We start from the raw sequence: 43,842 nt of genomic DNA on the forward strand, positions 1-43,842 counted from the left end.
GTCGCGGGTGGTCAGGCGGTAGTCGCCGGGGCCGTGGACGACGACGGCGCGCATCGTCTCCGGCAGGGCGGAGTCCGCCGAAGTCTCGCTCGGGCGGGTCTCGGGGGCGGTGCTCATGGATACTCCTCGGGGAATGCCGGTGAGTCGGCAGCGACAGGGATGGCGACAGTGATGACGCCAGTGACCCACATCTCATGAGGCGAGTCACAGATTCCATGCTACGACGATCCGCACATGCGTCAAGCACATATGTTCATGCAGGTCAGCGACCTTCCGTGCACGGCGATTCTCAGGTGCGCGCCGTCGGATCGACATCCGAGCGAGCCGTCGATAGTCGACAGTCGACACTTGCCCGCTACGCTGGAGACATGTCGACGAAGAGTCTGCCGAAGCTGTCCCGCACCACGCTGCGCGAACAGGTGCTCGAATCACTCCGCGGAGCGATCCTCGACGGCACCTTCACTCCGGGCGATCACCTGGTGGAGACCGAGCTCGCCGAGAGCTACGGAGTCTCCCGCGGCACCGTGCGCGAGGGACTCCGCTCCCTGGAGCAGGCCGGACTGGTCAGCAGCGACCCGCGCGGCCAGGTCCGGGTGCGCCGGCTCGACGCCGCCGAGATCCGCGAGATCTTCCAGGTCCGCGCCGCACTGGAGTCCCTGGCCGTCGACGAGATCATCGCCCGCGGCGAGGCCGGCGCGGCCGCCGCGCAGCTGCGCGACCTGCTGCCGCCGGCCAAGGGCGACGCCGTCGACTATCTCGAGCGCCTGCGCCGCGACCTCGCCTTCCACCAGCGGATCTGCGAACTCTCGGGCAACGCGACACTGTTGGACACCTGGAAGGACCTGGAGGATCGCATGCGCGTGGTGATGTTCTCCCCCGGGCAGGGCGACCCCGTCGACATCATGGACTCCGACCACCACAGCCCGCTCATCGAGGCGATCGCCGCCGAAGACCGGACTGCCGCCCGCAGCGCGTTCTTCTCCCATATGGACGACGCCGCGCGGCGCTGGAGCAGCTGACCGCGCCGCCCCTTCCCCGCCCCCCCGCACGAGACCCACGGGCCGCCTGCCGCGAGCAGGCGGCCCGTCGTCGTCTGCGCGCCCTGATCACGCATCCAGTCGACAACCATCTGGTGACTGTTGACAGTCAACGTCTAATCGCGCAGGATGGTGATCCGCACCACGTGACGGCAGGCACGCCCTCGCTCCGGAGGACCGACCGGCCGCACATCGACTCATCCCCGCGGGCGGCCGCCGTCGCCCGCTCCCACCGTCGAGGAGGTCACCGGTGACACCCTCATCACCTGCCCCGGGTCGCGACGCCGCACTCGGGAGCCCATCACCCGCCGCCCGCTCGCTGACCGGCCCTCGACGTCGTCTGCGCCGGACGCTCGTCGCGGCCGCGGCCGTCGTCGGCCTGGTCTCGCTGCCCGCCTGCGGGACGGCGACCCCCGGCTCCGAGGACGACTCCCGCCGCCTGCTGCTCGGCCACGGCGCCGCACCGGGCAATCCCCGCTCGATCGCCGCCGAGCAGTTCAGCGAGCGCGTCGCCGAGGAGACCGACCAGCGCCTGGAGGTCCAGGTCCTCGGCTCGGAGGCACTCGGCTCGGATTCCGAGATGCTGCTCTCCGTCGCCTCGGGCACTCTGGACATGTCCGTCAACTCCCAGGGGCCGTTCACCTCGATCGTCCCGGAGGCCAACCTGGTCGGTCTGCCGTTCCTCTTCGAGGACAGCGCCCACGCCTACGAGGTCCTCGACGGCGAGGTCGGCGACGCCCTCGCAGAGAAGGCCGAGGAGCGCGGCTACCACGTGCTCGCCTGGTGGGACAACGGCACCCGCGACATCACCAACAGCGTCCGGCCGATCGAGTCGCCCGAGGACGTGCAGGGCCTGAAGATCCGCACGCCGGACGACCCGATGACCATCGACATCTTCGAGTCGCTGGGCGCTTCGCCGACGCCGATGGACTTCGGCGAGCTCTACCTCGGACTGCGCCAGGGCGCCGTCGACGGCCAGGAGAACCCGGTGGTGAACATCCACTCCTCCTCGCTGCACGAAGTCCAGGAGCATCTGGCGCACACCGGGCACAAATACGAGCTGAACCCCTTCGTCGTCTCCACCCAGACCTGGGCGACGCTCTCGGCGGAGGATCAGCGCCTGCTCACCGAGCAGGCCCGCGCGGCCCGCGACCACCAGCGCGAACTGATGGCCGAGCAGACCGAGGAGATCAACGCCGAGTACGCCGAGACCCTCGAGGTCACCGAGCCGGACCGCGACGCCTTCCGCGAGGCGACCCGCGACGTCTACGCGACCTGGCGGGAGAAGCACCCGGACTTCTACGAGCAGATCACCGCGGCCGCCGACGCGACCCGCGACGACCACCAGGAGGAGGACCAGTGAACGACACCGCCCCTCGCCGCGCGGCGCGCGACGGCGAGCGCTTCCTCTCCGACGCCGACCTCGCCGCCATCGACCGTCCCGACTTCGAGGTCGCGACGCCGCGCGGCACCGACCCCGTCAATGAGGCCCTCCGGCGCCTCGGAGCGACCCTAGCCGTCGTCTCGCTGCTGATCGTCTGGGCGCTGCTGCTGCTCTCGGTCGGGCTGCGCTACCTGACCGGCTCGTCGATGGACTTCGCCACTGAACTTCCCGCCTACCTGTATCCGTGGATCATCGCCGGCGGAGTGATCGTGGCCATGTCGCTGGGCGGGCACATCGCCGTGGACTTCCTGATCACCCGGCTCCGCCCGGGCGCCCGCCGCGGCGTCGAAGTCGGCGTCTGGACGGCCTCCGGACTGCTCTTCGCCCTGGTGACGATGCTGTGCGTGCCGCTGCTGGGCCCGTTGGTGGAGCAGGTCACGCCCATCCTGGGCTGGCCGCGCATGGGCAGCTTCGCCGCCTTCATCCTGATGACCATCGCACTGACGGTGCAGAGCCTCGCGCGAGCCGTCCACATCGCCCGCGGCGGCTCCGAAGCCGTCCCCGGTCCCGCGGGATCGGCCCCTGAGGAGGTCCACGGTGTCTGAGATCCTGATCGCCCTCGTCGCGCTGCTGGCGCTGTTGGCCGTGGGGCTGCCGGTGGCCTTCGCCATCCTGGTTTCGACCCTGCTGGGCCTGCTGCTCATCGGCGACTTCCCGCTGCAGGTGGCCGCGCAGGCCTCCTTCCAGCCCACCGGGGACTTCCTGCTGCTGGCCATCCCGTTCTTCATCCTCACCGCCGATCTGCTGGCCAACGGCACGCTCGGCCGGCAGGTCATCGGCCTCGCCACCCGACTGGTCGGCCGCTTCCGCGGCGGCGTCGGCCAGTCCAGCGTGGTCACCTCGCTGGTCTTCTCCGGCGTCTCCGGCTCGGCGGTCGCCGATGCCTCCGGACTCGGCCGGGTGCTCATCCCCTGGTCCAAGCAGGTGGGCTACTCCCCCTCCTACGCCGCGGCGGTGAACTCCTCGACGTCGATCCTCGGCGTCATCATCCCGCCGTCGATCCCGATGATCCTCTTCGCCGCGACCTCCGGCGCCTCCGTGGCGGCCGTCTTCGCCGCCGGCGTCGTGCCCGGGCTCATCCTGGCGGTCGGCATGCTGATCGCCTGCTGGTACGCCGCCTTCAAGCACGGATTCCCCCGCGTGCGGGCGAAGCTGACGCCGAAGCGGCTGGCGAAGGATCTGCTGCTGGCCCTGCCGGCGATCGTGCTGCCGGTGCTGATGATCCGGCTGGTGCTGCTCTACGGCGTCGCCACCGTCACCGAAGTCTCGGTGCTCGCCGCGCTGTATGCGGTGGTGCTGCGGCTGACCATCTACCGGGACCTGTCGCTGCGCAGCTTCATCCAGTCGCTGGTCTCGACCGCCTCGGCCACCGGCGTGGTGATGCTGCTGATCATGACCTCCTCGGCGCTGAGCTGGCTGCTCACCGTCCAGGAGGTCCCGCAGCAGCTCGCCGACCTGGTGCTGGAGAGCATCGGAGCGCCGTGGCTGGTCGTCCTGGCGATGATCGTGCTGCTGCTCCTCGTGGGCATGTTCCTGGACATGTCGCCGGCGATCCTGCTGCTCACCCCGGTGCTGATGCCGCTGGCCGGGAGCATCGGCATGGATCCGGTGCACCTGGGCGTGGTCATGGTCCTCAGCCTCGCCGTGGGTCTGTTCACTCCGCCGGTGGGCACCACGCTCTACATCTCCTCGTCCATCGGCGAGGTCCCGGTCGAGCAGACAGTGCGGGCGCTGCTGCCGTTCTACGCGGTCGCGCTGCTGGTGCTTCTGCTCGTCGCCTATGTCCCCTCGTTGCTGGTCACGCTCTGAGCGCCGGCCGTGCACTCCGACCCCCGCAGCACCCCTGAAGACAGCTGAACCCAGCTGAAGACACCTGAGGAAGGAAGACGCATGTCCCACCGCACCACCGCCCCCGATCCGCAGCGCACCGCCGTCGTCACCGGCGCGGCCTCGCCCCGCGGCATCGGCCGCGCCACGGCCCTCCGCTACGCCGAGGAGGGCTGGGCCGTGGCTCTGCTGGACCTCGAAGGCGACGGCGCCCGCGCCGCGGCCGAGGACATCGCCGCGCGCACCGGCGTGCCGACGCTGGGCGTCGCCGCCGACGTCACCTCGCGGGACTCGGTGTTCGCCGCGGCCGAGTTCGTGCGCTCCGCTGAGCTGCCGCCCGTCGGCGCGCTGGCGACCATCGCCGGGATGCCTTCGCCGGTGCCCTTCCTCGAGGTCGACGAGGAGCTCTGGCACAAGGTCCTCGACGTCAACCTCACCGGCACGTTCTTCACCTGCCAGGCCTTCCTGCAGGACATGATCGACGGCGGCTACGGCCGCGTCGTGACCATGTCCTCGGTCTCCGCGCAGCAGGGCGGCGGGGTCTTCTCCAAGACGCCCTACTCCGCGGCCAAAGCCGGCGTGCTGGGCCTGACCCGCTCGCTCGCCCGCGAGGTCGCGGAGCACGGCATCTCGGTCAACGCCATCTCTCCGGGGGTGGTCGACACCGACATCCGTGCCGAGGACTCCGACGAGGAGAACGAGGCCCGGCTGTCCGAGTCGGTGCCGATGAAGCGCCAGGCCTCCGCGGCGGAGATCGGCGCGCTGGCAGTCTGGCTCTCCGGCACCGAGGCCGGCTACATCACCGGCGGCACCCACAACATCAACGGCGGAGCCTACATTGCCTGATCCGCGGACACCGGCCGAACAGCAGAGGCAGCAGGAGGCGCTCCGAGACCGGGTGGGGATCTCCACCATCAGCTTCCGGCAGCTTGAGCTGGACGAAGCCCTGGAGATCATCGCCGGGCTGGGCACCGTCGACGTCGACCTCGGGGCGATCCCGGCGGTGGTGGACCACATCCCGGTGCCCTACGCCGGCGAACCGGCGACTGTCGCCGAGACCCTGTCGGGCCACGGGCTGCACGCCGGGGCGGTGAACGCCGACCTCGGCGACTTCAACGACCCGGCGCTCTCCGCGGCGGACCTCGCCGAGGTCGCGCGGCCGCTGATCCGGCTGGCCGCGGCCTCCGGCGGAGCACTCATCGTGCCCGCCGGCCGGGCGAGCTGGGAGCCGTTCGCCGACGTCGAGGAGGACCTGGCCCGCCTCGTGGCCAACCTCGAGCGGCTCGCGGCGCTCTGCGCCGAGCAGGACGTGCGCCTGCTGGTCGAGGTGCTGCACCACCGCCGCTTCGTGCACTCGGTCCAGCGGGCCCAGGCGGTCCTCGACGCGCTCGGTCAGGAGACGGCCGGACTGCTCTTCGACGTCTCGCACATCGTCGCCTCTGCCGAGGACCCGGTGGCCTGGCTGCGTCGCTGCGCCGCGCGGGTGGAGCGGGTCCACCTGCGCGACGCGGTGCCGGGGGATCTGAACCTCGGCATCGGCCGAGGTCAGGTGGACTTCCCCGGCGTCATCGGCGCTCTGGAGGACGCCGGCTACTCCGGCAGCTACATCCTCGAGCTGGAGACCCACGACGTCGCCGAGGCCGACCGCGAGGCCGACGCCGCCGACGCCCGACGGCGCATCCTCGCGATCCTCGCCGAGCACGCCTCCCCCAGCTCCCGCGACGCCGCGGGCCGCACCGTCGGCGGAACGTCCCCCGCCTCCGTACAGGAAGGATCTCTATGAACACCGCACCGCAGCCGGCCGCGCGGGCCCCGATGGGCGACCGCGGCCTGGACGTCAGGATCAAGAGTGCCCAGGAGGCCGCCCATCGGATCCGGCTGGGCGTCCTCGAGCAGGGCGAGGCCCAGGGCGGCGGCTACGTCGGCCAGGGGCTCGGCGTCGCCGACGTGCTCGCCGTCGCCTACACCGACCAGCTGCGCCTGGACCCGGCCGATCCCGAGTGGGAGGACCGCGACCGATTCCTGCTCTCCATCGGCCACTACGCCCTGGCGCTGTACTCCGCACTCGCCGAGGCCGGGACCATCGAGCGCGAGGAGCTGGAGAGCTACGCCGCCGACGGGTCGCGACTGCCCATGTCAGGCATGTCCACCTACACCCCGGGCATGGAGATCTCCGGCGGCTCGCTGGGCCACGGTCTCGGCGTCGCCGTCGGCATGGCGCTGAGCCTGCGGCATCAGGGGCGCGAGGAGCAGCTCGTCTACAACCTGCTCTCCGACGGCGAGCTCGACGAGGGCGCCACCTGGGAGGCGGCGATGAGCGCCTCACATTTCCAGCTGGGCAACCTGGTCGCCGTGGTGGACATGAACGGCATGCAGGCTGACGGACCGACTGCCGAGGTGCTGCCCACCGAGCCGCAGGTCGAACGCTGGGAGTCCTTCGGCTGGCACGCCCAGCGCGTGGACGGCAACGATCCCGAGGAGCTGATCCGCGCCTTCGACGCCGCCCGTGAGCAGGCCGACGCCACCGGACGGCCGCACGTGATCCTCTGCGACACCGTGATGGGCAAGGGGGTTCCGATGCTGGAGAGCCGGGAGAAGCTGCACTTCATGAAGATCGCCGACGACGAGTGGGGCCTCTGCAAGGAGCAGCTGGCCGCCGGCCGCGCGTCTGACGCCAATGAGTCCGACGAGACCGAGGAGGACGTCCGATGAGCACCTCGAGCACTTCGACCACGGCCGCGCAGGCGCCGAAGCGGTCGGCCGCGATGATCGCCTCGATCGCCGATGCCGGCGTGGAGACCACCCGCGCGCCCTTCGGCCATGCGCTCAACGCCGTCGCCGCCGACGACGAGCGCGTCGTCGGGGTCACCGCCGATCTGGGCAAGTACACCGATCTGCACGTCTTCGGCGAGGAGCACCCGGACCGGTACTACCAGATGGGCATGGCCGAGCAGCTGGCCTTCGGAGCCGCGGCCGGCATGGCCCAGACCGGGCTGCTGCCCTTCGTGACGACCTACTCGGTCTTCGCCACCCGCCGGGCCTACGACTTCCTGTGCCTGGACATCGCCGAACCGGGTCTGAACGTCAATGTGATGGCCGCCCTGCCGGGCCTGACCACCGGCTACGGCCCTTCGCACCAGGCTTTCGAGGACATGGCGATCCTGCGCGGCATGCCGGATCTGACGATCGTCGACCCGGCCGACGCTCTCGACATCGAGCAGGCCGTCCCGCAGCTGGCCGCCGCTCCCGGCGCCAGCTACACCCGCCTGCTCCGCGGGGCCGTGCCGCGGGTGCTGCACGAGTACGACTACAGCTTCGAGCTCGGCAAGGCCAAAGTGGTCCGCCCCGGCGAGGACGTGCTGCTGGTCTCCAGCGGCCTGATGACCATGCGGGCGCTGCTGGCCGCGGAGAAGCTGACCGAGCACTCGGTCGACGTCGCCGTGCTGCACTGCCCGACGATCAAGCCCTTCGACGCCGAGACTGTGCTGGACGCGATTGACACGCCGCGAATGACGCTGACCTGCGAAAACCATACTGTGGTCGGCGGCCTTTTCGAGTCCGTGGCCGCAGCGATGGCCCGGCGGCCGGTCGGCAGGCCGGTCACCCCGATCGCCCTGCCGGACGAGTTCCTCGACGCCGGCGCGCTGCCGACGCTGCACGACCGCTACGGGCTCTCCACCGACGCGGTGGTCGCCCGCGTGCTCGCCGAGCTCGACGCGCAGGGCTGACTCGGCAGACCGAGTGATGGCTCTGGAGTTCGGGCCTGAACTCCCTCGATACGAGAGAGAATCCGGCCCGAGCTCCAGAGCCATCGCTGTATGCGGGGCCGGAGCCGGGAGCAGAGCCGGCCGACGAGCTCAGCTCACGCCGTAGGCCAGCAGCGAGTTCGCCCAGTCCTCGATCGCCGGCCAGTCGCGCAGGTCGGCGTCGGTCGGCGCCTGGGCGACCTTCAGCTGCAGCTTCTCGACGAGGCTGAGCTTCGACGCGTCGATCGCCCCGAGGAAGTAGACCACCTCGCGGTGGGGATGCTGCTTCAGCCGCGCCTCCATCGAGGCGTCCAGCACCGGGCCGCCGCCGACGGCGAAGAGGAACAGCGGCTTGCCGGACAGTTCGGTGCGGTTGCTGTCCAGGAACATGGTTCCTGCCCCGTGCAGCTTCTGGCGGTACACCGGCATGCCGACGACGACGTTGTCGGCCTCGTAGAGCCACGGCCCGGCCGCCGAGACGTCCTTGGCATGGGCGGCGACGCCGCGGGCGCTCAGCGTGGTGGCGATACGTTCGCCGATCTCCGCCGTCGAGCCATGCTTGCTCGCCGTGACGACCAGTGTGGTCATGGGGTCCTCCGCCTTTCGCCAGGGCTTGTGCGTCTGAAGACGAGCCTATCGAATCCGCGGACTCCCAGGCGCCTCCTCCCGCTCGACGGCGGAGCCCGGCCGTGCTCTTCCGGCATCCTCGGCGAGCATCCCCTTCTCGGTCTTCGCGATGACGCGGGTGCCGGTCAGGTCGCCGGTGACGTTGCAGACCGTCCTCCCCATGTCAAGGATCGCGTCGATGCCGGCGACCAGGGCGACCGGGCCCATCGGCAGCCCGGCCGAGGTCACCGCCATGGTGAGCATGATCAGTCCCGCGCCGGGGACTCCGGCGGTGCCCACGGAGGCCAGCACCCCGACGGCGGCGACGGTGGCCAGCTGCGCGAGGGTGAGCTGGGCCCCGGTGACGTCGGCGACGAAGACGGTGGCCGCACCGACGTAGATGGCGGTGCCGTCCATGTTGATCGTCGCGCCCAGCGGCAGGGTGAAGGAGTAGACGCCCTTGCCCACGCCCAGCTTCTCGGCCGCCTGGCTGGTGACCGGCAGCGTCCCGCTGGAGGATCGGGTGACGAAGCCGGTGAGCATCGGCTCCTTGGCCGCACGGAAGAACCGGCCGATCGGAGCGCGGAAGAGCAGCAGGATCACCGTGTAGACCACGATCTGGACGGCGATGCCGCCGTAGACGACGCCGGTGAGCTTGGCCAGCGGCAGCAGCGCGTCGGCGCCGGTCTCGCCGACCACCACGGCGATCAGTGCGAAGACGCCGATCGGCGAGTACTGCAGCACGCCACGGATGATGAGGAACACCAGCTCGACGCCGCCGTCGACGACGCGCCGCAGGTCCGCGGCGAGCGAGGAGAGCCGCTCCTCCCCGCTGTCCTGCAGGAAGGCCAGGGCGACGCCGGCCACCAGCGCGAAGAACATCACCGCGAGGACACGCCCGTCGGCGAGGGCGGCGAAGATATTCTCCGGCACGATGTCGGTGATCACCTGGGACAGCGGCGGCGCGGACTGCTCCTCGACCTCCTCGGTGCCGTCCAGGGTCAGCCCGGCGCCGGGCGAGATCAGCAGCGCCAGCCCGATGCCGGCGGCCATCGCGAAGGCGGTGGTCACCAGGTAATAGATGAAGGCCTTGCCGCCGATGCGCCCGAGCGTCGTGGGCGAGACGGAGGCGACTCCGGAGACGAGGGTGAGGAGGATCAGCGGCATGACCAGCATGGACAGCAGCCGCAGGAAGATGTCACCGAGCGGTTCGATGACCGTGATCGGCTCGCCCACCGTCAGTCCGGCGACGACGCCGAGCACCAGTGCGACGGCGAGCTTCCAGATCAGCGGGATGTCCAGATAGCGTCGCCACAGCGAACGGCGGGGCGGCTCTCCGGAGGGGCCTGAAGGATCGGAGGGGTCGGCGGCGGAGGTCGTCCGCGTATCGTCGGCCATGCGTCATCACTCCCCGAGGACCGTCCGGGATCACCGTCGATCCCCGTGTCGGCAACAGGGACGGACGACAGTGTGACACAGGTGACAAGCGAGGACCCGGGACACGCCAAACACACTCTGACCTGGCCCTGCCTCTCAGAATGGCCGACAGGATCTCAGACTGCGGGTCGTGCCGCCTCGCACGTCACCGCGAGATTGACGGCGTCACTCATCAACTTCCAGAGGGCCGTCGAGCTCCTTCTCGAGCATCTCCTGACTCGTCGACTGGACGCACCTCCAATAATCACCTCATCCCTGATCGCCACCAACATCACGTGTCACTCGCGCCATCGCATCGTCCCGCTCAGGAGCGACCTCGACAGGGACACTTCGGACGTCCAGGGTGGCCGGCGCTCCATCCTGAATCGTGCGATCCGCCCACTCCGGCAGACGCTTCATCGCCTCATCAGTTCCGATCTCGCCGCCTTCGATCTGCTCGCGCAATTGCTCCACCTCGCAGAACAACCGACCGTGCGCCGGCGCGTACGCACCAGGATGATCCGTCACCTCGTTGCAATACCGCGAGTCGCTCCCGGAACAGACATGCCGTCGATCATCGATGCTCAGTTCGGGTCCTCCGCACGAAGCGAGACCCACGACTCCGATCGCTCCTGCCGCGGCAAGGACAGAGAGCCGGTGAACGAACCGTCGACGACGCAGCCTGAAGCTTCGATCCATGCTCCCCTCATCCCGCGCCAGACACCCGCATCGCTCCGCCGTTGATTCAACGCCCTCCACCGGGACTATTCGCCCATTTGCAAGGGCTGCCCCTCCGCGCTCTCGACGACCTTATGGCTCATCTCATCCCCGCACTCGGTGACCTCGTTCCCGTCGAACGAAGCACCGAGCTCTTCCACCGCCACACGCAATTCCTTCTGGCAGCTGAGGACATCGGCGGCAGGAACCTCAGAAATGCGCACGATGGTCGGCTGCCCACGCCTGAAGCCTCCATCTGCCCAATCCGGAAGCTCATGAACCATGGCCTGGTGGTCGACCCGCCCTTCACCGATGAGTCGACGAACCTGTCTCACTTCACACAGAAGCGCTCCATGGCTGACGCTGTACGCCCCATCGTCGGCGCGCGTGCTGCAGCACCAGCGAACATCCTCCGAATCTCCGCAGACGCTGCCCTCATCGAAGTTCAGATCATCGGGCTTGGTGCATCCAGACACAACGATCAAGGCGGACATCAGAGCACCACAAACGTCTGCCACAGCCCTACGACTCTGCGTCATGGTCGGCACCCGCCCTTGGGACCCCTCAAGCAGAGATGACAAGTAGTCACCGTCTTCATCAACGCACCCATCGACCTTATCCTTGTACTGTTGAGCGAATCGCCCCGCAAATTCCTCAACTTTTTCATGCGATATTTGGTCAGATCCTTCATATCGATCATGGAGACGCTCACTGACCACCCGATTATAGGGATATACTGAATTGTTCGGGTGAACTACTATCTCCCATTGATCGCCGACATATAGCCCGACTCCTGACATGAGATTTCGAAGATCCTCCAGAACATGAGCATTCGGGCGAGCAACCTCCGAGAGATCAGGGACCTCCTCGCCACCCAGGGCCTGCATCATCCAGCCCTTAGCTCGGGCTTCATGCAATTCGCGGCGATGCGTCGAGTCCACGTCGGACCCTAGGTCGACGTCATCCTTCGATGCTCCGAGTTCATCCATCTCCTGGGTCACGCAGTCACCGAACGTAAACACAGGATTATTGAAGACGATTGACGCGACACATTAACCGACCCTAAAAGCCTCAAGGATTCTCTCTTCGGCCTCAACATTTTCGCCATGCTTGTGCATCTCCGCGTTGAACGGGCCTCCTTCAAGCTTGCCCTGGAGGATGGCCATGTTCGTCTCGTGCGGCGCTCCACCAGACTCGCCAGTCACGTACATTTCAACGAGTCGTGCCTGGTACGCCTGGATAGAGGCGGAAATCTTGGCCGATGCCGCATCATCTGTCCCCACGAGCATCTTGACTCTGACCTGATCGTCACTGTCGAGGAGCTCCCCACCGGTCTTGCCTTCCGGCACACTGAACTCCTCCAGATTGGCCGCTGCCGTCTCGTAGAACGTTTGAGCAAAGACAGGATTGACCTCCAGGGAACTTCCCTGCGCTCCTCCGAGCATTTCTCTGAACGGACTCGATGAGCTCGTCACACCCGCATCTGTCGTGGCCACAGCACTCATCAAGCCGTACCAGGCGTCTCCAGAATGACCTGAGAGTTCGCTTCCGGAAGCGATCCAGTCGATCAGACCAGCGACGGCGGCGCCGTCATCCTCCCAGTTCCTGTCGAACACGTTCGCGACGAATCGGCTCGAGTCGAATGAATCGGGAAGCTCCGCCCCGTCGAATCCGTCGACGTCCCCGCTACCCGCGAGCAGCGCGGCCGATGCCGACTCGTTGCGTCCGGCCAACCCCAGAGCCGTCGTCAACGCGCTCTCCGGCACACCAGGGTTGGCTCCCGCAGCAGAATCGGCCCGCGCGCGTTCTCCGCATGCAGAACGTACTCGGCCGCCATGGCGAGGTCCGTCGCCAGATCATCTCCGGGGCTGCGACCTGAGTCCGCATGCTCGAGGAGCGGCATCAACTCGCGGAATGCGTCGAAATCGACCGCACCGTCAGGGTGCTGCGCCGCCTCCTGCACACCCTCCGGCAGCTCGTCCCAGCCTCCGCCGCAGTCCTCTCGGGACAGCGTCAGCAGTCCGTCGCTGATCTCCCTCGACCGACCGAAGGCCTCGGCCATCTCGTCGGCCATGTCCTCATCGCTGAGCGCCTCCTCCACGGTCACGGCATCAGTCTCCCCGTCCGAGGGGTCGAAGGCGCCTCCCCGCCCGCCGAAGAGCGCCGAGCCGATCGCGGAACCGGCACCGGCCCCGAATCCGAGGCCGACCCCGCCGAACCCGGCCCTGGAGAACGCGCCCGAGCCCGCGCTCTGCGGCAGCACAGCGGCGGAGAGCACCCGACTCTGCTGCTCGATGGTCTCGGCGGCCCTGGACTGAGCCTGCTCCCAGCGATGGCGCAGCGAGGCGACGTCCCAGGCGAAGTCCTGGATCTGCAGGCTCTCCGCGTCGACGTCGTCGTCGGCGCCGGCATCCTCGACGTCGCGGGCGGCCTGCATGCCGGACCAGGTGCTCTGCTGCTCCTCGACGCCGGCGCGGGCCGCCTGCACCGCGGCCCGCCAGGTGTCACATGTCACAGTGCTCGCGCAGCGCGGACCACGAACCGCTGATCTCGGGCACCTGGGCCACTGTCACCCCGTCGGTCCCGGCCCGTCCTCGCACGAACATCGGCTGGATCTCCCCTCGCGTCCTTCGTCAGCGGCGGCCGAACTTGGACGGATCGAACGTGCCGCCGCCCACGCTCCAGCCGGCCGTCCGGGACGCGGCGGCGGCGCCGTCGGCGGCCATCTGATCGTCGCCGGCGGAGACCTGGGACAGCGCGTCCTGCACCGCCGCACTGCGCAGGTCCGACTCGTCGAGCACCTGGCCGGCCACCGATTCGGCGAGCCGGCAGAATGCGGAGAAGGCCGTCGCCGCAGTCTCGGCGGTCCCGAAGAGGGGCTCCGCAGTCCCCGCGGCGGACTCGGCCGCCGCCTTCTGCCCGCGGGCGCCCGCGTTCAGCCCGCCGACCTGGTCGAGGATCCCTCGCCCCAGCCCGGTCGGTACGTCGAATCGCACCATCGTCGCCGTGTGCTCCCCTCGTCCCGGCGCTCGCACCTCCATGACGCGACCACGCTACACAGCAGACGACGGACCGCGCCGCGGTTCTCCACAGGCTCCGGACACACCTGCGGGCCGGGTGCTCACCCGGCCCGCAGGTTCTCATGATCCCGCCTTCCGTGCGGCGGGAGACTCAATCCAGCGCGGCGCTCACTTCACCCCGCGCAGATCCAGCTGCAGCGTGTCGGCCGCGCCCTCGACCAGGTTCACCGGGATGCCCCAGTCCTGCTGGTAGAGGTGGCAGGCCGCGTGCATCGGGATCTCCTCGCCCGGAGCGCCGTCGCAGGCCGCGGCGCGCGCGGTGATGTGCAGGACGCCCCCGTCGACAGAGGGGTCCAGCTGCAGGGTGCGCGTCAGCCCCTCGGAGCTTCCGGCGCCGGAGACGATCAGCTCCTCCGGCGAGGAGGAGATCTTCAGCTGGGTCGGGTCGCCGAAGCGGTCGTCGAGCTTCTGGCCCGTCGGCGCGGAGAAGCCGACGGTCAGCGTCAGCTCGCCCGGGGCGACGTCGGTGCTGGGCCGCTGCGACTGCATCGCGCCCTCGTCGACGGTGAGGAACTCCTCCGGGATCGCCACGCGCACCAGCTCGTGGGCGTTGGTCTCGACCACCAGCAGGGTGGAGCCGTCGGCGTCGAGCAGCACGTCGGAGGGCTCCTTCAGCCCGCGGGCGACGGTGGAGACCTCGGCGGGCACCGTGGTGCCGTCGGCGGCGGTGTGCTCGCCGCGGTAGCGGCGGATCGCGCCGTTGTAGGTGTCGGCGACCAGCACCGAGCCGTCGGGCAGCGCGGCCACCCCCAGCGGGTGCTGCAGCCGGGCCTGGGACGGGTCGCCGTCGCGGAAGCCGAAGTCGAACAGTCCCTCGCCGATGATCGTCTCGACCTGCGGAGCCCGCGGGTCCTGCGCCGTGCGCAGCACGCGCAGCGAGGACGTCTCCGAGTCGGCGATCCAGACGTCGCCGGCCGCGTCGACGGCCAGTCCCGAGGTCTGGGCGAACCAGGCCTCGTCGGCCGCGCCGTCGGTCAGGCCTTCCAGCCCGGTGCCGGCCAGCACGCGCAGCTCGCCGGTGGTCGGGACGAACTCGACGATCTGGTGGGTGCCGGCCATCGCGACGATCAGGGTGCCGGCGGCCGGAGACCACAGCACGTCCCACGGCGAGGAGAGCGAGACCTCCAGCGGATCGGTGCCCAGGCTGCCGACGCCGGCGGTCTGCTCCTGGGCCACCCGGTCGGAGTCGATCAGCCGCTGCACGCCGTTGCCGGCCACAGTGATCACCCGGTCGCCGGCGACGTCGATGCCGCGCAGCCGGTGGTTGACGGTGTCGGCGACGACGACGTCATAGCCGACCTGCGCGGCGACCTCGGCCGGCAGGATAGCCACGCCCTGCGGCTCGGTGAACAGAGCCGCGGCGCCGGGGCCGTCGCGGTGGCCCTTCTCCCCGCCGTCCGACGCCGCGCCGGCCTCGTCCTGCGGTCCGCCGCCCCAGGAGCGGATGACGGTCTCCAAGTCGGCGTCGAGCTCGACGATGCGGTGGTTGCCGGTGTCGGCGACCAGGAAGCGACCGGCGGCCGCGGCGTCGTCCTCGGCGCCCAGCGAGCGGGTCACCGGCACGGCGGTGCCCGGGAAGCGCAGCGTGCGCGAGACCGGCTCCGGCGGCACATAGGGGCCGTCGCCGCGATGCAGAGTGCCCTTGGCCTCATGCTCGGCGGCCAGCTCCTCGACCAGCGAGTCGAGCCCGGCCACGTGGCCCTCGCCGGCCAGATGCGCGGCGATGTAGCCCTCCGGGTCGATGACGACCAGCGTCGGCCAGGCTCGGGCCGAGTAGGCCTGCCAGGTGGTCAGGTGCGGGTCGTCGAGCACCGGCCGGGCGATCTCGTAGCGCTCGACGGCGGCGGCCAGCGCATCCGGGTCGGCCTCGTGGTCGAACTTCGGCGAGTGCACGCCGACGGTGACCAGCACGTCGGAGAAGCGCTCCTCCAGCGGCCGCATCTCGTCGAGCACGTGCAGGCAGTTGATGCAGCAGAAGGTCCAGAAGTCGAGGATGACGATCTTGCCGCGCAGGTCTTCGAGCGTGACCTCCTCTCCGCCGGTGTTCAGCCATCCGCGGCCGACGAGCTCGGAGGCCCGCACCCGGTCGGTGCGGCGGATCGTCTCCGTCATGCTGGTGCTCCTTCGTGTGAAGCGCGCGGTGCGCGCGCGATGCGTGCTGCGGGTCGTGACAGGCCGGGACGTTCCGGAGGCTCTCCGGAGCCGCTCCGGCTCAGTCGGCCAGCCCGTCCAGAGTCTCGGCGGCGAGGGCCTCGGCCATGGTGGTGAACTCCGCGGAGCCGGCGGCCGGCTCGCCGATGAAGGACACCATCACCACGTCCTCGCCTCTGCGGGTCAACAGGATCTGCGCCGCGGTTGTTCCGCCGTCCTCGGCGCTCTCCGCTTCCTCCGTCTGCCCTGTCTGCTCCGTCTGCTCCGCAGTGCCGGCGAACTCCCGGCTCCAGCGGTAGGCCGTCGTCGTCTCCGGCTCCGCCGAGTCCTCCGGCTCGACGACGCCGTCGACGCCGTCGAACTCCAGAGCGAAGTCCTGCTCGGACTGCGTGTAGGTGACCTCCCGGCAGGAGCCCAGCAGCTGCTCGACGCGTGCGACATGCTCGGCCACCCGCTCGCCGGCGGCGCCGTCGGAGGCCTCGGCGATCTCCAGCGAGCCGGTGCCGGTGAAGGTCTCCGAGCCGAAGTCCACCCGGGCGACGTCGGCGTCGAGCAGCAGCGGCGCCCAGTCGACGGCGGCGAGCGGATCGGCGCAGGCGGCCGGGTCGACGTCCTCGGCGGCGTCGCCGGCCAGGGTCTCGTCGGCCTGCTCGCGGAACTGCTCGACCGCCTCGACAGTGGCGTAGCCGGCCTGGTCGAAGCCGAAGCTCGCCGCCCGGGTCATCGCCGCCTCGGCGGCGGCGAGCTGCTCCTCGGAGCCCGCCGGCGGACTGTCCTCACCGGAGGAGCCGTCGTCCGCGGCGTCGCCCGCCCCGGCCCCGCAGCCGGTCAGCAGCACCGCGCCGGCCAGCAGCGGCATGACGACGGCGCCGCGGCGGCGGGCGCTCGACCCGGCGCTCGACCCGGCGCCCGACCCAGTGCTCGGGATGGTGTTCAGAATGGTGCTCCAGCGGCTCATCCGCGCGGCCCCTTCGGTCGGTGCGGATCGTTCTCGGCCATGCGGACGAACATCTCGTTGTACTCGCGCAGCGCGGCGTCGTCGGTGCGCTCGGCCTCGCGGTCCTCGCGGCGCATCTGCCGGTCGTCGTCGCGGGACCACTGGATCGCGGCGATGACGGCCAGCAGCATGGTGGGGATCTCGCCGATCCCCCACATCAGCTCGCCGCCGCGCTGCTGGTCCTCCAGCGCGGAGAAGCCCCAGTCGTAGCCCATGTTCCCGAACCAGCCGGCCTGCAGCAGCGACTCCGAGCCGGAGAGCGCCACCGCCAGGAAGGCGTGGAAGGCCATCGTGGCCAGCAGCATCAGCAGACGCAGCGGATGCGGCGGCCGTTTCGGCAGCGGATCCTGGCCGACCATCACCAGCGCGAAGATGTAGCCGGTGAGCAGGAAGTGCACCGTCATGATCAGGTGCCCCAGGTGGTACTCCAGGGCGAGGCCGAAGACGGCGGTGTAGTAGAAGATCACCAGCGAGCCGGCGAAGTTCGCCGCCGCGACCACCGGATGGGTCACGATCCGCGAGAACCGCGAGTGCACCAGCCACAGGATCCATTCCCGGGTGCCGCGGGTGCCGTCGGCGCGCACGGGCAGCACGCGCAGCGCCAGAGTGACCGGCGAGCCCATCACCAGGAAGATCGGCACCACCATGGTCAGCGTCATGTGCTGGATCATGTGCCCGGAGAAGAGCACCAGCCCGTAGATGGACGCCCCGCCGGAGGTCACCCAGACGAGCGTCATCAGCCCGAGGACGAAGCTGACTCCCCGGGCGATCGGCCAGGAGTCGCCCCGGCGGCGCAGCCGCACGACCGAGGCCCAGTACCAGACCGCCAGGCCGACGGCGAGGAAGACCCACAGCCAGTCCAGCCGCCAGAGGGTGAAGTAGTTCGCCAGCTCCGGCGCCGGGGGCAGGTCGTAGCCGGTGATGATGCGCGCCGGCGAAGCCCCCGGCGGCAGGTCCTCGGAGACCGGCGGTGCGGTGCGGCCGAGCACTGTCGAGACCCCGACGACGGCGGACATGATGGCGACCTCGACGGCGACCAGCTGCCAGAGCAGCCCGGTGACGCCGCGCTGGTCGGCCGGCGCCGCTCCCCGGCGGGCGGCCGGTCCGGCGTGGGCGCCGACCAGCCGCGGGATGATCCAGCTGCGGTGCATCCAACCGATGCCGGCCAGGGCGAGCACGGCCGCGGCCTTCAACGAGATCATCAGCCCGTAGGGGGTGGTGATCAGCTGGTCCCAGGCGAAGATGCGCAGCTCGGCGTTGACCACCCCGGAGGCCGCGACCAGCACGATCGCCAGTCCGGCGATCGTCGAGTAGCGGCGCAGCAGCGTGCCGACCAGCTCCGGACCGCCCTGATCGCGGGCGGCGAGCCCCCGCGCCTGGTCGCGCAGCACCGGGGCCAGGAGCAGCAGCACCGCCAGCCCTCCGACCCAGACGACGACGCCGAGCAGGTGCATGCCCAGCGAGTTCACCGCCGCCATGTGATCGTCGCCGGAGGAGGAATGTCCGACCAGCGCGATCGGCACGATGCCGGCCAGTCCGAGCGCCGAGAGCACGAAGAGCCCCGGCGTGGAGCGTACGGCGAAGACCAGCATGGTGAACAGCGCCGCGATCGCGGCCACCGCCGCCCAGGCCTGGCCGGTGGCGATGGATTCGATGTACCCGAGGAAGCCCTCGTTGAAGGAGCTCTGACCCGACACCGGCTGGCCGGAGATGTCGGAGAAGGTCAGCACCAGCACCGCGATCGCCGCGACCGTCCAGACCACCGAGGCCGTGCCGGCGATGCTCAGCACCGCGGCGAATACCGGGTGCTCGGCGCCGTCCTGGCCGCGCCGCCGTCGGCCGCGGGGGCCGATGCGCGCCGGGATAGCCGCGGCGGCCAGCAGCACCGCCGAGACGGCGGTCGCCATGGCCAGGTGGTGGACGAACCGGGCGATCGGCAGGCCCCAGCGGGTCAGCGCGCCGGGGTCGACGATCTCGCCGGGCGTCGACAGGCCGGTGAGCAGCCCGGCGACGACGACGGCGACCAGTCCGAGGCACAGGGCCGCACCCGCCGCCGGCAGCCCGACCGCGCGCACGGGCGCGTCGGCTTCAGTGTCGGCGGCGGCGCCGCGGGGGCTGCCGGGGGCAGGAGTCATGCAGGCGTCCTCGGTCTCGGGATCGGTCGGGGTCGGTCGGGATAGGTCAGGGTCGGTCGGGTCGGCCGCGGTCGCCGTCGTCAGCGCCGGGGCCCTGACCCGCATCACGCTTCCACCGGTCGACCTGAGTGATCTTGCGCCGGACGATCACCACCGCGACGATCACCACGGCCAGCGCGCCGGCGCCGAATACCACCGGCAGCCAGGCCGGGGCCGAGGTCTCCTCGGCGGCGGTCTCCGTCGCCTCCGGCGAGGCCTCGTCGGCGGTGGTCTGCTGGCCCTCGGCTGCGTCGCCGGTCGATTCGTCGGTCGATTCGTCGGCCGCCTCGCCGGTCGACTCATCGGCGGTCCCGGAGCCGGACTCGTCGGAGGACTCCTCAGCAGAAGGCTCCGGGGCGGAATCCTCGGAGCTCGCCTCACCGGGCGAGGCTGCTCCGGCCGCGCCGTCCTCGATGGCGAAGGTGTAGGTGTCCTCCTCCTGGTGACCGTCCGAGTAGACCGCGCGATAGCGGACCTCGTACTGGCCGGCGGGCAGCTCATCGTCGACCTCGGTGGCCATCGTGGCGCCGTCGACGGTCGTCTCGCCGTCCCAGCGCTCCCCCTCCGGGCCGGTCAGCTGGATCTCGTTGGTGATGCCCTCGCCGCTGGTGAGTCCGTCGCCGCTGAACTCCAGCTCCACGGCGTCGGGGATCTCGGTGAGGATCACGCCGGACTCCGGGGTCGCGGAGATCAGCTCGTCGTGCGCCCAGGCCGGGGCGGCGGTCAGCGTGCCCAGGGCCAGGGCCGAGGCGCCGGCGAGGCCGGCGACGCCGGCGCGCCGCGGACCGCGGCGCCGGGCGGCCATGTCAGTGGTGTGGTGGTCCATCGTGGAACGTCCTTCGTCTGCGGGTGCATGCGCCGGCCTCCCGCCTCGGGCGGGGGCCTGCCGGGTCAGGTCGGGAGCGACGGATGCGGCGGCGGACCACGCACAGTCGCGGGCTCGACGTCGACCCTCAGGAGCATCGGACGACGCGCGGTCCGCGGGATGGGGACCCGACGCGCGGCGATCTGGAGTTCGCCGGCGGCCCTCATCAGGATACGCGCCGGACGCAGCGTGAGCAGATCGATCAGCGCGGCCAGCAGCACCTCGCCCCGGCGCAGCAGCAGATAGGTGCCCAGCGCGGCGAGCACATGAGCCGGGAGCATATGCCCCGACGCATGCTGCGCGGGCTCCACGGCGTGGGCGGCATGGGCCGCCTCGGACGCATGGGCCGCATGGGCCGCGTGCTCGACGTCGGCCTCGCCGCGCGGCGCCGGCAGGACGAACATACCGTGCAGCAGCGCCTGGCTGGCCCCCACCGACAGCGCCAGGCGGGTGCGGCTGAGCCGCACCCCCGCCAGGCCGATGCAGATCGGCAGGCTGATCAGCAGCGCGAGCAGCACGATCGTCGCCGACGGCGCCTGGTGCGCGGCCGTATGGGCGACCGCGGCGGTGGTCACCGCGATCGAGGCCGCCAGCGCCCCGCGGCCCGCCCGCGCGCGACCGCTGGACCGCGCCGCGACGTGTCCGCCGGGGCATGCGGCGGCGTCGGCTGCGGATCGCGGGGAACGGAGCACGTCGGCGATTCTACGCTTCGTAGAAGATCGGGTCATCGCCGACGACGTGCGGCGACGACCGCCCGCCGCAGACACGTCGACCCCCGTCCCGACGGATCGGGCGGGGGTCGACGACGGCCTGCGCGGCGGCCGCCGCGGCAGCCGCAGCGGCTCGGCGGCGAGCCCGGGGCTCACTCGCCGGAGGCGGCGGCCTTCAGCTTGGAGCCGGCGGTCAGCTTGACCGAGTGGCCCTCCGGGATCTCGATGCTGGCGCCGGTCTGCGGGTTGCGGCCGGTGCGCGCGGCCCGCTTGGTGCGCTCGACGGCCAGCCAGCCCGGGATGGTCACCTTCTCGCCCTGCGAGACCTGCGAGGTGAAGACCTCGAAGACCGCGTCCAGCACGCCGTTGACGGCGGCCTGGGAGTTGCCGGACTTCTCGGCGACGGCTGCGACGAGCTCGCTGCGGTTCATAGCCATGGTGTGTCCTCCTGGACTGGTTCGGTGGCAGTCCCCGGCATGCCGGGGCTTTCAGGACGGCAACTTACCACGCGCAACGGTTTCGACCGGCATGATTCCGCGCGATTCCGGCGTTTCGGCGAGGGCCCCCGCAATGCGAAGATATGTCGAGGATCACGGGCGACGCCGACGCCGAGACGGTACCGTGCCTGTACTGCCGACGGCGCGCGCCGTCGGCTTGACGTCCGCCGTCCGCACGATGGAGTGCGGCACGACAGAGAGGAACTCCCCTCACGATGTTCTCCAAGATCCTGGTCGCCAACCGCGGAGAGATCGCCATCCGCGGTCTCCGCGCCGCCAATGAGCTGGGGGCCGGCACCGTCGCCGTCTACCCGCATGAGGATCGCAACTCATACCACCGCCAGAAGGCCGACGAGGCCTACCGCATCGGAGAGGAGGGCCATCCGGTCCGCGCCTACCTCGACGTCGACGAGATCGTCCGCGTCGCCCGCGAGTCCGGCGCGGACGCCATCTACCCCGGCTACGGATTCCTCTCCGAGAATCCGCAGCTGCCCCGCGCCGCCGCCGAGGCCGGCATCGCCTTCATCGGGCCGCCCGCCGACGTGCTGGAGTCCACCGGCGACAAGATCCGTGCCCTGCGCGCCGCCCGCGAGGCCGGAGTGCCGGTGCTGGACAGCTCGGACCCCTCCGACGACGTCGACGAGCTCGTCGCCGTCGCCGAGTCCATCGGCTTCCCGATCTTCGTCAAGGCCGTCGCCGGCGGCGGAGGACGCGGGATGCGGCGGGTCGAGACGCGCGAGGAGCTGCCAGACGCGCTGGGCGCGGCGATGCGCGAGGCCGAGACGGCCTTCGGCGATCCGACGGTCTTCCTCGAGCAGGCCGTGGTCCGCCCCCGGCACATCGAAGTCCAGGTCCTCGCCGACGCCTCCGGCGACGCGGTCCACCTCTTCGAGCGCGACTGCTCGATCCAGCGCCGGCACCAGAAGGTCGTCGAGATGGCCCCCGCCCCGGAGCTCGACGAGGAGATCCGACAGGCGCTGTTCCGCGACGCCGTCGCCTTCGCGCAGGCCATGGGCTACCGCAACGCGGGCACGGTGGAGTTCCTCGTGGACACCGCCGGCGAGCGCGCCGGCCAGCACGTGTTCATCGAGATGAACCCGCGCATCCAGGTCGAGCACACTGTCACCGAGGAGATCACCGACGTCGACCTGGTGACCGCCCAGATGCGCATCGCCGCCGGGGCGACGCTGGCCGAGCTGGGGATCCGCCAGGACGAGCTGGCCGTCCGGGGTGCGGCGATGCAGTGCCGCATCACCACTGAGGATCCGCGCAACGACTTCCGGCCCGACGTCGGCACGGTCACCGCCTACCGCTCGGCCGGCGGCTCGGGGATCCGGCTCGACGGCGGCACCGTCTACAACGGCGCCGAGATCAGTCCGCACTTCGATTCGATGCTGGTGAAGCTGACCAGCCGCGGCCGCGACCGGCGGACCGCGATCCGCCGGGCCCGCCGCGCGCTGGCCGAGTTCCGCATCCGCGGCGTCACCACCAACATCGGGTTCCTGAAGAACGTGCTCGACGACGAGGACTTCCTGGCCGGGGACTTCGCCACCGACTTCATCGACCAGCGGCCCGAGCTGGCCCGGGTGAACCTGTCCAAGGACCGCGGCTCGAAGGTCCTGCAGCATCTGGCCGAGACCACGGTGAACCGCCCCCACGGTCCGCGGATCGACGGCATCGACCCGCGGGACAAGCTGCCGCGCTTCCCCGGCGACAAGCGCGACGAGCCCGACCGCAGCCCCTTCGACGGCCCTTCGTCGCATCCGAAGCCCACCGGCTGGCGGGACGTGCTGCGCGCCGAAGGCCCGGAGGGCTTCGCCGCCCGGCTGCGCGACCAGCAGGCGCTGGCGGTGACCGACACGACCTTCCGCGACGCTCACCAATCGCTGCTGGCCACCCGGGTCCGCACCCGGGACCTGCTCGCCGCGGCCCCCGCGCTCTCCCATGTGATGCCCGGGCTGCTCTCCGTGGAGGCCTGGGGCGGGGCGACCTACGACGTCGCGCTGCGCTTCCTCTCCGAGGACCCGTGGCGGCGGCTGGCGCTGCTGCGCGACGAGATGCCCAACATCCCGATCCAGATGCTGCTGCGCGGGCGGAACACCGTCGGCTACACCCCCTACCCGCTGCAGGTCACCGACGCGTTCGTCGCCGAGGCCGCCGAGACCGGAGTGGACATCTTCCGGATCTTCGACGCGCTGAACGACGTCGACCAGATCCTCCCGGCCATCCGTGCGGTGCGGAAGACCGGCACCGCCGTGGCCGAGGCCGCGATCTGCTACACCGGCGACCTCGCCGACCCGGCGGAGGACCTCTACACGCTGGACTACTACCTCGGGCTGGCCGAGCGGATGGTCGAGGCCGGAGCGCATATCCTGGCGATCAAGGACATGGCCGGGCTGCTGCGCCCGCAGGCTGCGAAGATCCTGGTCACCGCGCTGCGCGAACGCTTCGACCTGCCGGTGCATCTGCACACCCACGACACCGCCGGCGGACAGCTGGCCACGCTGCTGGCCGCCGCGGAGGCCGGCGTCGACGCCGTCGACGTCGCCACCGCCTCGATGGCCTCGACGACCTCGCAGCCGCCGGCCTCCGCGCTGGTCGCCGCGCTGGAGCACACGGAGCGGGACACCGGCCTCGGGCTCGAGGCGGCCGCCTCGATGGAGCCCTACTGGGAGGCGGTGCGGGCGATCTACCGCCCGTTCGAGTCGGGGCTGCCGAGTCCGACGGGCCGCGTCTACCGGCACGAGATCCCCGGCGGGCAGCTGTCCAACCTGCGGCAGCAGGCCACTGCACTGGGGCTGGCCGAGCGCTTCGAGGACATCGAGGAGATGTACCACGCCGCCGACACCATGCTCGGCCGGCTGGTGAAGGTCACCCCGTCCTCGAAGGTCGTCGGCGACCTCGCCCTGCAGCTGGTCGGCATGGGCGTCGACCCGGCCGCATTCGAGGCCGACCCGGGCAGCTTCGACCTGCCGGACTCGGTGATCGGCTTCCTGGCCGGACAGCTGGGCGACCCGCCCGGCGGCTGGCCCGAGCCGTTCCGCTCGAAGGCGCTGCGCGGACGCACGGTCGACCCGGTCGACGAGGACCTCTCCGCCGAGGACCGCGACGGGCTCGCCGGCGACTCGCAGACCCGGCGGGCGACGCTGAACCGCCTGCTCTTCCCCGGCCCGACCCGGGACTTCGAGACCGCGACCGACGCCTACGGCGATGTGATGGTCCTGCACACCCGCGACTTCCTCTACGGGCTGCGCAAGGGCGAGGAGCATGTGATCTCGCTGGGCAGGGGCGTGCGCCTGCTGGTGACCCTGCAGTCGATCTCCGAGGCCGACGAGAAGGGGATGCGGACCGTGGTCTGCACGCTCAACGGCCAGCCGCGCCAGGTGGTCGTCCGCGACACGTCCGTGGAGGCGACGGTGCGCAGCGCCGAGAAGGCCGACCCCGCCCAGCCCGGTCACGTCTCCGCGCCCTTCGCCGGGGCGGTGACGCTGGTCGTGGGCGTCGGCGACGTCGTCGGGGCCGGGGAGAACGTGGCCACCATCGAGGCGATGAAGATGGAGGCCGCGATCACCGCCCCGACCGCCGGCACCGTCTCACGCACGGTGATCGACGGCGTCCAGCAGGTCGACGGCGGAGATCTGCTGGCGGTCCTCGACCCGACCGAGGGCTGAGTCCGGGGCTCCCGCGAGGTCCTGCGGGGTCCCGCGGGGTCCCGTTCCCCTTCTCCGCACCGAACGGGGGATCTGCTCCCGCTGTCTCGCCGATCCGGCGCGTCAGCAGCAGTAGATCCCCCGTTCGATGTGCCTCGGGGCGACTACGCTGGGCTCATGCCCTCTGCGACGGCCCCGTACCCGCTCACCCCGCCCGACGCGGCGGCGGCCCATGCTCTGTGGGAGGCCTGGGTCTCAGGCCTCCCCGACGCGCAGACGCCGGCGGAGACCTACGCCCTCGGCCAGTTCGGCGACCATCGCACCATGGCGGACGAGCTGCTCGACCTGGTGCTGCGCGGAGTCAAGACGGCGACGGCGAGCTTGCTGGACGAGTACCGTTGGGAGGGCGAGACGCCGCCGTCGATCGGGGCGCACACGGTGTTCTGCGACGGCTCCGGAGTTCCCCGCGTCATCGTGCGCACCACCCGGCTGGAGATCCGCCGCTTCGACGCCGTCGACGCCGACCATGCCCGCGCCGAGGGCGAGGGCGACCGGAGCCTGGCCCATTGGCGCGCCGATCACAGGGCGTTCTGGGATCGGATCTGCACGGCCGCCGGCACACGCTTCGCCCCGGAGATGGATGTGGTCCTGGAGCACTTCGCCGTGGTCTGGCCGCCGGCCGAGGACTCCGCGCGGCACGGGGCGAGGCCGGGATAAGCTGGCGGGCATGCCGACGACCTCCCCCTCTGCCCTGACCACGGCCTTCGCCGAGGATCTGGACGCCTGGCGCCCGGTCGACGCCGGCCAGGACGATCTGCGTCGCCGCTATCTGGACCTGCTCGCCCAGGGGGATGACGCCTGGCGGCGGCATCCCCGCCCGGAGCATCTGACCGCCAGCTGCTTCGTCTTCGACGCGTCCTTCTCCCATGTGCTGCTCTGCTTCCACGGCAAGGGACGGTTCTGGGTGCAGCTGGGCGGGCACATCGAGGACGACGACGCCTCCGTCGCCGACGCCGCCTTCCGCGAGGTCGCCGAGGAGAGCGGGCTGGAGGCGATCACCCCGGTTCGCCGCGCTCCGGCGGATCTGAACATCCACGCCCTGGGTTCAGGCTTCACCCGCTGCACCGCCCACTGGGACGTGGGCTTCGCCGCGGTCGCCTCCCGCGACGCCGAGATCCTGGTCAGCGAGGAGAGCGACGACGTCGCCTGGTGGCCGGTCGATGCCCTCCCCCACGGCGTCGCCGACCAGTTCGACCAGCGCCTGGCCACTGTGCTCGCCGAGCTCGGCCGCGGCTGAGCGCCGAGGCCTCAGAGCTCCTCGAGGTCCCAGCTGAGGTGCTCCTCGGCGGGCGCGCGATCGAGCCGGTGGAACGCCGCCGAGCGCACCACCCCGAGATCCAGCAGACCCTCGGCGACCATCCGGGCGACGACGCCGGCGCCGTGGACGCTGAAGTGCGTCGGGTCCTGCTGCCCGTCCCGGGAGTGGAAGCACCGGCTGCTCTCCTCCGGGCCCAGCTCACGCCAGCGCTCCAGCGTGCGACGCTGCAGGTCGAGCAGCGCGACGCCCTGCTCCTCGGCCACTGCGCGCACCGCCTCCGGATAGTCGCCGTGGGTGGCGACCAGCTCGCCGTCGACGATCCGCCGGCGCTCAGTGGGCGTGGCCAGCACCGGCTCGGCGCCGGCGGAGCGGGCGACGTCGAGGTGCTCACGGAGCATCTGCTGGAACGTCGACCACGGCTCGGTGCTGCGCCGGGCGTCGCCGGCGATCTCGTCGTTGTGGCCGAACTGGATCACCAGCACATCGTCGCCGCCGAGGTCCTCGGCGATCCCCGCCAGATGCCCCTCGGCGATGAAGCTCTTGGAGCTGCGACCGTTCTGCGCCCGGTTCTCGACGCGCAGGCGCGAGGTCGTGTAGAAGGGCAGCGCCATGCCCCAGCCGGCCATCGGGTACAGGTACTCCGGCTTCTCCGCAGCGGTGGAGTCGCCGGCGATGACCAGCCGGCGCGGGCTCCCCGTGGACTCCTCCGCGCCGGCGTCGTCCCGGGAGGCGCCGTCCGGGGAGGTGTCGCCCCGGGCAGTGTCGCCCTCGGCGGGCCCGGCCGTCCCGGCGTCGTCGGTGGGCGTGCCCCGCGGCGCGCAGGCGGCGAGCCCGACGACGCCGGCTCCGGCGGCCAGCGCTCCCAGCGCCGTCCGGCGGGTCACCGCGGTCTGCTCGTCCATCGCCGTCTCACCTCCCGAGGAGTCCCCCCCCAGGATACGACGACGGCCCCCTGCCGCCATCCATGCAGGATGCGGCAGGGGGCCGTCGGATGTTCGCTCAGCGCGACGTCAGCGGCTGTGCGCGGCGGAAGTCACCAGGAGGACTTCTGGATGCCGGGCAGCTCGCCGTTGTGCGCCATGTTGCGGAAGCGGATGCGGGAGACGCCGAACTTCCGGAACGTGCCGCGGGGGCGGCCGTCGATGGAGTCACGGTCGCGGACGCGGACCGGCGAGGCGTCGCGCGGCAGCTTCTGCAGGCCCAGGCGGGCCTCCTCGCGCTGCTCGTCGGTCGAGTTCGGGTCGACCAGCTGCTTGCGCAGCTGGCGACGCTTCTCGGCGTAGCGCTCGACGATGACCTTGCGCTGCTCGTTCTTCGCGATCTTCGACTTCTTCGCCATGATCAGCGCTCCTCTCGGAAGTCGACGTGCTTGCGGACAACCGGGTCGTACTTCTTCAGCACGATGCGATCCGGGTTGTTGCGACGGTTCTTGCGGGTCACGTAGGTGAAGCCCGTGCCGGCCGTCGACTTCAGCTTGATGATGGGACGTACGTCCTTCTCCTTGGCCATCAGACCTTCTCCCCCTTCTGGATCAGCTCGGCGATGACCGTGTCGATGCCACGGGCGTCGATGGTCTTGATGCCCTTCACCGACAGGTTCAGCGTGACGTGACGCCCCAGAGAGGGCACCCAGTAGCGCTTCTTCTGGATGTTCGGGTCGAACCGGCGCTTGGTGCGACGGTGCGAGTGGGAGACGTTGTAGCCGTACTGCGGCCCCACTCCGGTCACCTGGCAATGTGCTGCCATGATCACTCCTCCAACATAAGTACGTAATGGATACGGGCGGCGCCCGCGAGCGCACGCGTCGACCGTCCCCTCTCGGGGCCGGGCGGACCCGCGCAGTCGTCGAGCCGGTTCCCGCCACCAGTTGTGACACCGTTACTTACGAGGACGGACCAGGCTGGGTGAGATCCAACCGAAGTGCCTTCTCATCGCGGACGAAACACGGTGGTGCAGTTGCTTGTGGCGCGCTGGAATCCAGGCTTCACAATCGGCCGGGCTGCTTTCCGGCGCCGGGTCCACCCGCAGGCGCGACGTCCGATCGGAGAGTTCCGATCCGTCGTCACGACACACGCGTGGGCACAGCACAGCACGGCTTGCGACGTTCCATGGTAGCCCGCCCCCGCCGCCGGGGCAAAGCGGCGGCCCGACGACGAGCCCTGACGCCGCCGGCCGCCTCGGTCAGACCGCCTGCGCCCAGGCGAGGAAGTCCTCGGCGACCAGCACCGGCTTCTCATACTGCCGGGCTTTCTTCGCCTTGTTCGACTGCGTGCCCAGCTCGGCGACGACCAGCGCGTCGCACTTCGTCTTCGTCACCGTCTCCACCGGCCGCAGCCCGTGCTCGGCGGCGAGTGCGTGCATCTGCTCCCGCGACCAGATCCGCCCGCCCGGATCCGCGGCGTCGCCGGTGAAGCAGATCCGCACGCCGGGCCCCAGCACCAGATCGGCCGCCGTCCCCGCGGCCACCGCCTCGGGGTCATGGACGGGATGCCCCAGATGCCGCTCCACCTCGGCCAGTCGATCGGCCAGCTCGCGCGGCACCGGCTGCTCCGCCAGTCCGGCGCGCAGCTGCTCGGCGACCAGCCGGCGCGCCGTCGCGAGCCAGAACTCCCCGGAGTCGCGCCGCGGCGTCGCCGAGGTCTCCGTGCCGAGCCGGGCCGCGTCGAGCAGCGCCGCATCGAGCAGCGTCGCGCCGACCTCGCGGCCGACGTCGAGGATCGCGGCCAGCTGCGGTCGGTCGGCGAACGCCGGCGCCGGGACCTGCGGGTCCCTGGTGAGCAGCCGCCCGGCCTCGGCGGCGCCGTCGTCGTCCATGTCCTGGCCCTGGCCCATGTCCGCGCTTGTGTCCGCACCCAGGAGGTCGAACTCCCCCGCCCCGGGGTCCGCGAACCCGGTGGCCCCGTCCTCGGAGCCGCTCCCGGCGGCATGGGCCTGCAGCGCCGCCCGAGCCCGGTCCAGCGCCCGCGGCGCCTCCAGCCCGCGGCGGACCTTGGCCGGCCGCTGCTCCCGGCTGTCCGCGGCCTCGCCGACCTCCACGCCGAAGGGCATCGGTTCACCGCTGCCCAGCCGCTTGCGCTCGAAGTCCAGCAGCCCCAGCGTCGCGTCGACGTCGACGCCGACCGGTGTGCAGCCGGCCACCGCCGGGCCGATCAGTGCCCAGGCCTGCTCCAGCGTCGGCGCGGCCAGCACGTCGGCGGCGCTGATGCCGAAGCGGGTGCGCGCGTCGGCGAGATCGCGCTGCGGGTCGATGAGCGTGCTGATCGCGGTGCCGTCCTCGAAGGCGACAGCGACCTCCACCGGCCGCGGCCGCGAGCGCGTCCCCTCCTCGCCGACGGTGAGCAGGCCGATTCCGCAACGCCGCAGGGAGGCCGCCCCGTCGGCTCCCTCGCCGCCGTCGGCCGAGCCCGCCGATCCGGCGCGACGCAGGAAGCGCAGGATCCGGCGGTCGGTCTTCATGTCCTTCGGCCGCACGCCCCGGCGCAGCACGAGCCCGTCCAGCGAGGTCACCCGGCTCAGCGCCACGTAGAGCTGCCCGACGGCGAAGGTGCCGCCGGTGAGGTCGACGATCAGCCGATCCAGCGTCTGCCCCTGGCTCTTGTGGATGGTGATCGCCCAGGCCAGCGCGAAGGGCAGCTGGGTGAAGGTGCCGACCACCTGCTGGGCCAGGCTGCCGCCGCTGACCACCGGGCGGGTGATCTCCCAGGTGTGCGGGGCGACGTCGACCACCGCGCCGTCGCGCAGCTGCACCTGCACCGTCGGCTCGTCGTCGGCGGTGGTGGAGACCTCGACGATCCGGCCCATCGTGCCGTTGACCCAGCGCCCGGCCGGATCGTTGGTCAACAGCATGATCTGCGCGCCGTGCTTATACGCCAGCTGCTCGTCGGTGGGCCGGTCGAAGCCGTCCAGCTCGCCGGTGGTCCGCGCGGTGGACACCCGCAGGTCTGCCGGGAGCCGGTCGAGCTGCCGCCGATTGCGGGCGGTGGCCATCCGGTTGGTGGTCGTCAGCGTCAGCCAGAACTCGTCGGTGTCCGGCTCGAAGTCGGGGTCGACACGGGCGTTGAGCTCGCCGCGGGCTCCGCCGAGCAGCACGCCCTCGCGGATCGAGTTCAGCACCCCGGTCAGCCGGGAGTCGCCGACCTGCCGGAAGACGCGGGTGAGCACCAGCGTCGGGAAGTCCTCCTCGCGCCAGCGATCGGCGGAGAAGAAGTACGGCGTCTCGTAGCGGGTGCTGAAGAACTCCCGCTCGGCCTCGGTGACCACCGGCGGCAGCTGCAGCAGGTCGCCGACCAGCACCAGCTGCACGCCGCCGAAGCGCTCCCCCGGCCGCGGGCCGAAGCGCTCCAGCGCGGCGACGAGCTGGTCGAGCAGATCGGCGCGGACCATCGAGGCCTCGTCGATGACCAGCGTGTCCAGCGCCTGCAGCGTCTTCGCGAAGCGGCCGGGGTGGTAGCGGCCGGAGGCGACGTCCTCGACGGTCAGTCCCGGGCGCAGCCCGAATAGCCGGTGGATCGTCCAGCCGCCGACGTTCAGCGCGGCGATGCCGGTGGGCGCGGCGACGACGGCGGTGCGCTCCGTGGTGCGCAGGAACTCGCGGACCAGCGTCGACTTGCCGGTGCCGGCGCGGCCGGTGAGGAAGAGGCTGCGGCCGGCCTCGAGCAGCTCGAAGGCGCGGTCGAACTCCTCGGTGTGCTGCAGGCCGCGGTCGACCTCGGCGGCGTCGTCGGGCGCGCTCATGCCGCCGACCCGTGTGTCGGACCATCGAACCGGCTCGCCCGCGCGATGCGCGACTGCAGCGGGTGGTCGGCGGCGAGTCCGACGAGCTGCTCGGCGCCGTCGCCTCCCTCGCCGCGGGCGGAGACCACGCGGGCGGCCGGGACCTCCTCGGCAAGCCGGGTCGTGAACTGCTCACGGATCGCCGGCGCGTCGAAGACCCCGCCGGTGACGGCGACGTCGGTGCCCGCGCCGTCGGCCTCGCCGACTCGGTGCAGCGCGGTCGCCGCCGAGGCGGCCAGCTCCTCGGCGGCCTCGACGCAGACGGCCGCGGCGACGGCGTCGTCAGCGGCCAGTCGACTGACATCGGCCGCGAAGGAGGCGACGATGCTGACCTGCCGCGGATCGGACTGCAGGGCGATGTAGGCCGACTCCAGATCCGCCCAGCGCCGGCGGACCGCCTCGGTCAGCGCCGTGGACGGGCCGCGGCCGTCGTGGGCGCGCATCACCCGGATCAGCGCCTGCTGCCCGATCCAGTGCGCGCTGCCGGCGTCGCCCATGATGTGCCCCCAGCCGTCGACGCGGGCGACGGCGTCACGGCCGAGACCCAGGGTGACCACACCGGTGCCGGCTGCGACGACGGCGCCTCGGGCATCGCCCAGGGCGCCCAGGGCGGAGGTGACCGAGTCGTGGGTCAGCAGCACGGTGTGCGGCGAACCGGCTCCGCGGGCGTCGTCGGACGTCCCGCCCTCCAACAGGTCGACGACGTCACGCTCCGCGTCGGTGAGCCCGGAGACGCCGACGGCGACGGTCCCGACGCGCGTGCCGGACTCGGCGACGGCCTCTCTGATCCGCTCGCACAGCTGCGGCGGCAGCGGCTGGTCGGTCCGCACCCCGTCGAGACGGAGGTCGCGACGGCCGCCGTCGGGGGCGACGATCTGGGCCTTGGTGCTGGTCTGGCCGGCGTCGAGGGCCAGCAGCGCCTCCTGCGCGGACGGCGCCTGCGTTGCGTCGGCGTCACGCGCGGCTGAGGTCACGTCGGGCTCCTGTCGGGTTCGGCCGGGGCCGGAGCGGCGCGCCGGCATCCCCGTCCATTCTAGAGACGTCGTGGCGATGCCGCCGCAGACTCAGGCGGAGCGCGACGGCGCCCGCGCGGCGAAGAGCTCGGCCAGGTGCTGAGCCTCGACGTCGGCGAGGTCGTCGAGCTGGATCCGGCAGGACATCCCGTCAGCAAGCACCACCGTCTCCGGGTGCTCCGCCCGGGCGGAGCGGACCGCCGGCAGCAGGTAGGTCTCGGCGACGTCGACGCTGACCTCGTAGTGGCCGGCCTCGACGCCGAAGTTTCCGGCCAACCCGCAGCAGCCGGGCACGTCCTCGACCTGCGCACCGGCCGCCTCGAGCAGGGCCCGGTCGGCGGACCAGCCGACCACCGCCCGCTGGTGGCAGTGCGGCTGGGCCAGCGCCCGCACCCCGGCCAGATCCGGCAGCTCGACGCGTCCGGCGGCATGCAGCTCCGTGACCAGCTCGGCGAAGCTGCGCACGCCGGCGGCGACGTCGCCGGCCTCGGGGCGGGACGTCAGCTCGAGGACGTCGGAGCGCAGCGTCGCCAGGCAGGAGGGCTCCAGCGCCAGCACCGGCGCACCGGTGGCCAGATGTCCGGCGAGCAGCCCGACGACGCCGTCGACGAGCCCGCGCGCCTGATCCAGCTGGCCGGTGGTGATCCAGGGCAGCCCGCAGCAGCCGTGCTGCTCGATGACCCGGACCTCGAGCCCCTGGCCGCGCAGATACTCGATCGCCGCACGGCCGGACTGCGGGAAGAAGTGGTCGGTGAACGAATCGGCCCAGACCCAGACGTCGGGCGTCGGCGAGACCGCCGTCGACGTCGCGGGCACCGCCGACGCCGCGCTGCGCCCACCCTTCGCCGCCTCCCGCGCGTCCTTCTTCGCGCCGCGGCGCAGCGTGGTCTCGGCGAACTGCGGCACCCCGCGCCGCGGATCCATGCCGGCGACCCGTTTGGCGATCCCGGCCAGCGGCTCCACGCCGCTGACCCGATTGAGCAGCTTCGCCGACGGAGCGGCCAGCCGCGCCCAGAAGGGCAGCCGCCCCAGGAAGTAGTGGGCCCGCGGGCGCCGTCGCTTCTCCGGACCGACGTCGTAGGTCTGGTGCAGCGCCTCGGACTTATAGGCGGCCATGTCCACGCCCGCCGGGCAGTCGACGGCGCAGCCCTTGCAGGACAGGCAGAGGTCCAGCGCCTCGTGGACGGCCGGATCGGCCAGCCCGTCGACCAGCGAACCGTCGACCGCCTCCTGCAGGATGCGCCCGCGGCCGCGGGTGGAGTCCTTCTCCTGACCGGTGGCCAGATAGGACGGACACATCACCGAGGAGGTCTGCGGAGCGACGCATTTGCCCACACCGGTGCACCGGTGCACTGCCGCGGCGAAGTCGCCGTCGTCGTGGCGCATCCGCAGCCCGGGCCAGGGCAGCTGCGCGGCCGGCCGCACCGGGCGCAGATCCTGGGTGTTGGACACCGGGTCGGCGATGATCCCGGGATTCAGCAGCCCGTCGGGATCGCAGAGCTGCTTGGCCGCCGAGAAGAGCTCCCGCGAGGTCTCGTCGTACATCGTCTCCAGCAGCGAGGAGCGCACCCGCCCGTCGCCGTGCTCGCCGGAGAGCGAGCCGCCGACCTCGGCCAGCCGCTCGGCACAGGCGTCGAGGAACTCGGCGAAGACCCCGGTGGAGTCCGGCTCTCCGGCATGGAAGGGGAAGTCGATGCGGCAGTGGATGCAACCGTCGCCGAAGTGCCCGTAGGGGTAGCCGTGCAGACCGAACTGCTCGAGCAGCGACTCGAACTCGCGCATCCAGGAGCCCAGCTGCTCGGGCGGCACCGCGGCGTCCTCCCAGCCGGAGTGGGCCGGAGTGTCCAGGCTGACGCCGGCCAGTCCGGCGCCGTCCGCGCGGATCGCCCAGAGCGCGGCGGCCTCCGCGTCCGCATCCACCAGGCGCGTGCCGACGGCCCCGGAGGCGTCGCGGACGGCGGCCAGCACGTCGGCGGCGTCCTCGCCGGCGGCCTCGACGAAGAGCCAGCTGCGCCCGTCCGGCAGATCCGGGACCGGCTTGCCCGCGCCGCGCACCAGGTCCACCAGCCGCGAATCCATGCCCTCGCAGGCGATCAGCCGGCCGGGCGCGGCCTGCAGCAGAGCCGGCACCGCGTCGGCGGCCTCGCCGACGTCGGGGTAGCCGAGCACCAGCAGCAGGCGATTCGGCTCGTCGGCGACCAGGTTGACCTCGGTCTCCAGCAGCGTGGCCAACGTGCCCTCGGTGCCGACCAGGAAGCGGTCGACGCGGCCGCGGTGCTCGGGCAGCAGATGCTCCAGCGAGTAGCCGCTGACCTGCCGGTCGAAGCGGCCGAAGTGCGTGCGGATGTGGGCCAGGTTCTCACCGGCCAGCTCTGCCAGCGACGCCGCGGTGGAGCCGGCGGCCGCGGTCAGCCCGGTGGAGTCGGCGCTGAGCGAGGCGACCTCGCCGTTGCCGAAGAGCACCTGGGCCGAGACGACGTTGTCGACGGTCCGCCCGTAGCCCAGCGCGCGCGTGCCGCAGGCGTTGTTGCCGATCATCCCGCCGATCGTGCAGCGGGTGTGGGTCGAGGGGTCGGGCCCGAAGCGCAGTCCGTGGCGGGCGACGGCGCGCTGCAGCTGGGCATGCACGACCCCGGGCTGCACCCGGGCCGTGCGCGCCTCGGGGTCGACCTCCAGGATCCCGTCGAGATCGCGGGTGTCGACGACGATCCCCTCGCCGACGGCATTGCCGGCGATCGAGGTGCCCGCCCCGCGCATCGTCAGCGGCACGCCGAGCTCGCGGGAGACCTCGTGGACGGCCTGCAGCTGCTCGACGTGGTCGGGGCGGGCGACGACCTGCGGCACCACCCGGTAGAGGCTGGCGTCGGAGGAGTACATGCCCCGGGTCAGCGTCGAGTCGTCGACTCCGGCCACACCGGCGGCGCGCAGCGCCGCGGCGATCTGCCGGCCGGCGTCGACGTCGTCGCGCTGGGCGAGCGTCGCGGTCACCTGCGGCTCCTCTCCCCCGGTCCCCCGGGCTCAGTCCTCGAGTCGGCTGAAGGCCAGCGTCTCGCCCCGGGCGCCGTCCATCCAGATGGAGGCGCAGGCGGCGGCCATCTCCTCCAGCCCTTCCTCCACTGTGGCGACCACCGTGCCGGGGATCCACCCCTGGTCGCCGTTGATCAGCAGATTGTTCCGCCCGTAGAACAGCGCCAGGTCCACCAGGTCGCCGGTGCCGGCCTCGGAGTCGGCATCATACCCGTAGGCCGGATTGCCCAGCTGTTCAGGTGTGAAGTGGAAATAGCAGATATCACCGGGGATCGGAGTCACCGTGGTGTTCTCCCGGGTGTCCGCGATGCCGCCGAAGGGCGGGACCAGCGCATAGATCTCGTTGCGGGCGTATTTGCCGTGATAGACCTGACCGGACTGCGGCAGGGCCTCCCAGACCGCCTGCGCGGTGCGCGGGGCCTCCTCATCCAGCAGGCGTGCCGTGCAGCTGACCCCGCGCCGGGTCAGCTCGATCCTCATCCGACGGGCCATGCTCACCTCCCGATGCTCGTGGTCTGCTCGGCCGATTCTGGACCCGCGGCCGCGCCGGCTCCGGCGCCCGACGCGCGGCGCCGCGCCTCGTCGAGCTCCACCGGGCGGATGAACCCTTCTCCGGCGGCTCGCTCGTAGGCACGTGCGGCACGCAGCACCTGTCGATCCTGCGTCCGCGCCCCGACGAGCTGGAGGCCGACCGGCATGCCCGTCGACGTGGTCCCGCAGGGCACCGAGGCGCCGGGCTGCTGGGTCATGTTGAACGGATAGGTGTAGGGCGTCCAGCTGGTCCAGGTCTGTGAGGACCACCCCTCCGGCGCCTGACGCTCCTTGCTGAACGCAGTGATCGGCATCGTCGGGGTGACCAGCAGGTCATAGGTCTCATGGAAGGCGCCCATGCGCACGCCCATGTCCATCCGGCGAGCGGTCGCCCCCAGGTAGTCCAGGGCGGAGTCGCCCAGGTGCTGTTCGATCCCGGCGCGCAGCCCCGGGTCGACCTGCTCGAGCGCGCCAGGGCCGAAGGGCTCGAGGACCTTGGCGGCTCCGGTGAACCAGAGGATGTGGAAGGCCTCCACCGGATCCGACAGCCCTGGGTCGATCTGCTCCACCGTCGCCCCCTGGGCCGCCAGGACCTCGACCGCCTCGGCGACGAGCCGCTCGACCTCCGGGTCGTTGCCGCCGAAGCCCAGATTCGGCGAGTAGGCGATGCGCAGCCCGGCGATCCCGTCCTCGAGTCCCTCGGTGAAGGACGCCGTCGGCGTCGGCAGCGCCGACCAGTCGCGCGAGTCGAAGCCGGAGATGACGTCCAGCAGCATCGCCGCGTCGGTGACCGTCCGGGCCATCGGCCCGGCGTGGGCCAGCGTGCCGAAGGGCGAGGAGGGGTACATCGGCACAGTGCCGTAGGTGGGCTTCAGCGCCACCGTGCCGGTGAAGGAGGCGGGGATGCGCACGGAGCCGCCGCCGTCGGTGCCCACCGCCCAGGCGCCCATCCCGGAGGCTACTGCGGCCGCGGCCCCTCCGGAGGAGCCGCCCGGCGTCGTCGTCGTGTCCCACGGGTTGCCGGTGGCCCCGTGGCGGAGGCTGTCCGTGGTGCCCTTCCAGGCGAACTCCGGCGTCGTCGTCTTGCCCAGCCGCACCGCCCCGGCCTCGCGCAGCCGGGCGACGCAGGGGGCGTCGAAGTCCAGGGCGTCGTCGTCGGCGTCGAGCAGCCGGCTGCCCTTCACCGTGGGCGCTCCCGCAGTGGGGAACATGTCCTTGATCGTCATCGGCACGCCGTCGGCCGGGCCGAGCGGCGCCCCCTGCGCCCAGCGCGCCTCGGACTCGCGGGCCGCGGCGAGCGCGGCCTCGTCCTCGACCAGCACGAAGGCGTTGAGCGACTCGTCCCGGGCATGGATCCGAGCCAGGCACGCCTCGGCGGCCTCCACCGGGGACAGGTCGCCCGCGCGGTACCCCGCGACGAGCTCGACGGCCGTCATCTCAGCCGGATCCCTCATGCCATTACCTCCTCGGAAGCCTCGGCGCCGCGGTCGCGGACGCCTCTCTCAGGTGCGGGGCACGTAGCCCCTCTCCTTGTCGACCACGTTGGCGACCGGCTCGCCGTCGAGCCACCGCCGCGCGTTGTCGAGGAACTGCTCGGCCAGCGCCTCGCGCCAGCCGACGACGTCGCCGGACATGTGCGCCGAGAGCATCACGTCCTCCCGCCCCCAGAGCGGAGAGTCGGCCGGCAGCGGCTCGGCGGCGAAGACGTCGAGGGCGGCGAAGCCCAGCGGCCCGGAGTCCAGCGCCTCTACCAGGGCCGCCTCGTCGACCGACTCGCCGCGGCCGATGTTGATCAGCTGCGCCCCCGGTGCGACGGCGGCCAGCACCTCCGCGCCGATCAGCCCGCGGGTCTGCGGGGTCAGCGGGGCGGCGTTGATGATGTGGTCGGCTCGGCCGACGTGCGCGGCCAGGTCCTCGCTGGCGATCACGGTGCCGAAGTCGGGGTCGTCGTCGCGGGCGGTGCGGCCGGCGGCGAAGACCTCGACGCCGACGGCGCGCAGCAGCGTCGCGATCTCACGGCCGATGGCCCCGGTGCCGATGACCAGCGCGGTGCTGCCGCGCACCTGGCGCGTCTCGCGATGCTCCCAGACGCCGTCGCGCTGGCGGGAGAGGCTGCCGGCGAAGTCCTTGGCCCGGGCGATGACGGCGCCGAGCACGTACTCGGCGATGGGCCGGTCGAAGATGCCCTGGGCGTTGGTGACCACGACGTCTGAGGAGATGAGCTCGTCGAAGAGCATCTTGTCGACGCCGGCGGCGGCCACGTGGATCCAGCGCAGCGCATCGGCGGCATGCCATGCGTCGGCGACGGCGCTGGAGAAGAAGTCCCAGAGGAAGAGGGCATCGGCGCCGCGCAGCCCGTCGGCGAGGTCCTCGGCGACGACGGTGCGGATCTCTGCCCGGTCGCGGAGCGTGTCGAGTCCGGCGGGGGCGTCGGCGCCGTCGACGCCGGCGGGGCACAGGACTGTGACGACCGGCAGAGTGCTCGCCATCGGTCACCTCCGGGTGCTGTCGAGAGCCTCGGGGCCTCCGCCGGCGCCCGGCGGAAGGATGTGGTGCGTCCTCCCCGACGGGTGCTTTCCGACGGGGCGACTGTGCGGCTATGCTATGGAGACCTTCAGAAGATTGTCAACAATCCTCATGAAGTCTCGTCAGCACGTCCGAGATTGGAGCCGCTCATGGCCCTCTCCCCCGCTCCCCGCCCCGGCGAGCCCGCTCGCACCGAGATTCTCGACGAGTCGGTCCGGCATCCCGCCGTGGGCATGGTTGTCCCCTACGACATGGCCCTGGATCGCGAGCTGCGCCGATTCAGCGCGGATCCCGCGGGCGCCGAACAGCTGGATCTGCTGTTCACCCGCACCCGGTTCGAGCCCATGAAGGTCACCGTGCGCCAGGCCAGGGCGATCTCGAAGCCTCGGGCGATCGCCGACTGCGCCCGGTCTATCGCCGAGACCGGCCCGGAGGCCACGGTCTACGGCTGCACCTCGGGCAGCTTCATCCGTGGGCGCGCCGGAGAACAGGCGCTGCGGCGGGCGATGCGCGCGGCGGTGCCGGTGCCGGCCTTCACGACCTCCGGCGCGCTGCTCGACGCGGTCCGGGCCCTGGGAGCGGAGACGATCGCGACGGCCACCCCGTACAACGACGCGATCACCGCCCAGTTCGCGGCGTTCTTCGCCGAGGCCGACATCCACCTGATGAACAACGCGAACCTCGGCCTCTCCGGCCGCATCTGGACGGTGCCGCCGGAGCGCACCTACGACCTGGTGCGCGCCGCCGACAGCGACCGCGCCGACGTCGTCGTGGTCTCCTGCACCAATCTGCCGACCTACGAGGTCCTCGACGCTCTGGAGCACGACCTGGGCAAACCGGTGATCTCGGCGAACCAGGCCACGATCTGGCAGGTGATGCGCCACCTCGACGTGCCCTACGCCGGCCCCGGCGCCGCGCTGCGGGCGACGCTGCCGGCGCCGCAGCACCAGCCGGCCGCCTGATTCCTCCCGATCGCGACGACCCGTCGCCTCCGCTGGAACAGCCCCATAGGAAGAACCTCGCAGGACCCCGAAGGAGCCCGAAGATGACGCCCGCACCCGCCGGCGACGCCGCCGTCGCCCCGCCGACCGTCGGCATCCTCTACCCCGGCCACGCCGCCGAGGACGACTACCCCCGCTTGGCCGCCGCCGAGCCTCAGGCGCTGCGCCTGCCGCTGGTGCACACCACCATCGGCGTCGACGAGCACACTGTCGAGGCGCTGCGCGAGACCGGATCGCATGCCCGCCTCGCCGAGGGCGCCGGCCGACTGCAGGCCGCGCACGCCGTCGACGCGCTGATGTGGGCCTGCACCTCCGGCAGCTTCGTCTTCGGCCGCGACGGCGCCCGGGCGCAGGCCGAGGCGCTCCAGGAGGTCGCCGGCGTGCCGACGTCGTCGACATCGCTGGCCTTCGCCCATGCGCTGGAGGCCCTGGACGTGGGGCGCGTCGGCGTCGCCGCCTCCTACCCGCAGCCGCTGGCCGAGCATTTCCGCGGCTTCCTGACCGAGCACGGCGTCGACGTGCTGACCTTCGCCGCCGAGGGGGTCTTCACCGCCGCCGAGGTCGGACATCTGGGCCGCGACCTGATGCTGACGATGATCCGCTCGGTCGACGCTGAGGACGTCGAGGCGGTGCTGGTGCCGGACACGGCGCTGCACTCGCTGGACTGGGTCGCCGACGTCGAGCACACCCTCGGAAAGCCGGTGCTGACGGCGAACCAGGTCACCGTCTGGGAGGGACTGCGGCTGACCGGCCGGCCGATGCCGTCGCTGCCGCAGCTCGGCCGGCTCGGCCGCACGACGACGGCCTCGGACGCCTCGGGAGCGAACCGCTAGGATGGATCGTCGACAATCTGCAGATCCGCGTCGCCGCGCCGTGCCCGGCGATGCCCCCGCGAAGGAGATGACACCGCCCTCACCATGGTGAAGAGCCCGGAATTCCGCCCGGTGAACCGCGAGTCCACCGCCTCGCTGATCACCCGCCAGCTGCGCGAGGGAATCATGTACGGCACCCTGCCCGGCGGCACCCGGCTCTCCGAATCCGCGCTGTCTCAGGAGTTCGGGGTGAGCCGCGGGCCGCTGCGCGAGGCGATGCAGCGTCTGGTGCAGGAAGGGCTGGTGCGCAGCGAGCCGAACCGCGGACTGTTCGTCAAAGAGCTCGACGACGACGAGATCCGCGACCTCTACGCCGCGCGCATCGCCATCGAGACCGCCGCGGCACGGATGATCGTCCGCTCCCCCAGCTCGGAACCGTCGACGCTGCTGCTCGAAGCCTGCGACGCGATGCAGCGCGCCGCCGAGTCAGGGCGGCTGCCGACGCTCTCCGACGCCGACTTCGACTTCCACGAACTGCTGGTCACCATGTCCGGAAGCCCGCGGCTGCGCCGCATGCACGAGACGCTGATGGTCGAGACACGGATGTGCCTGACCGCACTGCAGGGCACCTATATGGATCCCAAGGAGCAGGTCGCCGAGCACCTGCGCATCGCCGAGGCGATCGTCGCCGCCGACGAGGACGCGCTGATGCGCGAGATCGAGACGCATATGCACGAGGCACTCGACCGGCTGATCCGCCAGACCGAGCACGCCGACGCCGGCGAGCGCTGACGCCGCTCCCCATCCGCGATGACTCGGCCGCAGATCGCACGCAGAACCTCCTGATCGACGTCGATGATCGGCTTGGCCGGGAGCCCAGGAACCGCCGTCGATCCCACATGTTCCAACGCCAGCACCCGAAAGCCCAGCGCGCCGCGGATGCGCGCGGCGAGCTGCGTGAAGGCCCGGGACCACTGCGGATCCGTCTCGACGACGGCGATCGGCCGCCCGGAGGCTCGATGCCGGAGACCCACGGGACCTGACCCGGCGGCGGATCGTCGTCGTGGAAGGTCACGATGTCCTCTGCAGTGAGCACGTCCCCTCCGGGCTTTCCCGTTGACCGCCCCTCGTGATGGCTCCGTGGAACGTGCGGGAACACGGTCCCTTTCCCATACGTTCCGCCGAGTCATCGCAGGGAGGGCGGGGCTCAGCCGGTCACTGGGCGCCGGCCTCCGTGCCGGACGACTGCCGGGAGCCGAGCTCCTGGTCCAGGCGCAGCAGGCCGGGACCGTCGTCGCCGATGAGCTTCACCTTGCCGATCAGCTCGGAGATCGTCGCCTCCTCCTCCAGCTGCTCGTCGATGAACCAGTTCAGCATCGGCAGAGCGTCGATGTCGCCCTCCTGCTGGGCCAGCCGGTACAGGTTCCGGATCGACTCGGAGACCCGCCGCTCGTGGCCCAGCGAGGCCTCGAAGGCCTCCTGGACCGAGGCGGCGGAGACCGAGGCCGCCGGCACCGCCTGGATCCGCGGATGGGCGTCGCGGTCGGTCATGTGGTCGATGAACTTGTTCGCGTGGACGACTTCCTCGTCCGCCTGCGCGCGGAACCAGGACGCCATGCCGGGCAGGTCCAGCATGTCCATCTCGATGCCCAGCTGTCGGTAGACCAGCGAGGCCTCGAGCTCCAGGGTGACCTGCTCGTTGAACGCCTCTTCGAGCGTGCCGGTGAGCTGTGCCATGGCGGGACCACTCTCCTCGTCTCGTGTCCGTGACGGGCCGACGCCGGACGACGCCGCCCTCTGCTCGACACTCTAGCCAGCCGCGCCGATCCTGACCACGGAGGAGAGGCGCACCTCACCGGCACATCCCGACGATGCCGAAGGCGGCGCAGGCAAGCCTGGCCTCAGTGCCGACACGGGTGCCTCGGAGCGGCGTAGGCTGGTGCGCGGCAGAGGATGAACACGGTCACATCACCGACGCAGCTCATCCGCCCCGCGCATCGATGAAAGGGATGACGCCCCGCATGGAGCACAGGCACCTCGGCCACAGCGGTCTCAAGATCTCCGAGATCACCTACGGCAATTGGATCACCCACGGCTCGCAGATCGAGAACGACGTCGCCACCCAGTGCGTGCACGCCGCGCTGGACGCCGGCATCACCACGTTCGACACCGCCGACGTCTACGCGAACACCGTCGCCGAGCAGGTCCTCGGCGACGCGCTGGCCGGCCAGCGCCGCGAGTCGCTCGAGATCTTCACCAAGGTCTACTTCCCCACCGGTCCGAAGGGCCCGAACGACACCGGCCTGTCGCGTAAGCACATCATGGAGTCCATCGACGGCTCGCTGAAGCGGCTGGGCACCGACTACGTCGATCTCTACCAGGCCCACCGCTTCGACCACGAGACGCCGCTCGAGGAGACGATGCAGGCTTTCGCCGACGTCGTCCGCCAGGGCAAGGCGCTCTACATCGGCGTCAGCGAGTGGACCGCCGAGCAGCTGCGCGCCGGCCACGCGCTGGCCAAGGAGCTCGGCGTCCAGCTGATCTCCAACCAGCCGCAGTACAACATGCTCTGGCGGGTCATCGAGCCCGAGGTCGTGCCGGCCGCGGAGGAGCTGGGCATCAGCCAGATCGTCTGGTCGCCGATCGCCCAGGGAGTGCTCACCGGCAAGTACCGCGCCGGACAGCCCGTGCCGGAGGGGTCGCGCGCCTCCGACGCCGACGGCGGCGCCCAGTTCATCCAGAAGTACCTCGACGACGAGATCCTCGCCGCCGTGGAGAAGCTCGAGCCGATCGCGAAGGACAACGGCCTGACCCAGGCCCAGCTCGCCGTCGCCTGGGTGCTGCAGAACCAGAACGTGGCCTCGGCGCTGGTCGGCGCCTCCCGGCCGGAGCAGATCCAGTCCAACGTCGACGCCGCCGGCGTCGCCCTGGACTCCTCGACGATGGAGGCTATCGACGCCGCCGTCGGCCATCTGGCCAAGGATGATCCGGCGCTGACCGTGTCCCCGGAGAGCCGGCTGACCTGATCGCCGATCAGATCACGATGTGATCACGATGCCGCCGCGACGCGCCGCGAGACGCCTACCACCCACCGGACGCTCGCGCCGCGCGGATCCTCCAGCCGATCCATCTGACCTGGGGATTCGTCACCTCGCGACGTTCTCAAGCGGAGGACTCGGCGCGCTCCGGCCGCCGTCGCCGAAACTGAGTGACCAAATCGTTATGCGGATGGAGCTCGCGCTCATAGAATGGGCGACGCGACCCCGGCCCCTGACGACGAGGTACCCACCGTGAGCACCATCGACTTCCAGCCGCGAGGCACGGCGCTGGCAGCGGCCGGCGGCCTCAGCCTCGTCGTGGGCCTGGTCCTGCTCGGCCCCGCCGCAGCGGCCGCGACGACCACGGCCACCCCGACGACGGACGACTCGGAGAGCCCCTCAACGGCGGAGTCCGAGTCCGCGACGTCCGAGCCCACGACGCAGGAGCCGACGCGGGACGACGCTGCGGCCACCGACGACGAGACAGCCGCCTCCGCCGAGGAATCCGCTCCGGCCCCCACCGAGGACCCGTCCGAAGACCCCGCCGACGAGGCCACCGACTCCGACACTTCGGAGACGGGCGACCCCGAGACGAGCGACCCCGAGACGCCGTCCGGGGTCACGCTGTCCTGCCCCTCGATCGAAGTCGTCGCCGGAGAGACTGCCACGGCGCCGATCTCCGCATCCTCGAGCGTGGAGAAGCTCGAGGTCTCCAGCTCCGTCGGCACCGCCGGCGGCGAGGCGAGCGTCTCCGGGACCGACCTGACGTACACCGCACCGGATCCGAGCACAGTGGACGGCACGGTCACCGAGGTCTACACGATCCTCGCCACTGCCGACGACGGCACGACGGAGGGCTGCGAGGCCACGATCTACATCATGCCCAC

The 43,842-nt window shown here is 71.4% G+C and carries 39 protein-coding genes and 2 pseudogenes; 16 read left to right on the forward strand and 25 right to left on the reverse strand.

The genetic code is table 11. From position 1 onward, the window contains the following. Window positions 1-368: 368 nt before the first annotated feature. From GCL72_RS08295 to GCL72_RS08330, 8 genes are all read left to right on the forward strand, one after another. Complete coding sequence (locus GCL72_RS08295; protein ID WP_170289598.1) at window positions 369-1,019, forward strand: GntR family transcriptional regulator; 651 nt, start codon at window positions 369-371, stop codon at window positions 1,017-1,019. A 268-nt stretch (window positions 1,020-1,287) separates the two neighbouring features. Next, entirely contained in the window at window positions 1,288-2,400 is a 1,113-nt protein-coding gene (locus GCL72_RS08300; protein ID WP_170289599.1) for a TRAP transporter substrate-binding protein, read from the forward strand. Then, window positions 2,397-3,026, forward strand: coding sequence for a TRAP transporter small permease (locus GCL72_RS08305; RefSeq protein ID WP_170289600.1), 630 nt, complete (start codon window positions 2,397-2,399; stop codon window positions 3,024-3,026). Before GCL72_RS08300 ends, GCL72_RS08305 begins: the two co-directional genes overlap by 4 nt. Beyond that, on the forward strand, window positions 3,019-4,290 hold the full coding sequence (locus GCL72_RS08310) for a TRAP transporter large permease (protein WP_153144253.1): 1,272 nt from the start codon (window positions 3,019-3,021) through the stop codon (window positions 4,288-4,290). Before GCL72_RS08305 ends, GCL72_RS08310 begins: the two co-directional genes overlap by 8 nt. 81 nt (window positions 4,291-4,371) lie before the next feature. Continuing rightward, window positions 4,372-5,154, forward strand: a complete 783-nt coding sequence (locus tag GCL72_RS08315) for an SDR family NAD(P)-dependent oxidoreductase (RefSeq protein ID WP_153144254.1) — start codon at window positions 4,372-4,374, stop codon at window positions 5,152-5,154. 52 nt (window positions 5,155-5,206) lie between these two features. Further along, window positions 5,207-6,091, forward strand: coding sequence for a sugar phosphate isomerase/epimerase family protein (locus tag GCL72_RS08320; protein WP_153144255.1), 885 nt, complete (start codon window positions 5,207-5,209; stop codon window positions 6,089-6,091). 32 nt (window positions 6,092-6,123) lie between these two features. Continuing rightward, window positions 6,124-7,020, forward strand: coding sequence for a transketolase (locus GCL72_RS08325; RefSeq protein ID WP_153144286.1), 897 nt, complete (start codon window positions 6,124-6,126; stop codon window positions 7,018-7,020). Next, on the forward strand, window positions 7,017-8,036 hold the full coding sequence (locus tag GCL72_RS08330; protein ID WP_153144256.1) for a transketolase family protein: 1,020 nt from the start codon (window positions 7,017-7,019) through the stop codon (window positions 8,034-8,036). The genes GCL72_RS08325 and GCL72_RS08330 overlap by 4 nt, the downstream gene beginning before the upstream one ends. A gap of 129 nt (window positions 8,037-8,165) precedes the next feature. On the opposite strand, the gene GCL72_RS08335 is transcribed toward GCL72_RS08330, so the two are convergent. From GCL72_RS08335 to GCL72_RS08390, 13 genes are all read right to left on the reverse strand, one after another. After that, window positions 8,166-8,642, reverse strand: a complete 477-nt coding sequence (locus GCL72_RS08335; protein ID WP_153144257.1) for a flavodoxin domain-containing protein — start codon at window positions 8,640-8,642, stop codon at window positions 8,166-8,168. A gap of 45 nt (window positions 8,643-8,687) precedes the next feature. Next, on the reverse strand, window positions 8,688-10,058 hold the full coding sequence (locus GCL72_RS08340) for a dicarboxylate/amino acid:cation symporter (protein WP_153144258.1): 1,371 nt from the start codon (window positions 10,056-10,058) through the stop codon (window positions 8,688-8,690). 288 nt (window positions 10,059-10,346) lie between these two features. Then, window positions 10,347-10,775 (reverse strand): hypothetical protein, encoded by a 429-nt coding sequence (locus GCL72_RS08345; RefSeq protein WP_153144259.1) that lies wholly within the window; start codon window positions 10,773-10,775, stop codon window positions 10,347-10,349. 65 nt (window positions 10,776-10,840) lie between these two features. Beyond that, window positions 10,841-11,794: a hypothetical protein gene (locus GCL72_RS08350; RefSeq protein WP_153144260.1), complete on the reverse strand. Its 954-nt coding sequence runs from the start codon at window positions 11,792-11,794 to the stop codon at window positions 10,841-10,843. Window positions 11,795-11,845: 51 nt separating this feature from the next. Beyond that, a complete protein-coding gene (locus tag GCL72_RS08355) occupies window positions 11,846-12,544 on the reverse strand; it encodes a TPR repeat domain-containing protein (protein ID WP_153144261.1) in 699 nt (232 codons plus the stop codon). Then, entirely contained in the window at window positions 12,541-13,308 is a 768-nt protein-coding gene (locus GCL72_RS08360; protein WP_153144262.1) for a hypothetical protein, read from the reverse strand. Before GCL72_RS08360 ends, GCL72_RS08355 begins: the two co-directional genes overlap by 4 nt. Before the next feature lie 118 nt (window positions 13,309-13,426). Then, a complete protein-coding gene (locus tag GCL72_RS08365; protein ID WP_153144263.1) occupies window positions 13,427-13,792 on the reverse strand; it encodes a hypothetical protein in 366 nt (121 codons plus the stop codon). A gap of 189 nt (window positions 13,793-13,981) precedes the next feature. Continuing rightward, entirely contained in the window at window positions 13,982-15,985 is a 2,004-nt protein-coding gene (locus GCL72_RS08370; RefSeq protein ID WP_153144264.1) for an NHL domain-containing thioredoxin family protein, read from the reverse strand. 100 nt (window positions 15,986-16,085) lie between these two features. Further along, window positions 16,086-16,982, reverse strand: a complete 897-nt coding sequence (locus tag GCL72_RS08375; RefSeq protein WP_153144265.1) for a hypothetical protein — start codon at window positions 16,980-16,982, stop codon at window positions 16,086-16,088. Next, window positions 16,979-19,156 carry a bifunctional copper resistance protein CopD/cytochrome c oxidase assembly protein gene (locus tag GCL72_RS08380; protein ID WP_153144266.1) on the reverse strand — a complete coding sequence of 726 codons (2,178 nt, stop codon included), beginning with the start codon at window positions 19,154-19,156 and terminating at the stop codon, window positions 16,979-16,981. Before GCL72_RS08380 ends, GCL72_RS08375 begins: the two co-directional genes overlap by 4 nt. A 46-nt stretch (window positions 19,157-19,202) precedes the next feature. Further along, window positions 19,203-20,021, reverse strand: coding sequence for a copper resistance CopC family protein (locus GCL72_RS09700; protein ID WP_170289601.1), 819 nt, complete (start codon window positions 20,019-20,021; stop codon window positions 19,203-19,205). 65 nt (window positions 20,022-20,086) lie between these two features. Further along, window positions 20,087-20,752, reverse strand: a complete 666-nt coding sequence (locus GCL72_RS09705) for a hypothetical protein (RefSeq protein ID WP_170289602.1) — start codon at window positions 20,750-20,752, stop codon at window positions 20,087-20,089. Window positions 20,753-20,922: 170 nt separating this feature from the next. Further along, complete coding sequence (locus tag GCL72_RS08390; RefSeq protein ID WP_153144268.1) at window positions 20,923-21,207, reverse strand: HU family DNA-binding protein; 285 nt, start codon at window positions 21,205-21,207, stop codon at window positions 20,923-20,925. 275 nt (window positions 21,208-21,482) lie between these two features. Here GCL72_RS08390 and GCL72_RS08395 point away from each other — a divergent pair, with 275 nt between their 5' ends. The 3 genes from GCL72_RS08395 to GCL72_RS08405 all read left to right on the forward strand — a co-directional run bounded on the left by GCL72_RS08395 (window position 21,483) and on the right by GCL72_RS08405 (window position 26,214). Further along, window positions 21,483-24,938: a pyruvate carboxylase gene (locus GCL72_RS08395; RefSeq protein WP_153144269.1), complete on the forward strand. Its 3,456-nt coding sequence runs from the start codon at window positions 21,483-21,485 to the stop codon at window positions 24,936-24,938. A 156-nt stretch (window positions 24,939-25,094) separates the two neighbouring features. Next, the gene (locus tag GCL72_RS08400; RefSeq protein ID WP_153144270.1) at window positions 25,095-25,634 is read left to right on the forward strand and encodes an ASCH domain-containing protein; all 540 of its coding nucleotides are present in this window, start codon (window positions 25,095-25,097) and stop codon (window positions 25,632-25,634) included. 10 nt (window positions 25,635-25,644) lie between these two features. After that, entirely contained in the window at window positions 25,645-26,214 is a 570-nt protein-coding gene (locus tag GCL72_RS08405; protein WP_153144271.1) for an NUDIX hydrolase, read from the forward strand. An 11-nt stretch (window positions 26,215-26,225) separates the two neighbouring features. Here the strand turns inward: GCL72_RS08405 and GCL72_RS08410 are convergent, their stop codons facing one another. The 10 genes from GCL72_RS08410 to GCL72_RS08455 form a co-directional block, all read right to left on the reverse strand. Then, window positions 26,226-27,137, reverse strand: coding sequence for a rhamnogalacturonan acetylesterase (locus GCL72_RS08410; protein WP_153144272.1), 912 nt, complete (start codon window positions 27,135-27,137; stop codon window positions 26,226-26,228). Between the two features lie 131 nt (window positions 27,138-27,268). Next, complete coding sequence (gene rpsN / locus GCL72_RS08415; protein ID WP_010524936.1) at window positions 27,269-27,574, reverse strand: 30S ribosomal protein S14; 306 nt, start codon at window positions 27,572-27,574, stop codon at window positions 27,269-27,271. Window positions 27,575-27,576: 2 nt separating this feature from the next. Beyond that, window positions 27,577-27,744, reverse strand: coding sequence for a 50S ribosomal protein L33 (rpmG, locus tag GCL72_RS08420; RefSeq protein ID WP_010524935.1), 168 nt, complete (start codon window positions 27,742-27,744; stop codon window positions 27,577-27,579). Beyond that, window positions 27,744-27,980 (reverse strand): 50S ribosomal protein L28, encoded by a 237-nt coding sequence (rpmB, locus tag GCL72_RS08425; protein ID WP_153144273.1) that lies wholly within the window; start codon window positions 27,978-27,980, stop codon window positions 27,744-27,746. The genes rpmG and rpmB overlap by 1 nt, the downstream gene beginning before the upstream one ends. Before the next feature lie 435 nt (window positions 27,981-28,415). Continuing rightward, complete coding sequence (locus GCL72_RS08430) at window positions 28,416-30,968, reverse strand: AAA family ATPase (RefSeq protein ID WP_211365008.1); 2,553 nt, start codon at window positions 30,966-30,968, stop codon at window positions 28,416-28,418. Next, on the reverse strand, window positions 30,965-31,981 hold the full coding sequence (locus tag GCL72_RS08435; protein WP_246161096.1) for a BadF/BadG/BcrA/BcrD ATPase family protein: 1,017 nt from the start codon (window positions 31,979-31,981) through the stop codon (window positions 30,965-30,967). The genes GCL72_RS08430 and GCL72_RS08435 overlap by 4 nt, the downstream gene beginning before the upstream one ends. A 90-nt stretch (window positions 31,982-32,071) precedes the next feature. Next, window positions 32,072-35,008: an FAD-binding and (Fe-S)-binding domain-containing protein gene (locus GCL72_RS08440; RefSeq protein ID WP_246161097.1), complete on the reverse strand. Its 2,937-nt coding sequence runs from the start codon at window positions 35,006-35,008 to the stop codon at window positions 32,072-32,074. 30 nt (window positions 35,009-35,038) lie between these two features. After that, the gene (locus GCL72_RS08445; RefSeq protein WP_153144275.1) at window positions 35,039-35,539 is read right to left on the reverse strand and encodes a DUF3830 family protein; all 501 of its coding nucleotides are present in this window, start codon (window positions 35,537-35,539) and stop codon (window positions 35,039-35,041) included. A 2-nt stretch (window positions 35,540-35,541) separates the two neighbouring features. Beyond that, window positions 35,542-37,032: an amidase gene (locus tag GCL72_RS08450; RefSeq protein ID WP_153144276.1), complete on the reverse strand. Its 1,491-nt coding sequence runs from the start codon at window positions 37,030-37,032 to the stop codon at window positions 35,542-35,544. Between the two features lie 48 nt (window positions 37,033-37,080). Further along, window positions 37,081-38,067: a D-2-hydroxyacid dehydrogenase gene (locus GCL72_RS08455; protein ID WP_153144277.1), complete on the reverse strand. Its 987-nt coding sequence runs from the start codon at window positions 38,065-38,067 to the stop codon at window positions 37,081-37,083. A gap of 186 nt (window positions 38,068-38,253) precedes the next feature. Between GCL72_RS08455 and GCL72_RS08460 the strand changes: the two genes are divergently transcribed. The 3 genes from GCL72_RS08460 (at window position 38,254) to GCL72_RS08470 (ending at window position 40,709) form a co-directional block, all read left to right on the forward strand. Then, the gene (locus tag GCL72_RS08460) at window positions 38,254-39,066 is read left to right on the forward strand and encodes a maleate cis-trans isomerase family protein (protein WP_153144278.1); all 813 of its coding nucleotides are present in this window, start codon (window positions 38,254-38,256) and stop codon (window positions 39,064-39,066) included. Window positions 39,067-39,149: 83 nt separating this feature from the next. Next, on the forward strand, window positions 39,150-39,938 hold the full coding sequence (locus GCL72_RS08465) for a maleate cis-trans isomerase family protein (RefSeq protein WP_153144279.1): 789 nt from the start codon (window positions 39,150-39,152) through the stop codon (window positions 39,936-39,938). An 84-nt stretch (window positions 39,939-40,022) separates the two neighbouring features. Further along, window positions 40,023-40,709, forward strand: a complete 687-nt coding sequence (locus GCL72_RS08470; RefSeq protein WP_153144280.1) for a GntR family transcriptional regulator — start codon at window positions 40,023-40,025, stop codon at window positions 40,707-40,709. A gap of 56 nt (window positions 40,710-40,765) precedes the next feature. Here GCL72_RS08470 and GCL72_RS09800 read toward each other — a convergent pair. Further along, a pseudogene (locus tag GCL72_RS09800) lies at window positions 40,766-41,107 on the reverse strand (GrpB family protein); the annotation flags it as partial. A 25-nt stretch (window positions 41,108-41,132) separates the two neighbouring features. Then, entirely contained in the window at window positions 41,133-41,654 is a 522-nt protein-coding gene (locus GCL72_RS08480; protein ID WP_153144282.1) for a ferritin, read from the reverse strand. Between the two features lie 284 nt (window positions 41,655-41,938). Between GCL72_RS08480 and GCL72_RS08485 the strand changes: the two genes are divergently transcribed. Continuing rightward, window positions 41,939-42,943, forward strand: coding sequence for an aldo/keto reductase family protein (locus GCL72_RS08485; RefSeq protein WP_153144283.1), 1,005 nt, complete (start codon window positions 41,939-41,941; stop codon window positions 42,941-42,943). 264 nt (window positions 42,944-43,207) lie between these two features. Then, window positions 43,208-43,842 (forward strand): annotated as a pseudogene (locus GCL72_RS08490) (hypothetical protein); the annotation flags it as partial.

Origin of the sequence: Nesterenkonia halophila (assembly GCF_009467795.1) — a bacterium.
GTDB classification, from domain to species: Bacteria; Actinomycetota; Actinomycetes; order Actinomycetales; family Micrococcaceae; genus Nesterenkonia; species Nesterenkonia halobia.

Coding starts and splice junctions, on each gene's coding strand:
- GCL72_RS08325 (WP_153144286.1), top strand. CDS start 6,124: ATGGGCGACCGCGGCCTGGACGTCAGGATCAAGAGTGCCCAGGAGGCC.
- rpsN (WP_010524936.1), bottom strand. CDS start 27,574: ATGGCGAAGAAGTCGAAGATCGCGAAGAACGAGCAGCGCAAGGTCATC.
- GCL72_RS08370 (WP_153144264.1), bottom strand. CDS start 15,985: ATGACGGAGACGATCCGCCGCACCGACCGGGTGCGGGCCTCCGAGCTC.
- GCL72_RS08445 (WP_153144275.1), bottom strand. CDS start 35,539: ATGGCCCGTCGGATGAGGATCGAGCTGACCCGGCGCGGGGTCAGCTGC.
- GCL72_RS08390 (WP_153144268.1), bottom strand. CDS start 21,207: ATGGCTATGAACCGCAGCGAGCTCGTCGCAGCCGTCGCCGAGAAGTCC.
- GCL72_RS08345 (WP_153144259.1), bottom strand. CDS start 10,775: ATGGATCGAAGCTTCAGGCTGCGTCGTCGACGGTTCGTTCACCGGCTC.
- GCL72_RS08375 (WP_153144265.1), bottom strand. CDS start 16,982: ATGAGCCGCTGGAGCACCATTCTGAACACCATCCCGAGCACTGGGTCG.
- GCL72_RS08340 (WP_153144258.1), bottom strand. CDS start 10,058: ATGGCCGACGATACGCGGACGACCTCCGCCGCCGACCCCTCCGATCCT.
- GCL72_RS08335 (WP_153144257.1), bottom strand. CDS start 8,642: ATGACCACACTGGTCGTCACGGCGAGCAAGCATGGCTCGACGGCGGAG.
- GCL72_RS08460 (WP_153144278.1), top strand. CDS start 38,254: ATGGCCCTCTCCCCCGCTCCCCGCCCCGGCGAGCCCGCTCGCACCGAG.
- GCL72_RS08295 (WP_170289598.1), top strand. CDS start 369: ATGTCGACGAAGAGTCTGCCGAAGCTGTCCCGCACCACGCTGCGCGAA.
- GCL72_RS08380 (WP_153144266.1), bottom strand. CDS start 19,156: ATGACTCCTGCCCCCGGCAGCCCCCGCGGCGCCGCCGCCGACACTGAA.
- GCL72_RS08410 (WP_153144272.1), bottom strand. CDS start 27,137: ATGGACGAGCAGACCGCGGTGACCCGCCGGACGGCGCTGGGAGCGCTG.
- rpmG (WP_010524935.1), bottom strand. CDS start 27,744: ATGGCCAAGGAGAAGGACGTACGTCCCATCATCAAGCTGAAGTCGACG.
- GCL72_RS08470 (WP_153144280.1), top strand. CDS start 40,023: ATGGTGAAGAGCCCGGAATTCCGCCCGGTGAACCGCGAGTCCACCGCC.
- GCL72_RS08480 (WP_153144282.1), bottom strand. CDS start 41,654: ATGGCACAGCTCACCGGCACGCTCGAAGAGGCGTTCAACGAGCAGGTC.
- GCL72_RS08405 (WP_153144271.1), top strand. CDS start 25,645: ATGCCGACGACCTCCCCCTCTGCCCTGACCACGGCCTTCGCCGAGGAT.
- GCL72_RS08485 (WP_153144283.1), top strand. CDS start 41,939: ATGGAGCACAGGCACCTCGGCCACAGCGGTCTCAAGATCTCCGAGATC.
- GCL72_RS08455 (WP_153144277.1), bottom strand. CDS start 38,067: ATGGCGAGCACTCTGCCGGTCGTCACAGTCCTGTGCCCCGCCGGCGTC.
- GCL72_RS08465 (WP_153144279.1), top strand. CDS start 39,150: ATGACGCCCGCACCCGCCGGCGACGCCGCCGTCGCCCCGCCGACCGTC.
- GCL72_RS08365 (WP_153144263.1), bottom strand. CDS start 13,792: ATGGTGCGATTCGACGTACCGACCGGGCTGGGGCGAGGGATCCTCGAC.
- GCL72_RS08430 (WP_211365008.1), bottom strand. CDS start 30,968: ATGAGCGCGCCCGACGACGCCGCCGAGGTCGACCGCGGCCTGCAGCAC.
- GCL72_RS08395 (WP_153144269.1), top strand. CDS start 21,483: ATGTTCTCCAAGATCCTGGTCGCCAACCGCGGAGAGATCGCCATCCGC.
- GCL72_RS09700 (WP_170289601.1), bottom strand. CDS start 20,021: ATGGACCACCACACCACTGACATGGCCGCCCGGCGCCGCGGTCCGCGG.
- rpmB (WP_153144273.1), bottom strand. CDS start 27,980: ATGGCAGCACATTGCCAGGTGACCGGAGTGGGGCCGCAGTACGGCTAC.
- GCL72_RS08330 (WP_153144256.1), top strand. CDS start 7,017: ATGAGCACCTCGAGCACTTCGACCACGGCCGCGCAGGCGCCGAAGCGG.
- GCL72_RS08450 (WP_153144276.1), bottom strand. CDS start 37,032: ATGAGGGATCCGGCTGAGATGACGGCCGTCGAGCTCGTCGCGGGGTAC.
- GCL72_RS08315 (WP_153144254.1), top strand. CDS start 4,372: ATGTCCCACCGCACCACCGCCCCCGATCCGCAGCGCACCGCCGTCGTC.
- GCL72_RS08400 (WP_153144270.1), top strand. CDS start 25,095: ATGCCCTCTGCGACGGCCCCGTACCCGCTCACCCCGCCCGACGCGGCG.